The organism is Adhaeribacter pallidiroseus (genome assembly GCF_003340495.1).
Classification (GTDB): Bacteria; Bacteroidota; Bacteroidia; order Cytophagales; family Hymenobacteraceae; genus Adhaeribacter; species Adhaeribacter pallidiroseus.
Genome location: NZ_QASA01000001.1, coordinates 2,650,843 through 2,708,513 on the forward strand (window position 1 = coordinate 2,650,843; position 57,671 = coordinate 2,708,513).

Annotated in this window: 53 protein-coding genes (1 of these 53 running past the window's edge); 33 read left to right on the forward strand and 20 right to left on the reverse strand. The window is 43.6% G+C overall.

Features of this window, described 5'->3' with window-relative positions; all coding sequences use genetic code 11:
* Positions 1 to 55: 55 nt before the first annotated feature.
* Positions 56 to 457, reverse strand: a complete 402-nt coding sequence (mce, locus tag AHMF7616_RS10535; protein ID WP_115372849.1) for a methylmalonyl-CoA epimerase — start codon at positions 455 to 457, stop codon at positions 56 to 58.
* A gap of 114 nt (positions 458 to 571) precedes the next feature.
* Between mce and AHMF7616_RS10540 the strand changes: the two genes are divergently transcribed.
* The gene (locus tag AHMF7616_RS10540; RefSeq protein ID WP_115372850.1) at positions 572 to 1,735 is read left to right on the forward strand and encodes an IscS subfamily cysteine desulfurase; all 1,164 of its coding nucleotides are present in this window, start codon (positions 572 to 574) and stop codon (positions 1,733 to 1,735) included.
* A 115-nt stretch (positions 1,736 to 1,850) separates the two neighbouring features.
* On the opposite strand, the gene AHMF7616_RS10545 is transcribed toward AHMF7616_RS10540, so the two are convergent.
* Together AHMF7616_RS10545 and AHMF7616_RS10550 are read right to left on the reverse strand one after the other, a co-directional pair.
* Positions 1,851 to 2,663 (reverse strand): M48 family metallopeptidase, encoded by an 813-nt coding sequence (locus AHMF7616_RS10545; RefSeq protein ID WP_115372851.1) that lies wholly within the window; start codon positions 2,661 to 2,663, stop codon positions 1,851 to 1,853.
* A 400-nt stretch (positions 2,664 to 3,063) separates the two neighbouring features.
* A complete protein-coding gene (locus tag AHMF7616_RS10550) occupies positions 3,064 to 3,867 on the reverse strand; it encodes a murein L,D-transpeptidase catalytic domain family protein (protein WP_115372852.1) in 804 nt (267 codons plus the stop codon).
* 125 nt (positions 3,868 to 3,992) lie between these two features.
* Between AHMF7616_RS10550 and AHMF7616_RS10555 the strand changes: the two genes are divergently transcribed.
* Complete coding sequence (locus AHMF7616_RS10555) at positions 3,993 to 4,391, forward strand: hypothetical protein (RefSeq protein WP_115372853.1); 399 nt, start codon at positions 3,993 to 3,995, stop codon at positions 4,389 to 4,391.
* A gap of 59 nt (positions 4,392 to 4,450) precedes the next feature.
* Here the strand turns inward: AHMF7616_RS10555 and AHMF7616_RS10560 are convergent, their stop codons facing one another.
* Positions 4,451 to 4,918, reverse strand: a complete 468-nt coding sequence (locus AHMF7616_RS10560; protein ID WP_115372854.1) for a DUF4199 domain-containing protein — start codon at positions 4,916 to 4,918, stop codon at positions 4,451 to 4,453.
* A gap of 345 nt (positions 4,919 to 5,263) precedes the next feature.
* Between AHMF7616_RS10560 and AHMF7616_RS10565 the strand changes: the two genes are divergently transcribed.
* Positions 5,264 to 6,880, forward strand: a complete 1,617-nt coding sequence (locus tag AHMF7616_RS10565; RefSeq protein ID WP_115372855.1) for an ABC-F family ATP-binding cassette domain-containing protein — start codon at positions 5,264 to 5,266, stop codon at positions 6,878 to 6,880.
* Positions 6,881 to 6,960: 80 nt separating this feature from the next.
* On the forward strand, positions 6,961 to 7,803 hold the full coding sequence (locus tag AHMF7616_RS10570; protein WP_115372856.1) for a hypothetical protein: 843 nt from the start codon (positions 6,961 to 6,963) through the stop codon (positions 7,801 to 7,803).
* A gap of 287 nt (positions 7,804 to 8,090) precedes the next feature.
* On the opposite strand, the gene AHMF7616_RS10575 is transcribed toward AHMF7616_RS10570, so the two are convergent.
* Together AHMF7616_RS10575 and AHMF7616_RS10580 are read right to left on the reverse strand one after the other, a co-directional pair.
* The gene (locus AHMF7616_RS10575; RefSeq protein WP_115372857.1) at positions 8,091 to 8,243 is read right to left on the reverse strand and encodes a lmo0937 family membrane protein; all 153 of its coding nucleotides are present in this window, start codon (positions 8,241 to 8,243) and stop codon (positions 8,091 to 8,093) included.
* A gap of 36 nt (positions 8,244 to 8,279) precedes the next feature.
* On the reverse strand, positions 8,280 to 8,432 hold the full coding sequence (locus AHMF7616_RS10580) for a lmo0937 family membrane protein (protein ID WP_115372858.1): 153 nt from the start codon (positions 8,430 to 8,432) through the stop codon (positions 8,280 to 8,282).
* 378 nt (positions 8,433 to 8,810) lie between these two features.
* Here AHMF7616_RS10580 and AHMF7616_RS10585 point away from each other — a divergent pair, with 378 nt between their 5' ends.
* Positions 8,811 to 9,698 carry a 3-hydroxyacyl-CoA dehydrogenase family protein gene (locus AHMF7616_RS10585; RefSeq protein ID WP_115375556.1) on the forward strand — a complete coding sequence of 296 codons (888 nt, stop codon included), beginning with the start codon at positions 8,811 to 8,813 and terminating at the stop codon, positions 9,696 to 9,698.
* A gap of 153 nt (positions 9,699 to 9,851) precedes the next feature.
* On the opposite strand, the gene AHMF7616_RS10590 is transcribed toward AHMF7616_RS10585, so the two are convergent.
* Entirely contained in the window at positions 9,852 to 10,667 is an 816-nt protein-coding gene (locus AHMF7616_RS10590; RefSeq protein WP_115372859.1) for a 2,3,4,5-tetrahydropyridine-2,6-dicarboxylate N-succinyltransferase, read from the reverse strand.
* 53 nt (positions 10,668 to 10,720) lie between these two features.
* Here AHMF7616_RS10590 and AHMF7616_RS10595 point away from each other — a divergent pair, with 53 nt between their 5' ends.
* The 6 genes from AHMF7616_RS10595 to mnmE all read left to right on the forward strand — a co-directional run bounded on the left by AHMF7616_RS10595 (position 10,721) and on the right by mnmE (position 17,848).
* A complete protein-coding gene (locus tag AHMF7616_RS10595) occupies positions 10,721 to 11,857 on the forward strand; it encodes a glycosyltransferase (protein WP_115372860.1) in 1,137 nt (378 codons plus the stop codon).
* Positions 11,858 to 11,945: 88 nt separating this feature from the next.
* Entirely contained in the window at positions 11,946 to 12,947 is a 1,002-nt protein-coding gene (locus AHMF7616_RS10600; protein ID WP_115372861.1) for a 3-oxoacyl-ACP synthase III family protein, read from the forward strand.
* Positions 12,948 to 13,158: 211 nt separating this feature from the next.
* Positions 13,159 to 13,815: a metal-dependent transcriptional regulator gene (locus AHMF7616_RS10605; RefSeq protein WP_115372862.1), complete on the forward strand. Its 657-nt coding sequence runs from the start codon at positions 13,159 to 13,161 to the stop codon at positions 13,813 to 13,815.
* A gap of 28 nt (positions 13,816 to 13,843) precedes the next feature.
* On the forward strand, positions 13,844 to 15,730 hold the full coding sequence (locus tag AHMF7616_RS10610; RefSeq protein WP_199474167.1) for an Nramp family divalent metal transporter: 1,887 nt from the start codon (positions 13,844 to 13,846) through the stop codon (positions 15,728 to 15,730).
* 145 nt (positions 15,731 to 15,875) lie between these two features.
* Positions 15,876 to 16,448, forward strand: coding sequence for a thioredoxin family protein (locus AHMF7616_RS10615; RefSeq protein WP_115372863.1), 573 nt, complete (start codon positions 15,876 to 15,878; stop codon positions 16,446 to 16,448).
* A gap of 14 nt (positions 16,449 to 16,462) precedes the next feature.
* Positions 16,463 to 17,848, forward strand: coding sequence for a tRNA uridine-5-carboxymethylaminomethyl(34) synthesis GTPase MnmE (mnmE, locus tag AHMF7616_RS10620; RefSeq protein ID WP_115372864.1), 1,386 nt, complete (start codon positions 16,463 to 16,465; stop codon positions 17,846 to 17,848).
* Positions 17,849 to 18,109: 261 nt separating this feature from the next.
* On the opposite strand, the gene AHMF7616_RS10625 is transcribed toward mnmE, so the two are convergent.
* Entirely contained in the window at positions 18,110 to 18,481 is a 372-nt protein-coding gene (locus AHMF7616_RS10625) for a winged helix-turn-helix transcriptional regulator (RefSeq protein WP_199474169.1), read from the reverse strand.
* Between the two features lie 1,246 nt (positions 18,482 to 19,727).
* Here AHMF7616_RS10625 and AHMF7616_RS10630 point away from each other — a divergent pair.
* The 5 genes from AHMF7616_RS10630 to AHMF7616_RS26180 all read left to right on the forward strand — a co-directional run bounded on the left by AHMF7616_RS10630 (position 19,728) and on the right by AHMF7616_RS26180 (position 26,307).
* Positions 19,728 to 20,903 carry an efflux RND transporter periplasmic adaptor subunit gene (locus AHMF7616_RS10630; RefSeq protein WP_115372866.1) on the forward strand — a complete coding sequence of 392 codons (1,176 nt, stop codon included), beginning with the start codon at positions 19,728 to 19,730 and terminating at the stop codon, positions 20,901 to 20,903.
* 5 nt (positions 20,904 to 20,908) lie between these two features.
* Positions 20,909 to 24,106, forward strand: a complete 3,198-nt coding sequence (locus AHMF7616_RS10635) for an efflux RND transporter permease subunit (RefSeq protein ID WP_115372867.1) — start codon at positions 20,909 to 20,911, stop codon at positions 24,104 to 24,106.
* Between the two features lie 34 nt (positions 24,107 to 24,140).
* Entirely contained in the window at positions 24,141 to 25,556 is a 1,416-nt protein-coding gene (locus AHMF7616_RS10640) for an efflux transporter outer membrane subunit (RefSeq protein WP_115372868.1), read from the forward strand.
* Complete coding sequence (locus AHMF7616_RS26375) at positions 25,547 to 25,690, forward strand: hypothetical protein (protein WP_158546140.1); 144 nt, start codon at positions 25,547 to 25,549, stop codon at positions 25,688 to 25,690. Before AHMF7616_RS10640 ends, AHMF7616_RS26375 begins: the two co-directional genes overlap by 10 nt.
* Positions 25,691 to 25,998: 308 nt before the next feature.
* Positions 25,999 to 26,307 carry a hypothetical protein gene (locus tag AHMF7616_RS26180; RefSeq protein WP_147275660.1) on the forward strand — a complete coding sequence of 103 codons (309 nt, stop codon included), beginning with the start codon at positions 25,999 to 26,001 and terminating at the stop codon, positions 26,305 to 26,307.
* Between the two features lie 75 nt (positions 26,308 to 26,382).
* Here AHMF7616_RS26180 and ltrA read toward each other — a convergent pair whose 3' ends face one another.
* Positions 26,383 to 27,699, reverse strand: coding sequence for a group II intron reverse transcriptase/maturase (gene ltrA, locus AHMF7616_RS10645; protein WP_115372869.1), 1,317 nt, complete (start codon positions 27,697 to 27,699; stop codon positions 26,383 to 26,385).
* Positions 27,700 to 28,588: 889 nt separating this feature from the next.
* On the opposite strand from ltrA, the gene AHMF7616_RS10650 reads away from it, so the two are divergent.
* Positions 28,589 to 29,437, forward strand: coding sequence for an SDR family oxidoreductase (locus tag AHMF7616_RS10650; protein ID WP_115372870.1), 849 nt, complete (start codon positions 28,589 to 28,591; stop codon positions 29,435 to 29,437).
* A gap of 128 nt (positions 29,438 to 29,565) precedes the next feature.
* On the opposite strand, the gene AHMF7616_RS10655 is transcribed toward AHMF7616_RS10650, so the two are convergent.
* Positions 29,566 to 29,913, reverse strand: a complete 348-nt coding sequence (locus AHMF7616_RS10655; protein ID WP_115372871.1) for a hypothetical protein — start codon at positions 29,911 to 29,913, stop codon at positions 29,566 to 29,568.
* Positions 29,914 to 30,313: 400 nt separating this feature from the next.
* Between AHMF7616_RS10655 and AHMF7616_RS10660 the strand changes: the two genes are divergently transcribed.
* The 5 genes from AHMF7616_RS10660 (at position 30,314) to AHMF7616_RS10675 (ending at position 35,086) form a co-directional block, all read left to right on the forward strand.
* Positions 30,314 to 30,724, forward strand: a complete 411-nt coding sequence (locus AHMF7616_RS10660) for a hypothetical protein (protein ID WP_158546141.1) — start codon at positions 30,314 to 30,316, stop codon at positions 30,722 to 30,724.
* A 161-nt stretch (positions 30,725 to 30,885) separates the two neighbouring features.
* A complete protein-coding gene (locus tag AHMF7616_RS10665) occupies positions 30,886 to 31,323 on the forward strand; it encodes a hypothetical protein (protein WP_115372873.1) in 438 nt (145 codons plus the stop codon).
* 634 nt (positions 31,324 to 31,957) lie between these two features.
* Positions 31,958 to 32,989, forward strand: a complete 1,032-nt coding sequence (locus AHMF7616_RS10670) for a cyclic nucleotide-binding domain-containing protein (RefSeq protein ID WP_233507475.1) — start codon at positions 31,958 to 31,960, stop codon at positions 32,987 to 32,989.
* The gene (locus tag AHMF7616_RS27100; protein WP_233507478.1) at positions 32,980 to 33,363 is read left to right on the forward strand and encodes a sensor histidine kinase; all 384 of its coding nucleotides are present in this window, start codon (positions 32,980 to 32,982) and stop codon (positions 33,361 to 33,363) included. The genes AHMF7616_RS10670 and AHMF7616_RS27100 overlap by 10 nt, the downstream gene beginning before the upstream one ends.
* Positions 33,364 to 33,424: 61 nt before the next feature.
* Positions 33,425 to 35,086 carry an NAD(P)/FAD-dependent oxidoreductase gene (locus AHMF7616_RS10675; RefSeq protein WP_115372874.1) on the forward strand — a complete coding sequence of 554 codons (1,662 nt, stop codon included), beginning with the start codon at positions 33,425 to 33,427 and terminating at the stop codon, positions 35,084 to 35,086.
* A gap of 546 nt (positions 35,087 to 35,632) precedes the next feature.
* Here the strand turns inward: AHMF7616_RS10675 and AHMF7616_RS10680 are convergent.
* The 3 genes from AHMF7616_RS10680 to AHMF7616_RS10690 all read right to left on the reverse strand — a co-directional run bounded on the left by AHMF7616_RS10680 (position 35,633) and on the right by AHMF7616_RS10690 (position 36,541).
* Positions 35,633 to 35,893, reverse strand: coding sequence for a hypothetical protein (locus AHMF7616_RS10680; protein WP_115372875.1), 261 nt, complete (start codon positions 35,891 to 35,893; stop codon positions 35,633 to 35,635).
* Between the two features lie 118 nt (positions 35,894 to 36,011).
* A complete protein-coding gene (locus tag AHMF7616_RS10685; protein WP_115372876.1) occupies positions 36,012 to 36,239 on the reverse strand; it encodes a hypothetical protein in 228 nt (75 codons plus the stop codon).
* Positions 36,240 to 36,349: 110 nt separating this feature from the next.
* Positions 36,350 to 36,541, reverse strand: coding sequence for a cold-shock protein (locus tag AHMF7616_RS10690; RefSeq protein ID WP_115372877.1), 192 nt, complete (start codon positions 36,539 to 36,541; stop codon positions 36,350 to 36,352).
* 520 nt (positions 36,542 to 37,061) lie between these two features.
* Here AHMF7616_RS10690 and AHMF7616_RS10695 point away from each other — a divergent pair.
* The 5 genes from AHMF7616_RS10695 to AHMF7616_RS10715 all read left to right on the forward strand — a co-directional run bounded on the left by AHMF7616_RS10695 (position 37,062) and on the right by AHMF7616_RS10715 (position 43,033).
* Positions 37,062 to 37,700, forward strand: coding sequence for a vWA domain-containing protein (locus AHMF7616_RS10695; protein WP_115372878.1), 639 nt, complete (start codon positions 37,062 to 37,064; stop codon positions 37,698 to 37,700).
* A 162-nt stretch (positions 37,701 to 37,862) separates the two neighbouring features.
* A complete protein-coding gene (locus AHMF7616_RS10700; RefSeq protein ID WP_115372879.1) occupies positions 37,863 to 39,302 on the forward strand; it encodes a PP2C family serine/threonine-protein phosphatase in 1,440 nt (479 codons plus the stop codon).
* 291 nt (positions 39,303 to 39,593) lie between these two features.
* On the forward strand, positions 39,594 to 41,147 hold the full coding sequence (locus AHMF7616_RS10705; RefSeq protein WP_199474171.1) for a helix-hairpin-helix domain-containing protein: 1,554 nt from the start codon (positions 39,594 to 39,596) through the stop codon (positions 41,145 to 41,147).
* Positions 41,148 to 41,217: 70 nt separating this feature from the next.
* Positions 41,218 to 42,252, forward strand: a complete 1,035-nt coding sequence (locus AHMF7616_RS10710) for a hypothetical protein (protein ID WP_115372880.1) — start codon at positions 41,218 to 41,220, stop codon at positions 42,250 to 42,252.
* A gap of 19 nt (positions 42,253 to 42,271) precedes the next feature.
* Entirely contained in the window at positions 42,272 to 43,033 is a 762-nt protein-coding gene (locus AHMF7616_RS10715) for a hypothetical protein (protein WP_233507480.1), read from the forward strand.
* A gap of 362 nt (positions 43,034 to 43,395) precedes the next feature.
* Here the strand turns inward: AHMF7616_RS10715 and AHMF7616_RS10720 are convergent, their stop codons facing one another.
* Positions 43,396 to 44,550: a YncE family protein gene (locus AHMF7616_RS10720; protein WP_115372882.1), complete on the reverse strand. Its 1,155-nt coding sequence runs from the start codon at positions 44,548 to 44,550 to the stop codon at positions 43,396 to 43,398.
* Positions 44,551 to 44,727: 177 nt separating this feature from the next.
* On the opposite strand from AHMF7616_RS10720, the gene AHMF7616_RS10725 reads away from it, so the two are divergent.
* The 5 genes from AHMF7616_RS10725 to AHMF7616_RS10740 all read left to right on the forward strand — a co-directional run bounded on the left by AHMF7616_RS10725 (position 44,728) and on the right by AHMF7616_RS10740 (position 52,406).
* Positions 44,728 to 45,591 (forward strand): DUF6371 domain-containing protein, encoded by an 864-nt coding sequence (locus AHMF7616_RS10725; RefSeq protein ID WP_115372883.1) that lies wholly within the window; start codon positions 44,728 to 44,730, stop codon positions 45,589 to 45,591.
* 88 nt (positions 45,592 to 45,679) lie between these two features.
* The gene (locus tag AHMF7616_RS27480) at positions 45,680 to 45,814 is read left to right on the forward strand and encodes a hypothetical protein (protein ID WP_262511720.1); all 135 of its coding nucleotides are present in this window, start codon (positions 45,680 to 45,682) and stop codon (positions 45,812 to 45,814) included.
* 491 nt (positions 45,815 to 46,305) lie between these two features.
* Positions 46,306 to 49,416, forward strand: a complete 3,111-nt coding sequence (locus AHMF7616_RS10730) for a SusC/RagA family TonB-linked outer membrane protein (RefSeq protein WP_199474174.1) — start codon at positions 46,306 to 46,308, stop codon at positions 49,414 to 49,416.
* Positions 49,417 to 49,429: 13 nt separating this feature from the next.
* Entirely contained in the window at positions 49,430 to 50,962 is a 1,533-nt protein-coding gene (locus tag AHMF7616_RS10735; RefSeq protein WP_199474176.1) for a RagB/SusD family nutrient uptake outer membrane protein, read from the forward strand.
* A 22-nt stretch (positions 50,963 to 50,984) separates the two neighbouring features.
* Complete coding sequence (locus AHMF7616_RS10740; RefSeq protein WP_115372885.1) at positions 50,985 to 52,406, forward strand: arylsulfatase; 1,422 nt, start codon at positions 50,985 to 50,987, stop codon at positions 52,404 to 52,406.
* 152 nt (positions 52,407 to 52,558) lie between these two features.
* Here the strand turns inward: AHMF7616_RS10740 and AHMF7616_RS10745 are convergent, their stop codons facing one another.
* From AHMF7616_RS10745 to AHMF7616_RS26380, 5 genes are all read right to left on the reverse strand, one after another.
* On the reverse strand, positions 52,559 to 53,509 hold the full coding sequence (locus tag AHMF7616_RS10745) for an NADP-dependent oxidoreductase (protein WP_115372886.1): 951 nt from the start codon (positions 53,507 to 53,509) through the stop codon (positions 52,559 to 52,561).
* A gap of 271 nt (positions 53,510 to 53,780) precedes the next feature.
* Positions 53,781 to 54,599 (reverse strand): ATPase, encoded by an 819-nt coding sequence (locus AHMF7616_RS10750; RefSeq protein WP_115372887.1) that lies wholly within the window; start codon positions 54,597 to 54,599, stop codon positions 53,781 to 53,783.
* Entirely contained in the window at positions 54,596 to 54,820 is a 225-nt protein-coding gene (locus AHMF7616_RS10755) for a hypothetical protein (RefSeq protein ID WP_115372888.1), read from the reverse strand. Before AHMF7616_RS10755 ends, AHMF7616_RS10750 begins: the two co-directional genes overlap by 4 nt.
* Positions 54,821 to 54,930: 110 nt before the next feature.
* Positions 54,931 to 55,227 carry a HigA family addiction module antitoxin gene (locus AHMF7616_RS10760; RefSeq protein WP_317047598.1) on the reverse strand — a complete coding sequence of 99 codons (297 nt, stop codon included), beginning with the start codon at positions 55,225 to 55,227 and terminating at the stop codon, positions 54,931 to 54,933.
* A 123-nt stretch (positions 55,228 to 55,350) separates the two neighbouring features.
* Entirely contained in the window at positions 55,351 to 55,518 is a 168-nt protein-coding gene (locus AHMF7616_RS26380; protein ID WP_158546142.1) for a hypothetical protein, read from the reverse strand.
* A gap of 270 nt (positions 55,519 to 55,788) precedes the next feature.
* Between AHMF7616_RS26380 and AHMF7616_RS10765 the strand changes: the two genes are divergently transcribed.
* Positions 55,789 to 56,781 (forward strand): C-terminal binding protein, encoded by a 993-nt coding sequence (locus tag AHMF7616_RS10765; RefSeq protein ID WP_115372890.1) that lies wholly within the window; start codon positions 55,789 to 55,791, stop codon positions 56,779 to 56,781.
* A 141-nt stretch (positions 56,782 to 56,922) separates the two neighbouring features.
* Here AHMF7616_RS10765 and AHMF7616_RS10770 read toward each other — a convergent pair whose 3' ends face one another.
* Positions 56,923 to 57,671, reverse strand: partial view of a right-handed parallel beta-helix repeat-containing protein gene (locus AHMF7616_RS10770; protein ID WP_115372891.1) — the 3' portion only. It continues 1,225 nt past the right edge of the window; the window shows 749 of its 1,974 coding nt (coding positions 1,226–1,974); its start codon lies beyond the right edge, outside the window; the stop codon is at positions 56,923 to 56,925.

Consider the following 57,671-nt stretch of genomic DNA (forward strand, 5'->3'; position numbering starts at 1 on the left):
CATCAAAAGGTGGAACTGACTCACGAATATCTAACGACAAGCAATAAACAATTTATCATTTTCTTTCCTGGCAGAGTTCAATGAGTACACCATTTGCCTCTTTGGGATGAACAAAACATATCAGCTTATTATCCGCGCCAAATTTAGGCGTTTCGCTTAGCAAGGTAAATCCGGCTTGTTTTAAGCGGGCCATTTCCACTACAATATCGTCCACGGCAAAAGCTACGTGGTGCATACCTTCCCCTTTTTTTAAAATAAACTGCGCAATTACGCTAGTTTCATCGGTAGCGGCCAGCAACTCAATTTTCGATTCGCCAGTTCGGAAAAAAGAAGTAATAACTTGCTCAGATGGTACCTCTTCCGTTTTGTAAGGTTCGATTCCTAAAAGCTGGGTGTAGATTAGGTTGGCTTTCTCCAGATTTTTTACCGCGATACCAATATGTTCCACTTTATTCATCAAAATGCATGATTCGTTTAGGAAAGCTAAATTTGGCTATTTTTACTGTAATAAAAACTTAATGCCGCAAACTCCTGTTTTTTTAAATTTAAAAGAATCTTCTGAATAATTACTATGCGCCAACTTCCGATATATTTAGATAATAATGCTACCACTCCCCTGGACCCGCGGGTTTTAGAAGCTATGATGCCTTACCTAACCCAACATTTCGGAAATGCCGCCTCCCGCCACCATGCTTACGGTTGGGCCGCCGAAGAAGCCGTTGATCAAGCCCGGGAGCAAGTAGCCGCCTTAATCAACTGCCACCCCAAAGAAATTATTTTTACGTCGGGGGCCACCGAATCTGATAATCTGGCACTTAAAGGAGTGTTCGACATGTACGCCGTTAAAGGCAACCATATTATAACCGTTAATACCGAACACAAAGCCGTTTTGGATACCTGCCAGCACCTGGAAAAAATAGGTGCCCACGTTACCTACCTGCCCGTAAATGCGGAAGGTTTAATTGATTTACAAGAACTGGAAGCCGCCATTACGCCTCGTACCATTTTAATATCCGTGATGTACGGCAACAATGAAACCGGCGTTATTCAACCGATCCCCGAAATTTCAACCATTGCCCGTAAACACGAGGTGTTGTTTATGACAGACGCCACCCAGGCGGTAGGCAAAGTTCCGGTAGATGTGGAAGCTGATCAGATTGACTTAATGGCTTTTTCGGCTCATAAAATGTACGGCCCCAAAGGAGTAGGTGCCTTGTACGTGCGTCGGAATAATCCCAAGGTAAAAATTACCGCGCAAATGGATGGTGGCGGACACGAACGCGGCAGGCGTTCCGGCACTTTAAACGTGCCGGGTATTGTGGGCTTGGGAAAAGCCTGCGAGTTGTGTTGTTTGGAGATGGTTTCAGAAGCGGAGCGAATAAAAAATATGCGCGATTACCTGGAAAGCGAACTCCTACAAATCGATGGTTCCCGGTTGAATGGTGCTAAAAATTACCGTTTACCGCATGTTTCTAATATTTCTTTTGATCACGTGGAGGGAGAAGGATTATTATTGGGATTAAAAGATATAGCGGTTTCTTCCGGTTCAGCGTGTACCTCCGCGGTTATAGAACCATCTTATATTTTAAAAGCCTTGGGTTTAAGCGATGAATTAGCGTATGCTACCCTGCGGTTTGGACTTGGCCGTTTTACTACACCGGAACAAATGGAGTACACCGTCCGGCACGTGCGGGAAGTAATACAAAGGCAAAAAAAAATGTCGGCTTTACTATAATTTAATAAACTGTTAATAAAGAAAACAATCCTATCAAAACAAGAAGAGCGTTCACCGGGAACGCTCTTCTTGTTTTAATAGGATTTACCGGAATTTTTTTAAATTTTTGACCTTGTTACGGCGTTAAACCTGTTGGTAAACCATTCGGGAATTCCTGACTAATAGCTTGTTCAATTTTAGTTATTCGGTTCTCCGGGTTGGGATGAGTTTGAAAAAATTCCGGGGTGCTCGAAGCGCCGTCGCGCGAAGAAGCCAGAATATTCATAACTTCTACCATGGCCCTTGGGTCGTACCCGGCGGAGGTTGTAAAACGTACCGCCAAGTTATCAGATTGCAATTCATCATCCCGACCATACTTCAGTGTCATGAGTTTAGCAATGGCGGCGGCAGCAATAGGTCCGGCTACACTGCGCGGGTTATCGGGGTCATAAGTGGCAACCCCGGCGGCACCGGCTAACCCTTGCGTAAGTTTAGCTTTCGCTAATTGCTGGGCCGAATGGCGGGCGACCACGTGCCCGATTTCGTGTCCCAGCACGCCGGCTACTTGTCCCTCGGTTTTTAGTTTACTTAAAAGCCCCGCTGTAATAAATACCTGGCCACCCGGTAAGGCAAAAGCATTAATGGTTTGTTCATCGGCCAGTAAATGAAAATCAAACTGGTAGGGTGTTTTACCCGCGTCGGTTTGTTGCACAATGCGTTGGCCAATTTCCTTTACGCGAGCCGCCGCTTGCTGATCGGGATGTAAGCCCCCGTATTGGGCAGCCATTTGGGGGGCGGCTTGTAAACCCAGGGCAATCTCTTGGTCAACGGTCATATCAATGTGCTGCATTTCGCCGGTTACGGTATTTTCTTCGCGCTTGCACCAATACGTTACCAGCGAAAAGCCCGCAATAAGCAAGGCAATAATATATCTTAAACCACCTCTCATGATCGTGTGTTTTGGGTTAAATAATTCATGTTTGTAAATGCGCTAGTAGCTTGTTATATCAGCTTTTAGCAGAGGTAAAACAACCAGGTATACTAGTTACGAGTGATTTTAAATCAGGAAAATGCTTCGTAATGGTGGATAGTTTAGGAGTAAGTATAAATACAAACCAGATACATGAACGGCTTTTTCCCGGGATAGTTACACACCTTTAAAGGGAACATTCCTAGGTTTAATTAGCACTAATATAAATCCACAATCCTACTAATTCCGGCAAATTAACATTTTCGGTGGAGCAATATGTAATACCAGAAGTATCGTTGCTATTTTAAAAAAGGTGTTACCAACAGAAAGCCAATCCGGAAACATCGGATTGGCTTTCTGTTGGTAAAAATATACTAACCTACGAAGCAGATTTTAAAGCGAAGAATTTAGTAGCAAAAGAGTCAATAGCGGTAGCTTCGGTTAAGTAAGGCGAAGCATACTTTTGGTCGGAGCCGTAGATGTATAAACAAGCATTATTTTTAATTTTATTTATGATGGCCGGTGTTTCTTTTACGGGTAAAGCCGGACAACCCAGGCTACGCCCCAAACGGCCATGTTGTTTCACGAAATTTTCGCTCACGTAATCGGCCCCGTGCATAACCACGGCCCGCGCCAACGCATTGGTATTAAAGTTTTTATCTAAACCGTTTAACTTTAAAGATAAGCCGTGTTTTCCCTGGTAGGTTTGGGCGGTTAGGTAAAAGCCTAAACTACTTTTAAACGAATTAGGCTCATTCGAAAAATAACGGGCAAATTCATTACCAGTGCCTTTGCCGTGTGCTACCCACGTATGGTACAGTAATTTGTTAGTTTTTAAATCAATCACCCACAAGCGTTTCTGGCAACTCGACCGGCTAAAATCAATAACGGTAAGCAAGGGCTTCATGACCAAATGAGCGTTTCGTTGCAGATTATAATAGCCCACCATGGCCTTCCGGAAAACCGTTAAGTTTAAATTAGTTTTATCTAAAGCAGCTTGTTCATATACTTGTAGTAAATAAGTTTCAAAAGCTTGTGTTTTCACGGCAAAAGAAATTTCATCGTTAACTTTTGTAGCTGTAAGCAAGTTCTTATTGCCGGAGTAAGCGGGCGAATAACTGAAAGCCGAAAAGATATAGAACACTAAAAGAAGAGTATTAAACTGTAAAAACTTTTTGCTCATAATCACCGGAAATTTAAAATATGAATGACTAACAGTCTTTTTTATTTAATTTGTTCCTGAATAACGGCCGTCGTTCATTTTGATTGCCCCATTTACCAGAAGTACTGTTTTGTTAAAAAGCATCCATGATTTTTAAAAAAAAGCTTTTGATCTGCTCTCTTATAGCAGCCCTGCATTTTACAGCTATCCATTGCCGGCCCAAAGTTACTTTTCCGGAATTTAATTCTACCGCCTGGATTAAAGATTCTTTTGCCTGCCAGAACGTGCGGAGTAAAATGTTACCGGAATTAAAAAAAATCAGGCGCCAATTACGGGGCTTGGCTATTTCGCAGTTAATGGGCGTTTTGGGCAAACCCGACAGTGAAGCTTTACTGGCCGGAAACGAGCGGATATATTATTATTATTTACAACCAGGCACGCAGTGCCAAAATAAACAAGAGTTATCGGGAGCCAATAAGTTAACGGTACGGTTTAATGCCCTGGAGCAAGTAAGCGAAGTACTTTTTGAACAACCCGTGCCTTAAAACAAAAAAGCCAAAACATAGTTGTTTTGGCTTTGTAAAAGGTATAAAATTGAAATTTTTTAAAAATCCTTGGCTTCCGTACGCGAACGGTCGAAATACATCATGGTAATGTAGCCCGTAAAAGTTCCTACCATAATGCCTAATAAGGAATTTGCCCCAAAAATCATTAAAGGAGAAAGATTCGAGCCAAAGAAATCCATTAGCCGCAAATCGGCCATAAAGTTTTGGTCAATGAAGTACGAGTATAAAAACAAAAATATACCATAAAGAACTGATCCTACTAAGCCCACCAGAAACCCAATGCCTAACCCATTCAGGTAAAACATGCCTTTGGTTTTGTGCTTAGAAAAATAATAAATACCCATTGTGGCCGCAACAACAATAAAAATCATCGCTAAAAAACGAACCGTATCGTTTTTATCTAAGCCAAATAACTTTAAAATAAGAAAGTAAATCATCATGGCGATAGCTGCGTAAACACCATAACGGAAACCGGTTTTTTCAACAGAAGGGTTAGTCGCATTCATAGGTACTGTGCGTTTTAAGTTAAGAAGCTAATAGCTTTAGCTTGGTTTTCGTCTAAAATATTATTTAACTCATTTACTTAAAACTAAGCCACCGTGTTGTGTTTTCACCTAATTTTTTATTAGTCAGGCGGGTAATTAAATGTTTATCAGAAAAATAAATAAAATTAATCCTTTAATTTTCAAGCGCTTTCCTTCTATTTATATCTACAAATTCCTATATAAATCCAGATAATTGTTTAGCATAAAACTAAGTTTAAGCAGCAGTAAATCCGGCTAAACCCTGGACAAAGCAAATTTATTTTCGTAATTTTGCACCCAAATTTTAGAATTAAGCATTAAAAATATATGATTAGTACGTCCAATGTAAGCTTATCGTACGGCAAGCGGACATTATTCGAAGATGTTACCATTAAGTTTGCGCCGGGCAATTGCTACGGTTTAATTGGCGCCAATGGCGCCGGTAAGTCTACTTTTTTAAAAATTCTTTCCGGCGAAATAGATCCCCGTACGGGCAGGGTGGAAATTCCGGCGAATCAGCGCATGGCGGTTTTAAAGCAGAACCACTTTGAGTTTGATGACTACCCGGTTATTCAAACCGTGATCATGGGCCACAAGCGCCTGTACGATATTATGCAGGAAAAAGACGCTATTTATGCCAAAGCCGATTTCACCGAAGAAGACGGTATTCGGGCGTCGGAGCTGGAAGGGGAATTTGCCGATCTGGAAGGCTGGAATGCCGAAAACGATGCGGCAACTTTACTCAGTGGCTTGGGCATTGGCGAAGAATTACATTATTCGGTGGTTAGTGATTTAAGCGGTAACGAAAAAGTGCGGGTTTTACTGGCGCAGGCCTTATTCGGCAATCCGGATATTTTACTACTCGATGAACCTACCAACCACTTGGATTCGGAGTCCATTTTGTGGCTCGAAAACTTTCTGGATCAGTTTAACAATACGGTGATTGTGGTGTCGCACGACCGGCATTTTCTGGATTCGGTTTGTACCCACGTGGCGGATATTGATTTTGGCAAAATTAATTTGTACGCGGGTAATTATACCTTTTGGTACGAATCGAGCCAATTAGCTTTAAAACAACGTTCCGAAGCAAATAAGAAAACCGAAGAAAAACGGAAAGATCTGGAAGAGTTTATTCGGCGTTTCAGCGCCAATGCCTCTAAATCCAAGCAAGCTACTTCGCGGCAAAAGTTGTTGAATAAACTTACCCTGGAGGATATTAAACCGTCGTCGCGCAAATACCCGCACGTGCAGTTTAAACAAGAGCGGGAGGCCGGTAACCAGTTATTAAGCGTAGAAGATATCCGCAAATCTGCGGATGATGGTACCCTGCTTTTTAAAGACGTAACTTTTACCGTTGAAAAGAAGGATAAGATCGCTATTTTGGGACGCAATGATTTATCGGCTTCTACGTTATTTAAAATATTAATGGACGAAGCGCAGCCCGATAAAGGCTCATTTAAATGGGGAACTACCACTAACGTGGCCATCTTTCCGAAAGACAATGCCGAATACTTTAATACCGATTTAAATTTAGTAGATTGGTTACGGCAATATTCCGTGGAAAAAGACGAAAGTTTTATTCGGGGTTTTCTGGGCCGCATGTTGTTCTCGGGCGAAGAATCGTTGAAAAAAGCCAATGTATTGTCGGGCGGTGAAAAAGTACGTTGCATGTTATCCCGGATGATGCTGCAAAGTGGTAATGTGCTTATACTGGATGAACCCACCAACCATTTGGACTTAGAATCGATTACGGCTTTAAACAACGGCTTAAAAGATTTTGCGGGCACGGTGTTATTTGCTTCGCACGATATGCAGTTTGTGGATACCATTGCTAACCGGATAATTGAATTAACACCCAAAGGCATTATCGATAAACGGATGCGCTACGAAGAATACCTGGCCGACGAATCCATTAAAGAATTAAGACAAAAAATGTATGCGTAAGTGTTAAGGGGTTTATGCAACCATTTAAACCAACCGGGCATCTACCAGTTATACAAGTAACTTTATACTAATTTAAAAAAATGACCACCATCTATTTAAATAAAAAAGCTTTCGGTATTCTACTGGGAGCTTTATTTTTTTATGCGGTATCCGGAACCCAGGCCCAGGTTATTGATTCTACCAATCAAAAGCCCGCCCTGAACAACGAGTTACCCGGAGCACCCGTGCCGGTTCAAACGCCGCCGAGTCAAACCACGCCGGTGCCCCAACCAACGGCTCCGCCGCCCCAACCCGCACCGCGGAAACAACCAACTCCCCGAACTACCCAACCGCAACCAGACGACCAAGGCGCGCCGGTTTACCAAGCCGATCCTAATTTAGAACCACTGCATCGGAAACCAGGCTCTACCACCGGAAAAAACGGGGAAGAATTACCCGCTACTTTTCTGGACCGGACTTTTATTGGCAGCACGGGCGGTATAGGCTTCGGGGCAGATTCTTATTCCGGCAATAATTACTTTAATGTAAGCTTATCGCCATTTGTGGGTTACCGTATTTTGAGCCGCTGGGCCGTTGGTCCGGGGGTTACTTATGAATATGTGGGAACTAATGGTTATCATTTATCTACGTATGGCGGTAAATTATTTACGCAGGTTGATTTATTTAAAGGCATCTTGCTGCATGCCGAGCACGAGGTATTAAGTGTAGCTGATTTAGAATATAGTCCCAGCGGAGATATTGTTCAAACCAGGCGCAGCGTTAGCAATACTTTGGCTGGTGGTGGTTACCGCCAAATGAACGGCGATTTTGGAATGGATCTTTATGTACTTTTTAATTTAAACTCGGGGGTGTATCAATACCGCCGGTCTAATCCGGTGGTGCGGGTAGGGTTTATTTACAATCTGCATTCCCGAAGAAATTAAAAATTTAAAAAAATAAAAAACCACCTGAGAATTTCAGGTGGTTTTTTATTTAAGTAAAAGGACAAATTAAAAGACACATTCTAATATTGAAAATACAAGGTTAAATCATTGATATTTGATTCATTATATTTTATTTTGTCTTGATACTTGTGTCTTACTACTTGTGTCCATTTACTTATAAGTACTTTGCCGTTATTAGTTCATAAAATAATTGGTATAACCTTCTTTACTTACAGGGTATAATTTACCAAATCTCTAATAACGAACTACTTAATAAATTAAAAATATCAGGCTCCCCGGATCAATCGTAACAGAATGGCAATTACGGCAATTACGAGCAAGATGTGAATCAATCCGCCCACCGCATCCGGAAAGCCCAGAAAACCAATCAACCATAAAATTATCAGTACTACCGCGATAAGATATAATGTATTTCCCATAATAGTTTGTGTGTTTAGGTTAGTTTAAATAAAGATTTATGCCCGACGAATCAAGCGCAAAATAACAGCAATAACAGCAATCACTAATAAAATGTGTATTAATCCCCCGACAGCATCAGGAAAACCTAAAAAGCCAATGAGCCATAAAATGACCAGAACAACTGCAATTACGTAAAGCAAATTTCCCATAGTTTTTTAAAATTTTGTTTGGTTGGTTCTTATAGGGGAGTTGTTCTTGATTTATTAACACCTCCCTATATTGTATTCTTCAGCTTTACGTACAAACATCAGAAAAGATTTATATAGTACTATTTTCCTAAAAATTTTTATTTATTTCCATAGCGGCATTTCATCACCTCCGATAAATTACAAATCTCTCCAGAATAATCTAAATGTATTACATTCAATCATTTCGTTATCAGCAAAATAGACATAATTTTAAAAAAATTTAAAAATATAACTTTTTTGATTATAAAATGATTTTTAAACAATTTTAAGGCAAATAGATTGTATTGGCAGCTAAGCACCATTAGTTTTCTATTGTAAATATTAAAAAATACACCTATGATACATAAAGTAGCCGTAATTGGATCCGGTACTATGGGGAATGGCATTGCCCACGTATTGGCGCAACATCATTATCCGGTACATCTCATCGATATTTCGTCAGAAGCCCTACAAAAAGCGCAACAAACCATTTCCAGAAACCTGGACCGCATGCTGGCGAAACAGCAAATTACGGAAGAACAAAAAACCCAAACTTTACAAAATATAACCTGGCACACGGACTTAGCCGAAGGAGTAAAATCCGTGGACTTAGTAATTGAAGCAGCTACCGAAAATGTAAATTTAAAATTGCAGTTGTTCCACGATCTGGATGAATATTGCACTCCCGAAACCATCTTGGCTACCAACACCTCCTCTATCTCCATCACCCAAATTGCTGCGGCTACCAACCGGCCCGATAAAGTAATCGGCATGCACTTTATGAACCCGGTACCCATTATGAAGCTGGTAGAAATAATAAAAGGGTACAATACTTCTGCGGCAGTTACCGAAACCATTATGGAGTTGGCCCGGAAATTAGAGAAAGTACCCACCGAAGTAAACGATTACCCCGGGTTTATTGCCAACCGTATTTTAATGCCCATGATTAACGAGGCCATTTATAGTTTGTACGAAGGCGTAGCCGGGGTTACCGAAATTGACACCGTGATGAAATTAGGCATGGCGCACCCCATGGGACCTTTACAACTCGCCGATTTTATCGGGTTAGATGTGTGCTTGTATATTTTAAAAGTTATGCACGACGGCTTCGGCAACCCCAAGTACGCCCCTTGCCCTTTACTGGTAAACATGGTGCTGGCCGGCCATAAAGGTGTTAAAACCGGCAACGGCTTTTACCACTATACTCCCGGCAGCAAAGACTTAATAGTAGCGGAGCGGTTTAGATAGGTTACAGGTTGCAGGTCGAAAAATTAAATATTGGGGAAAGCCTTTTAAAACAAGGTTAAGGAGCAATCATAAATATGTGAACCACGCTTAACTCACTTTTTAATTATTCAAAATTTAAAACTTTCAACCTGCAACTTGTAACCTGCAACCTATTTACACCGCTACACTGTTGTCCCGGAGAGCTTCGTTTAAGGAAGTTTTTAAATCCGTACTTTCTTTGCGTTGGCCGATAATTAAGGCGCAAGGTACCTGATAATCGCCTGCCGGGAAATTTTTGGTGTAAGAACCCGGTATAACTACGGAACGGGGTGGCACGTAGCCATTATAGATTACCGGCTCCGGTTGCGTGACATCAATAATTTTAGAAGAACCCGTGATACACACATTGGCACCTATAACGGCTTCTTTCCCGATATGGCATCCTTCGACTAAAATACAACGCGACCCAATAAAGGCGCCGTCTTCCACAATTACCGGAGAAGCTTGCACGGGTTCCAGTACGCCGCCTAAACCAACTCCTCCGCTTAAATGCACGTTTTTACCCACCTGGGCGCAAGAGCCAACAGTAGCCCAAGTGTCTACCATCGTGCCTTCGTCTACGTAAGCGCCAATATTAATGTACGACGGCATCATGATTACACCTTTGGCCACAAAGGCACCGTACCGGGCAATGGCATGAGGCACTACACGCACGCCTAATTGTTCGTAATTTTGCTTTAAAGCCATTTTATCATGGAACTCAAAAGGTCCTACTTTTATAGTTTCCATTTTTTGAATCGGGAAATACATTAAAACCGCCTTTTTAACCCATTGGTTTACGTGCCATTTCCCATCACCAACGGGCTCGGCTACCCGTAATTTACCTTTTTCGAGTTGTTCTATTACATCCCGAATAGCATCGGTTGTAGCACTTTCCTGTAATTTGGTCCGGTCTTCCCAGGCTTGGTCAATTAGTTGTTGCAACATCATGGTCGTCGTATATAAAAGTATATTCGTGGCGTAAAAGTAGCAGATTATACCAAATGAAGAAAACCCGACTTTTAATCGCCTCGGTACTTAAGCCCGTAAACGATACCCGCATGTTCGAGAAAATTGGATGTTCACTGGCCAAATTACCCAATACCGAGGTACATCTAGCTGGTTTTCCGGGAGTTCTGCCAAATACAAAGTTTACGATCAGTTTTCATCCGTTTTCTGCTTTTAAACGCTTAAGCTGGGGTCGGGTAAAAGTGCAATGGGAATTCTGGCAACTGCTACGGCAACTACAACCCGATTTACTCATTATCAGCACGCACGAGTTTTTAATAGTAGCCGTACTTTTTAAACTTTTTTTTAAAAAAAAGCTGTGGTACGACGTCCGGGAAAACTATTATCTGAACCTGACTACCCAAAATTTTTACGGGGGAGTTACGAAACACTTGCTGGCTTATGGCATCCGAGTTACCGAAATACTAAGCGCCCCGTTTATAGCGCATTACTTACTAGCCGAAAAATCGTACGCCGGCGAATTACCTTTTATTAAAAATAAGTTTACCGTACTCGAGAACAAGTATATTTCCCTGATAGCCAGCCCACCTGTTTATAAAACTTTTCCGGTAAAAATTGAGTCTCGTCCAATCCGGTTTTTGTTCTCCGGTACCATTTCGCAAATGCACGGTATTTTTGAGGCGATTGCGTTATGCCAACAATTGCAAGAAAGACAGGCTGCTATTTCGTTAACTATTATTGGTTACTGTGCTGTTCCGGATACTTTCAACCGGCTTAAAGAATTACAAAAGGCTTGTTCCTTTATTACTTTAATCGGGGGTGACTCGCTGGTACCCCATTCCGAAATAGTAAAGCAAATTCAGAATTGCCACGTGGGTTTATTGCCATACCAACCCCATCCCAGTACCTTCCGGTGCGTACCTACCAAGCTTTTTGAATACCTGGCAAATGGCTTACCCGTGTTAGTTCAAGAAAATCCCTATTGGGCCGATATCATAAATCAAAATAAAGCCGGAGTGAACCTAAATTTTAAAAAATTTAATGCATCTGCAATTTTAAAAAAGCTTACTACGCAAGAATTTTACCCGGATGGGTCCTCGCCCGAAGTTTTCTGGAGTACGGAAGAAGTAAAACTTTTAAGTTTATTTAATAAATATTTTAAACATCCTTAAATATTTTTATCCGTATAAATAAAAAATTTTTAGATTAATCTAAATATTTAAGATTATACTTTTATATTTGCCAAGAACACAAAGCTTTATGAGAAATTCGAAGATTGCCGGGGTTGGCCATTATTTACCCGAAAAAGTGGTTACGAATTTTGATCTGGAAAAAATTATGGAAACGTCTAACGACTGGATTCTGGAACGCACCGGAATTGAGGAACGTCGTTATTTTGAACCAGGAAAAGATACCACCGCCAATATGGGAGCGAAAGCCAGTTTAAAGGCTTTGGCTATGGCGGGCGTGGAAGCTTCGCAACTTGATTTAATTGTATTTGCCACGCTAAGCCCCGATTATGTGTTTCCGGGTTCCGGCGTTTTACTGCAACGCGAGTTAAAGTTAAAAGAAATTCCGGCTATTGATGTGCGTAACCAATGCTCCGGTTTTATTTATGCCTTATCCATTGCCGATCAGTTTATTAAAACGGGCATGTACAATAATGTGCTGGTAGTAGGTTCCGAAATCCACTCTTCTGGCCTGGACATGACCACCCGAGGTCGTGCCGTTTCCGTAATTTTCGGGGATGGCGCGGGCGCCGTGGTGTTAAGGCCCGCCGAAGCCGAAGATTCCGGCATTTTATCGACGCATTTGCACGCCGACGGAGAATTGGCCGAAGAGTTGGCTTGCCTGGCGCCTACCAGTAACCAAGCCGAGCGTTTAACCTCCGCGATGATCGAGGATGGCTCTATTTACCCCGTTATGAACGGACAAACCGTTTTTAAAAATGCGGTAGTCCGTTTTCCGGAAGTAATTATGGAAGCTTTGCAACAAAACAATTACCAACCCCAGGATATTGATATGCTGATACCGCACCAGGCAAACCTGCGGATTATTCAGTTTATACAACAAAAAATGAAATTACCCGCCGAAAAAGTTTTTAGTAACATTCAGCGGTACGGTAACACTACGGCGGCCTCGGTGCCCATTGCTTTAAGCGAAGCCGTAGAACAAGGCAAAATTAAATCCGGCGATTTGGTTTGTCTGGCGGCCTTTGGCAGCGGCTTTACCTGGGCTTCGGCCTTAATCCGGTGGAGCTAATTTCGTTGCTTGTTGTTGGTTGTTAGTAAATAGACCATCGTCGATAGACCATTGTTTATCGACGATAGGTAAAGCAAATGATTAGAAAATAGTAAAATGGCTAAACTAAGTAATTAAAAGATGATGAATAAGAAAGTGCAAAGCTTACAACCTTTCAACTTTCTAATCTGCAACCAACCACGAACAACCAATAACAAACAACTAAAAGGAAGTGCTGAGCTACACGGAAGAAAATTATATCAAAACCATTTACAAGCTGTCGCAAGGCGTTGATAAAGAAGTAAATACCAATGCGATTGCCGAAACGCTGCAGACCAAAGCGGCCTCGGTGAGTGATATGCTGCGGAAGCTAAGCAGTAAAAATATTATTTTTTATGTTAAATACCGAGGGGTTTCCCTTTCACCGGAAGGACAGCGAATCGCGTTGCAGATCATTCGCAAGCACCGGCTGTGGGAAGTGTTTTTGGTAGAAAAACTGCATTTTAATTGGGATGAAGTACACGAAGTGGCCGAAGAACTGGAACATATCACCTCTCCCCTGCTGGTGCAGCGCCTGGACGAGTTTTTAGACTTTCCCAAAACGGACCCGCACGGCGACCCGATACCCTCCGCAGATGGCATACTCACTGACCCAGTAAAAGTGGTAGCCGCCGATTTGGAAGTAAATACTACCGGCGTAGTAAGCGGCGTAAAAGACACCCGACCTTTGTTTTTGCAGCACCTCGATAAAATTGGTTTGCATTTAGGCGTGCAAATAACCGTTCTGGACCAGATTGCTTATGATAAATCCCTGGAAATTAAAGTAGAAAACAACAAGACCTTGGTTATATCGCACGAAGTAGCCCGTAATCTACTCGTATCTGTTTAGTTTTTTAAATTTTAGTAATACATAGCGTATGATCAATCAAGATTCTTTTCCCATAGGTAAATCTTTAGAAGAAGTAAACGCCTCCGTAGATACCACCCGGCAAACAGGTTTCTGGCGCAAATTACTTTCTTTTATGGGCCCTGCTTACCTGGTAAGCGTCGGGTACATGGACCCGGGCAATTGGGCCACCGACATTGCCGGCGGCAGTCAGTTTGGGTATAAACTGCTGTGGGTGTTGCTGATGTCGAACTTGATGGCCTTATTGTTACAAAGTTTAAGCGCCCGGTTGGGGGTGGTACGCGGCAAAGATTTAGCCCAGGCCTCGCGCGAATCGTACCCCCGCATTATAAATGTGCCTTTGTATATCTTAGCCGAAATTGCCATTGCGGCCTGCGACCTGGCCGAAGTACTGGGCATGGCCATTGGGTTACAACTGTTATTTGGCTTACCTCTTATTTGGGGCGTAAGCTTAACCGTACTCGATACTTTTTTGCTGCTTTTTTTAATAAATCAGGGCATGCGTAAAATGGAAGCTTTTATTCTGGTTTTAGTAAGTATTATCGGCAGCGCCTTTATACTGGAAATGTTTTTTGCTAAACCCGCTTTAACCGAGATTGCTTCCGGCCTAGTGCCTTCCATTCCTAATAACGAGGCTTTGTACATTGCTATTGGCATTATTGGGGCCACTGTAATGCCGCACAACCTGTACTTGCATTCGTCGTTGGTGCAAACCCGCAAATTTGAGCGTAGCGTAGAAGGCATCCGGCGGGCCATTAAATTTAACTTTATTGATTCGGCCATTGCTTTAAACATGGCCTTGTTTGTAAACGCCGCAATTTTAATTCTGGCGGCGACGGCTTTTTACAAAAACGGTATGTTTGCCGTCGCCGAAATTAAAGATGCGCATAAGTTTCTGGCTCCTTTGCTGGGTTCTAAATGGGCGCCTATTTTGTTTGCGGTAGCGCTAATTGCCGCTGGCCAAAGTTCTACGCTTACCGGTACTTTAGCCGGCCAGATTGTAATGGAAGGCTACTTAAACTTCCGCATTCAGCCCTGGCTCCGGCGCATGATTACCCGTTTACTGGCCGTTGGTCCGGCTTTGTTCGTTATTATTTACTTCGGCGAAGAATATACGGGCAGATTGTTGGTTTTTAGTCAGGTAGTTTTAAGTTTACAGCTCGGGTTTGCCGTTATTCCCTTAATTCATTTTGTAAGCAGCCGCACCCGCATGGGGGAATTTGCGATTGGTACTTGGCTTAAATCAGGAGCTTGGCTGGTCGCCACCATTATTGTTCTCTTAAATATTAAGCTGGTTTACGAAGAAATCTCGGGCTGGCTAACTGCTAGCTCCTACCCCATTATAATCTGGCTGACGGTAGTTCCGATGGCGCTGGCTTGTTTATTTTTATTGCTGTATATCACATTTCAGCCTTTCGTAGTGAAAGCTTTGCATCATCATCCGGTGGCGAAACACTACCGGGCAGTCGAGTATCAACCCTTAGCGAAACCTATTTACTCGCGGGTAGCCATTGCCTTAGATTTTAGCGAAGTAGATAAACACGTTATTAATAATGCTTTGGCCATTGGTAACCAGTCCGCCGAATATGTGCTGATTCATATTGTGGAGACCGCCGGCGCCTTAGTTATGGGGCCGGATATTGTGGATTACGAAACTAGCTCCGACCAGCAAAATTTAGATCGTTACGCGAAAGATCTTCGCGCAAAAGGCTACCAGGTAACCGTAAAGTTAGGTTACGGCAATCCAAAAAAATGCATCCCCATAATAGTAAAAGATTTTGATGCCGAGTTATTAGTAATGGGTTCCCACGGACACCAACTCATGAAAGATTTAATACTGGGCACTACCATTGATTCGGTGCGGCATTCAGTTAAAATTCCGGTACTTATTGTTTAAGCTTTTGGGCTGCTGACAAGTTAAAAATTTAAAAATTTGCCAGATTTAAAGCTTTTTAAAACCGGAACGAATACGGACGCGGCGGATGTTTCGTTAAAAGCATAAACCTAGGTCTTTATTTGTATTTTCATTTTTGTTGCTCCCAATGCGCTTCTTACCTACTTTTTTTAAATTTTTTATTGCCTTGTTGCTGGTGGCTTCCGTTGTTCCAGCTTTTAGTAAATCCGTTCTTCATCCGCCGGGTAAAACCAAGAAAGGCGCTATAAATTGGTTAACTTTTGAGCAGGCCGTGGCGCAATCTAAAAAAGAACCCCGTAAAATTTTTATCGACGTGTATACCGATTGGTGCGGCTGGTGCCGGAAAATGGAAAAAAGCACTTTTACCGATCCCGTTTTAGCAGATTACGTGAACAAAAATTTTTACGCCGTTAGGTTAGATGCCGAAAGCCAAGAACCTATTACCCTGGATGGTAAAACTTTTAATTACAACCAACAGAAAAGAGCCCACGAGTTAGCTTTTATTTTGCTGCAAGGTCAGTTGAGCTTCCCGACTACGGTTTATTTAGACGAAAATTTAAAAATATTGGCACCTGTGCCGGGTTATCTGGATGTGCCGGCTTTCCGGGATATAATTACCTTTTTTGGCGACAATCATTATAAAAAATTAACTTTCCCGCAGTATACCGCTAATTTAAAAACAGCCAAAAAGGCAAATTAATAACGCACCTTCATTTGGGAAATACAACCTATCTCCATTCCACAGATACCATTGTAGCTTTAGCCACGGCGGCCGGTAAGGGTGCCATCTCGGTTATCCGTTTATCCGGTCCGCAAGCCATTAGCATTTGTAATGCAATTTTTAGTGGAAAGAACTTGCTGGAGCAACCTTCTCATACCATTCACTTTGGTACCATTCGAGATGGTGCCCGCGTAGTGGATGAAGTATTGGTTTCCTTGTTTGTAGCGCCGCATTCTTACACCACAGAAAATGTAGTAGAAATTTCTTGTCACGGCTCCGATTACATTGTACAGGAAATCATTAAACTTATACTTCAAAAAGGTGCTCGGTTGGCGCAAGCGGGTGAATTTACGAAACGCGCTTTCTTAAACGGGAAATTCGATTTAACGCAAGCCGAAGCCGTGGCGGATCTGATTGCCGCCGATTCTTCGAAAGCGCACGAAGTAGCTATAAAACAAATGCGCGGTGGGTTTTCAGTTGAAATTAAAGCCTTGCGTGCCCAACTCATTCATTTTGCCTCGTTAATCGAACTTGAATTAGATTTTGGTGAAGAAGATGTAGAATTTGCCGATCGTGCGGCTCTGGAAAACCTGGTTCATCATCTGCAAAATCTTATTCGTAATTTGCTCCAATCTTTTACTTTGGGTAATGTGCTTAAAAATGGCGTAGCCACGGTTATTGTGGGTAAACCCAACGCGGGTAAATCTACTTTACTGAATGTACTTTTAAACGAAGAAAAAGCTATTGTCTCGGATACCCCGGGCACTACCCGCGATTTTATCGAAGACGAAATATCCATTGAAGGCATATTATTCCGGTTTATTGATACCGCTGGTTTGCGCGAAACCCAGGACAAAGTAGAAGCCATGGGCGTAGAACGGTCGCGCCAGAAAATAGAAGAAGCAGCGCTCGTTATTTACCTTTTCGACGTGAATGAACTCACCCCAGCGGACTTAGCTACCGAGTTGGCTGCTTTAAACGTGCCGGATAAACCGCTTTTGGCCGTTGCGAACAAAGTAGATTTAGCCGCTGATCTAGAGGTAGCAGCCTACCAAGCTATAGCCCCCGTGTTATTTATTGCGGCGGCTGATAAAATAGGAATCACCGAGCTAAAGCAACACTTACTCCGCGCCGTGAACCAAGGCGACCTCACCACCGGTGCCAACACCATTGTTACCAACCTACGCCACTACGCCAGTTTAGAACAAACCTACCAAGCCCTCGATGCGGTTTTACAAGGCTTAGCCAACGGCACCACCGGCGATTTTCTCGCATCCGACATCCGAAGAGCCTTATACGCTTTAGGAGAAATAACCGGTGATATTACTACGGATGATTTGTTGGAAAATATTTTCAGTAAGTTTTGCATTGGTAAGTGAGATAACAACTTACCTAACCTTTAATTAAGAAACTACTTGCATAAAGTACTTTTTTAGAATTTAAAAGAATCTATAACTATTTGGTCTAGCTATTTACTAGCAGCAACATAAACCAAAAGCCTATAGGTTTTTATTCTAAATGCATCAAATTTAGATATTATAAGCTATCTAAACAATTGCATAGCCACAACTTAAAAAATCGAACTAATTTTTAAAAATGGGTTATGCTATATTCTTCAAGTACTTCATAAATTTCAAAATCTATTCTATTGCATCCACTTTGTAGTGGGCTTTACCCAATGAACACGCATGAGTATTTTCGAACCGGGCGTTCCATTCGCACACCGAGGCTAATATTGGTAATAAAGCCTGGCCTTTTTCGGTTAAAGAGTACTCCACGCGGGGTGGCAGTTCGCTAAAAGACTCCCGGAACAAGATACCGTCTTCCTCCAGTTCCTTTAATTGCTCGGTTAATACTTTCCGGGTAATCAGGGGAATTAAGGCATTTAGTTGCCCAAAGCGTACTTTCCGGGTATTAATAGTATGAATTATAATCGGCTTCCATTTGCTGCCGAGGGTAGCCATGGCCCGGGTCATGGCGCAGCTTTCCCCGGTAAATCTATCGTCTCTCATTTTACTTGTAATTATAAACTCAAATACTGACTAATTATAACGCTGGTAACACCAATTTAATTCTTTTGGGTTATCATCTGTTTATACCGAATCGGCACAAGGCCGGATGTATTTTAATAAAATTTAAAAAATCTCGCTCAACCTTCTATTATTATATATCTCGAATAGTAGTTCACCATCTGGCAAGCGGGTCCAGACGGAACTGGAACTAGTAGGCTTTACTCTTGGTACCTTTATCACCTGCCACATGAAAAGGTGCTTGAATCCTTTTGTTAACCCCATGGCTCCAGTTTCTCAAATCAGCCTAGGGTCGTCAATCCAGCCATTTAATCTAAAAGCCCAGAAAAAATTAAATGCGCAATTTATTTAATTTTTATTTTTCAGATTTCCTAATACCTCCGATTCGTTGAAGCTGCCAAAGGAGTTTTTGAAAAAAGTATTTGCCCCATACGAGCTTTGGTAAGGAGGAGCAAATTGCTGCGGTTTCTATTTTACGCTTTAGTTTACATGAACTCCTTTCTTTATGGCATTAATTACACCCAAACTGCTGCCCCTGGATAATTTATATCTGAAATCTTATAAACTACATACTCGTCGATAGTGCTTCTAAGTACTTGAGCAAAATTAAATTGATAAATATTAGGGGTTAACTAATTGATTAATAGCGCTTTATTATACGAATAACGAACAACTAAAAACGACAAACTACTTATATACCAATGGTTACCTATAAGTAACTACTATTTTTCCCAATTAGTATCTTTTTGAAACTATTAATAGTACCTTTGGGTAACAAATGTAATCAAAATCTCCTGCAATAAAAATAAAACCATGAAAATCAGTAGTATTAAGCAGATTCATAATCCGAAAACGCTAACCAGTAATCGTGCTGGGGCCGAAAATCAAACCATTACTCATGAAAACATAAAAGCAAACTCTTCTATTAAATTTTTTAATTGTTGCCTATTCTAATCTTTACTCCTAAATAATTTTTAAAATAACTTCGTGTGCTTTGATCACTTCCTTATAAATCCCACACGATCTATTGTACCTCCATTAAATTTTTTAATTTTTTGCTGCGCAAACTAAAAAGTTTTCGATGGCGAATCTACTTCAATTTTAATCAAACCTTTCTAATCCCAGTCCTCTGATAAAGAGGCTTCCGGCGGCATATTTTTTCTTCTTTTTTAAACCATCTGCCTAGTGTAGTAGAAAAAGTCGCATTTACTATTTTAAAAATTTAATCATGAAAAAAACCCAAAATTTTAATTATACCAGGCCCAGCTACTTTCTTGGAATAATAGCGGCTTTAATCTTGTCGGCTTGTGGCGCGAAAGAAGTGGCCCAAACGCCCCCGCCGGTACCTTCCTTGCCGGTCCTCAGCTTACAAGCTAATGCCGTTACCACTTACCAGGAATATCCGGCCACCGTGGAAGGTTTAACTACTATCGAAATCCGGCCGCAAGTAAACGGGTACCTGGAGCAGGTTTATGTGGATGAAGGCGCTTATGTGCAAAAAGGCCAGGCACTTTTTAAAATAAATGAGCTGCCTTATAAAGAACAGCTCAATACTGCCTTAGCCGGCCTGCATGCCGCCGAAGCCGAACTCATCAATGCCCAACTGGAAATCGATAAACTGACTCCGCTGGTTCAAAACAAAGTAGTATCGGATATTCAGCTTAAAACGGCCAATGCCGCTTATTCCCTGGCTAAAGCCAGAGTAGAACAAGGAAAAGCCGCCGTAGCTGCTGCTAACATTAACCTGGGCTATACCGTGGTAAAAGCTCCGGTAAGTGGTTACGTCGGGCGATTGCTCCGCAAGCAAGGTAGTTTAGTAGCTCCCACCGATGCGCAGGCTTTAACAGAAGTCTCGGACGTGCACGAAGTACATGTTTATTTCTCATTGGGCGAGCAGGACTTTAATAATTTTAAAAATCAATACCCCGGCCAGAATCTAGCGGAGAAGCTGCGCTTGCTGCCCCCCGTGGATTTAGTTTTAACCGGCCAAAATACCTTTGCCAACCAAGGTAAAATCGATATGGTCGACGGCCAATTTGATAAAAATACCGGCGCGATTACCGTAAGAGCTACTTTTCCCAACGCCGAAGGATTTTTACGGTCCGGGAATACCGGTAAAATAAGATTAAGCCGGAACCATACGAATACCATTCTGGTACCCACCTCCGCTACCGTAGAATTGCAGGATAAAGTTTTTGTTTTTGCCGTGGGCGATAGCAATAAAGTAGCCCGGCAAGCCATCCAAATAGCCGGCAAAAGCGGCAGCGCTTACCTCGTGAAAGAAGGCTTAAAAATCGGGGATCGGATCGTCCTGAATGGTTTCGACCATTTACAGGAAGGCCAGATTATTCAGCCCGAAAAATCAGTACCCGATAGTTTGAATCGCACCACTTTTATCAGATAATCATCATGCTTAAAAAATTTATTGACCGACCTGTTTTAGCTACCGTAATCTCGGTAATTATGGTGCTATTGGGTATTCTGGGATTATACCGGTTACCCCTGCAGCAGTTCCCCGACATCGCCCCACCGGCCGTGCAGGTAGTCGCGAATTACCCGGGGGCCAACGCGGAAACCGTATTACGTTCCGTGGCGCCTTCGCTGGAAGAATCGATCAACGGGGTGGAAAACATGACCTACATGAGTTCTACCGCCAGCAACGATGGTTCGCTCATCATCACGGTTTATTTTAAACTCGGCACCGACCCCGACCAGGCCGCCGTGGACGTGCAAAACCGGGTAGCGCAAGCTACCAGTCAATTGCCCGCCGAGGTGATTCAACAAGGTATTACCACTTCCAAGCAGCAAAACAGCTTAATTATGGTGGTAGATATGTATTCGGAAGATGCCAGTACCTACGACCAGACATTTCTGGCCAACTACGCCCAAATCAACATTATTCCGGAAATTAAGCGGATTCCCGGCGTAGCCCAATCTATAATATTTGGAGGTAATAAAGATTACTCCATGCGCGTGTGGTTGAACCCGGCCCAAATGGCTACTTACCAGGTAACGCCGCAGGAAGTAATGGCCGCCATCCGGGATAAAAACCTGGAAGCCGCTCCCGGCAAGTTCGGGGAAAGCAGCGCAGAATCGTTTGAATACGTGATTAAGTACAAAGGCAAATTAACCCAAACCAGCCAATACGAAAACATTGCCATCCGGTCGAATGCCGATGGTTCGGTGTTGCGTTTGAAAGATGTAGCCCGCCTGGAATTTGGGGCTTTTAGTTACGGTAATTTTACCCGCGTGAATGGCAAGCCCGGAATCAACATCGCGGTGCAGCAATTATCGGGTTCTAACTCCAACGAAATCCAAATTGCCGTAGCCGAGCTAATGGCAAAAGCTTCCCGCGATTTTCCAAAAAATGTAAAATACCTGACACTCTACAATACTAAAATTTCGCTGGACTTATCTATTAAGCAAGTACAGCAAACTTTGCTGGAAGCTTTTATTCTGGTATTTATCGTGGTTTTCCTGTTTCTGCAGGATTGGCGTTCTACGTTAATTCCGGCCATTGCGGTGCCGGTGGCTATTGTGGGTACCTTCTTTTTTATGCAGCTATTCGGCTTCTCCATTAACCTGCTCACCTTGTTTGCTTTGGTACTGGCCATCGGGATTGTAGTGGACGACGCCATTGTGGTGGTGGAGGCCGTGCACGCCAAAATGGAAACGAAACACCTGGCCCCGAAAGCCGCCACTGTGGAAGCTATGTCGGAAATTACCGGCGCGCTTATTTCCATTACCCTGGTGATGTCGGCGGTATTTTTACCGGTTGGTTTCCTGGAAGGTTCGACGGGCGTATTCTACCGGCAGTTTGCCTACACCCTGGCCATTGCCATTGTGATTTCGGCAGTAAATGCTTTAACGCTTACGCCGGCGTTAACGGCTCTTTTTTTAAAAAATAATCATGCTAGTGCCGTAAATGGGCAAACACGAAAGAGTTTTCAAGCGCGGTTCTTTGCCGGTTTTAACACGGGCTTTGAGGCGTTTACGCAACGGTACGTGGGCAGCATCCGGTTTTTACTGCGCACCAAATGGCTGGCTCTGGGCGGTTTGGTGGTGGTTACCCTGAGCACCGCCTGGATGATGAGCCGCACCCCGACCGGCTTTATTCCTTCCGAAGACCAGGGCTTTATTGCGATTTCCTTAACCATGCCTTCGGGCGCTTCCTTGGAGCGCACTACCAAAGTAATGGCGCAACAAGAAAAGTTACTGGGCACGATGGAATCTAAAAAATACCTGATGGGCTTATCCGGATTTAATATTCTGACGCAATCTTCGAGTCCATCATCCGGTATTGCCTTCGTGTTATTAAAACCGACCGAGGAAAGAGGACAAGTAAAAGATATTAATGCGATTATGAATGAAGTACGGCAAAAACTTTCCGCCATTAAAGGAGCCGATTTTTTCGTCTTTACCTTCCCTACGGTGCCGGGTTTTAGCAACGTAGACGCCTTGGACTTGGTGTTGCAAGACAAGACCGGCGGCCCCTTGGATAAGTTTAGCGGTATTTCTCAGAATTTTATTGGCGAGTTAATGAAACAACCCGAAATCGCGTTTGCCTTTACGGCTTTTAAAGCGGATTATCCGCAGTTTGAACTGGAAGTGGACGAAAAGAAAGCCGACCAGTTAGGCGTAAAACTGAAAGATGTTCTGGAAACCATGCAGGCTTATTTTGGCAGCGCCCAGGCTTCGGATTTTAACCGCTTCGGGAAGTATTACCGGGTACTGGTACAAGCCGATAAACAAAACCGGTCTGATCCTTCGGCGATTGACCAGGTTTTTGTAAAAAATAATACCGGCGAGATGGTACCGCTGAATACTTTGGTGAAATTAAACCGGGTGTATGGTTCCGAAAATGCTTCGCGCTATAATTTATTTAATTCTATTCAGATAAACGCTATACCAAAACCCGGCTTCAGCTCTGGCGATGCCATTGGCGCCATCCGGCGAGTAGCCGAAAAGCAATTACCGAACGGCTATGCCTATGAATTTTCGGGACAGACCCGCGAAGAGATTTCCTCGGGCGGGCAATCCGCGATCGTGTTTATTCTGTGTCTTATTTTTGTGTACTTCTTGCTTTCGGCCCAATACGAAAGTTACCTCTTACCTTTTTCCGTAATACTTTCCATCCCGACCGGTATATTCGGCGTATTTGCGGCTATCGGGTTAACCGGAATTACCAACAACATTTACGTACAGGTAGCCTTAATTATGCTCGTGGGTTTACTGGCTAAAAACGCCATCTTGATTGTAGAATTTGCCTTACAGCGGCGACAGGCCGGCTTATCCTTAGTAAAAGCGGCCCTGGAAGCCAGCCGTTTACGATTGCGGCCCATTATTATGACATCCTTGGCCTTTATCGTGGGTTTGATTCCGATGATGTTTGCCTCCGGGCCCTCGGCGCAAGGTAACCACTCCATTAGTATCGGCGCGGCGGGCGGTATGCTTTCCGGGGTTATTCTGGGCTTATTAATTATTCCGGTATTGTTTGTCTTGTTCCAGCATTTGCAGGAAAAAATTACCGGCAAACCCCTTACCATCTTACCCGAACAAACCAAGGAACACATAAAGCTCGGCTCATTACAAACAGTTAAAAATTAATGCGGCAGGCTTTCACAAAATTTAAAAAAATAACATGAGAACATATAGGATAGGCTGGACTTACCTGCTGGTAATGCTGGTGGTAGCGGCCTGTAAAGTTTCCGAAGATAAAAATAATTCATTGGCCATAATACCAGAGCAGTTTCGCAACGCACCGGTAAACGCATCCAAAAGCATTGCGGATATAAAATGGAAAAACTTTTTTACGGAGGCTACTTTACAACGATTAATTGACAGTGCCATTGCCAAAAATTACGACATGCAGGTGGCGGTAAAAAACATAGAAGCGGCTAATCTGCGCCTGCGACAAAGCAAATGGAATTACGTGCCGGACATAAATTTGCAGGTAAGCACCAGCACCAACCGGCCCTCCGACAACAGTGTAACCGGTTTAAATTTAAGTCAGTTTGATTTGGGTACCCGGCACATTAACGATTATACCACCAGCCTGGGTTTGTCTTGGGAAGCCGATATTTGGGGAAAAATTCGGAATCAGCAAAAAAGCGCTTTAGGAACTTACTTGCAAACCCAGGAGGCCCGCAAAGCCATCCAGACGAATATTGTAGCCGCGGTTTCGAAGGGTTTTTATAATTTACTGATGCTGGATGCCCAGTTAAGAATTGCGCAGCGGAACAGGTCCTTAAACGATAGTACCCTGGCCATTATTCGCCTGCAATACCGGGCCGGGCAGGTTACGGCGTTGGCCGTGCAGCAAGCCGAAGCCCAGTTACAAGCCGCTTCGCAGTTAATTCCGCAGTTCGAACAAAATATTACCACCCAGGAAAACCTGATTAAAATTTTATCCGGCGAATTGCCCGACCATGTGGAACGCCAGGTAAGCTTGGATCAGCTAGTTTTCCCGGAAGAACTCTCGTCCGGCATTCCCTCGGCCTTGGTGAGCCGCCGGCCCGATGTAAAAAGTAACGAGTTAGCCTTAACGGTAGCTAATGCGCAGTTGGGCATTACCAAAGCCAGCCTGTACCCGGCTTTACGCATTACGGCCACCGGCGGCATTAATTCTTTTAGCAGCAGCAACTGGTTTAACGTGCCGGCTTCTTTGTTCGGTATCGTGGGCGGCAGCGTTTTACAACCGGTTCTGCAGTCGCGGCGCTTAAAAACCAATTACGAAATTGCGAAAGTAGAGCGCGACAAAGCCGTAATGCAATTCCGGCAATCGGTACTAACGGCGGTCGGTGAAACCTCGAATGCTTTAATAAAAATTGAAAAACTGAAGGCGCAGGAAGCTACCGCCAACCAACGCGTACAAACCCTCCGGCAAGCTACCACCAACGCTAATCAGTTATTTAAAAGCGGCCTGGCCAATTACCTGGAAGTAATTACCGCGCAAAGTAATGTACTGCAAAGCGAACTAACTTTGGCAACAATTAAAAAACAACGACTCGATGCGGTTACCGAATTATACGCCGCCTTGGGCGGAGGATGGAAGTAACACTGGAAAAAAACGATCAAATTTTAAAAAGCGGCGGGTTACTGAAAAAGTTCGCCGCTTTTTGCGTTTTAACTATCGAAACCGGCACCATGCCTTCCCTGTCCATCAACCCGATTCAGGGTATAAATCCGTAGTACCACTCACGAATTGTTACGCTACAATCCATATGGCCTAAAAACATTTCACTGGACTACTAATGGTAACCCTTTAAAATCTGGTACCTACTGGCTAAAATATAACATTGTATATTAAAACATTGTATATATATTCACTTTCTAATACAAACACAGTCAGGAAAATAATTTTTTTTAAAATTTAGATAATCATTCCTCCATCTATAGTGCAGATAACCGGAACAACTCCGTTTATCCGTTAGTTGGGCGTAATAGAAAGAGTCAGGATTAGAAGATGAATATAGGATACTTACTAATAATAAACATGTATGAGCGGAGATGATTTTTTAGGAATAGTTTTAAGTGGCTTTATATTAGTAGGATATTACAGTGTAGCAGGATTAGCTTATGCAATAATGCTTTTTAATCCCAAAAGGTATATTCTTGTTGACTTATTTAGTTATTTAATATGTTTGATAGCAATCCTTATCTCATATTATCAATGGCTATCAAGTATTCAGTTTCCCCTCTATCAAATTTCTTTGTGGCTACTAATTGTTATACCTTTCTTCTTAATCATATTTAAAAATATAAGGGACAGAATTTTAAAGCATAGGAATAATTCTACAATTGATTAAATAAAAGAATAAAAATAATTACTCCGCCCAATCGAGTAGACGGCCCCACCAGTGTTGGCTGATGGGGAGCGCCTCTCACACCACTGTACGTACGGGTCTCGTATACAGCGGTTCGTTAAGTTGGGGGGCTACTTGTTTGTAGTAATCGAACAACGATTCATAACCTTTCTTGACCAACCGTTTCAGCGTGATAGTGGTCACCAGGATGGGGCTTTGCGCTACTGCCCAGCCCCCTTTCCGGGTCTGGCTCCAGGCATAGGCTTCCCCTTTTGAGACGCCTAATCGGATCAGGTTCTTTCTTTTCCGCTCGGGTTTCTTCCAGTCGTGCCAGATGCAATGGCGCAGCCGGTTTCTGAGCCAACTATCCACTTGCTTTAACTTCCCCTGAATGCTGGCTAGACGAAAGTAGTTTACCCAGCCTCGCTGCACTTCCTTGAGTTGCTGAACGCGCTGCTCAAAGGCACTGGGCGTGGTCTTGCGGGTAATCCCTTTCAGGTTCTGCTTCAGCCTGGCCCAAGCCTTTTCTGCTACCACCAACTGGTATTTACCTTTCTCCCCTTTCCGGTAAGTGGGTACAAACCGGTAGCCTAGTATCTGAAAATCTACGGGTCGTCTAATGCCGCTCTTTTCCCGGTTGATGGGTAGCCTTAGCTTATTCTTCAGGAACAGGAAAAGGTTGTTGCCCACCTGCCGGGCCTCCGACTCACTTTTGGTATAAACACTAAAGTCATCGGCATAGCGCACGTACCGCAAGCCTTGCTTTTCCAACTCTTTATCCAGCTCGTGAAGCAGAATATTGGAGAGCAGCGGACTCAACGGACTGCCCTGTGGTACCCCTTTCCGGCGTTTGGTTAACTTTCCCCCAATAAGGATAGGGGCCCGAAGCCATTTGCGGATCAGGCGCAGCGTGAGCGGGCATTTTACTTTCTGGTATACCAGTTGCAGGAGCAGGCAGTGCTCTACTTCATCAAAGAAGCTTTTCAGGTCCATATCGACAATATGCTGATAGCCTTCATTAATGTTCTTCTGGGCTTGCCACACCGCCTGATGGGCGTTGCGGTTGGGCCGGAAGCCGTAGCTGTACTCTTTGAACTCCAGCTCGAAAAGCGGGGCTATGGCTTGGTTGACTGCTTGTTGTAGCAGCCGGTCGGTTACGGTAGGAATGCCTAACCGGCGCTTCTGGCCGTTGCTCTTAGGTATTTCTACCCCTAAGATGGGTAGAGGAAAGTACTGGCTGCTCCGGATAGCCGTAACTAAGGCCTCCTGATTTACTTGCAGATGCCCAGCTAGTTCAAGTACGGACATACCGTCTACGCCGGCTGCCCCTTGGTTAGCCTGCACTTGCCGGTAGGCTAGCAGCAGGTTGCCCCGGTGCAATACTTTCTCAATCATCCTACTTTCTACTTTATCTGTAATCCCTGTTCCGCTTACGCTAAGGCTGGCCAGGCCTCCTTACCACATTTGGAACAACTTCACGTTCGGCCCTTCGTCATCTTGTGAGACCTCCGCAGCGCTTACGGCTCGTTTCCTGATGGCTACTATGGCTTCTGCTGACTTCTCTCTTACCAACCCGTGGCCGAGAGACCTCCCCAGGTAAGAGCATATTCCTTCCTCCGATTCCTGGTACATCTACCCACTAGTACTTGTTGGTCAGGAGCTTTGCAAAGAGGTGCTTGCTTACCCGCACTAATGGGCCTCTTATGTACTTTCTGTTCGTCAGTACCGGATTTTGTAGTCCCGCTTTCTTCCCTGCTTATCTCACGATAAACCAGCTTGCGGCTTACTAACAGGCTGCACCAACTCGCCTGTAAGGGTCTTGCACCCTCTGGAATAATTTGGTACCTTTCAGTACCAGATGCCCATACTGGGCGCACACCACACCTAAAAATCACTAAAGCGCTTTTTAGCTAAAGAGCGTTGCAAGTAACTTTAAAAAACAAAGATAGGATTCAGATAGCAGAAGAATTGATAATCGAGCTAGAACTATACTCCCGGGTACAGAAGTCCGCTTTTGTATAGCTTGCTGGTAACTTTTTAATTTGCTTAATGCCTGCTGCAAACAAAAGCTACTTTCGACTGTTTTCTGGCCGACGGTCGGGAGGGAGGATTTCAGTTACTCTTAAATTTTGAACAAGCCGTTGAGGTTATCTACTAGCTTCCGGTTTAAACCCATGAAAAAATAACGGCCCCTTACCGAAAGCTGTTTGCTTAAAAGCCTCTACTTTTTAGCTGCCCGGCGGCACCTTACCGTATACTCCTTCGATTTACTAACCAATTAAGCATGGCAGCTACAATTCTTATAACGGGCGCTACCGGCCACATTGGCCACCGCGTTGCCGAACTTTTACCCAATCAACCGTTGCGGTTAATGAGCCGCCAACCCGACAAATTAGCCCATTTTACCCAGGCCGAAAAAGTAGCTGGGGACTATCAGGATCGGGCAGCCCTGGAAAAAGCTTTTCGTGATATAGCCATTGCTTTTGTGATTTCGGGTTATGCGCCGCCGGGTATTCGCGCATCGCTGCATAAAAACGCCATAAGCGCGGCGGTGTTAGCCGGAGTGCGGCACATCGTTTATCTTTCGTTTCAGGGAGCTTCGCCGGTGAGTAAGTTTCCCATGTCCCAGGACCATTATCAGACGGAAGAATTTATTAAACAAAGCGGCTTATCCTATACCATACTCCGCGATAGCTTTTACATGGATTTAATTCCGGAGATGTTCGGGGAGCAGCGCCTGATGAAAGGACCAGGCGGACAAGGGCAGGTAGCCTGGATTGCCCGGGAAGATGTAGCCCGCACCGTGGCTCAGGTACTGCGGGACCCGTTTGCTTACTCGGGAACCTACGATTTGACCGGGCCGGAAGCCCTGACGCTAACGCAAACGGCCGAACGACTTACCCACCTAACCGGAAAAGAGTACCGCTACCAGCCGGAAACCATTACGCAGGGCATACGCTGGCGCAACGACTTAGGCGCTCCCACCTGGGAAGTAGCCACCTGGATTGGCTCTTACCTGGCCATTGCGGCCGGCGAAGTGGCACCGGTGAGCTCCGCGGTAGCGCAAATTACAGGACAGAAGCCTTTATCTTTAGAAGCATACTTTAGTAAACATCCTGAAATTATAACTTAAACCACGAATAGATTTATAGTAAAATTTAAAAAATAAGAGCTTACGAAAAGAAGTAAATATTACTCCAAGGCAAGAGCCACATTAAGACTTCTTCTTTATTCAAAAACGTTTTTATTTCTAACGGATTGTTATCCGGTGGGTTTGTTTCTACCGCCAATTGAATCTGGAAAACATCTAATGCCGCAAAAGTAGTTTGACTGATTACATAAGCAAAGCGCACTTTTTTTCTGCGCAAATAAAGGTACTATCTCGCGCGTCAGCCAATTCTGGTCGGCCATTTCCAGATAAGCCCGCTGCCGCACATTAAATAACGCTTTGTTTATGTTATTAGCCAAGGCATAATCAACTACTTGTTGTAGTTGCTCCCGAAATTGGCTACTGGTAGGTTGCCGCAACCAGGTAGTTTGCAAAAATCGTAACTCCTGATCTACTTCCAGCTTAATGTACTCATTCGAAAAGACCAAGGTTAAGTTCATTTACTTATAAGTTAATCGGTTTTACATAAAACCAGGGGTAATGGGCTATAAATAAAATCTGAATTTGGCTTTTATATTTATCTTACTTAAAAGCTGCTTTAATACTACTGTACGGAGAGGTATTAAAAGAAAGTAATCTTAAAATTTTAAATTTTCAATAAATCAACCCTCCTCAAGGAATCAAAATTTAAAAATTTAAAAAAAACTAAAATTTTTTGTATTTTTTTTAATTTTAAACTACTATCTAATTTAAAGATCGTATATTAATATTCTACAAAGTTCACTTCCACGATTCCTAATTTATTGGTTGTTTATGTTTATACCAGATAGCTTGGCCGCACCATAATAGTCCAGCTAATATACTCGGATGATACCATAATGCGCCTAAATTAAGATCAGTATGCTTATTTTCACCCACAACAATATGGAATTGGAGTACCATCCGGCACTAAAGTTAGCCGAAATTAGATGGGTGGGCATTTTACACCTGCAGGACTTGGCTTTACTGTGGTTAAAAACAGTTGCCGAAATTGATAAGTACGAAATAGAGTTGATTTTACTGGATGCCTCTAATGTGGCGGTAGAGAACAGTCCGCAAATAGACGGTGAAATGATTAAAAAGTATTTTTCAGAAAATTTCCCCATACCAGCCGTAAAAAAAATTGCCCGCGTGTCGGCCGGTGCTCCCACCTACGACGCGCAAATGGCCGGTATCTATCAAAAGTTCTTAGAACAAAATAACTCCACCTCGGTATTTGCTAATTTCCACCATCACTATGAGGCGATGGATTGGTTAACTGACCATGCCTAGTTTCTGCTTATTGGTTTATAAGTACCTAAAACCAGAAAATCTTAAAAAGTAGAAAGAACGAACGGCTTGCGTGGTATTTACTATTTACATATTATTTGCCAAAACTAACTAATTCCATTTAGGTGCGTTTACTGGTTTAAACACTAACAAAGAATAAAACTATGTTCGATCAAATTTTAGATTTAGTAAAACAGCAGGTGGGCAGCAATCCGCAAGTAGCCGCGGCTATACCCGCGGGCCAGGAAGATGCCGTTCACAACGAAATTGCCCACCACGTTACCCAGGGTTTAGCGAGTCAAGCGACTGCCCAAGGTGGAGTTGGCGGATTACTTTCCATGTTACAAGGGGGAATAGCTTCGGGCAACCCAATCACCAGCGCTATTGAAGGGGGCCTGGCCAGTAGCTTAGGCAGCAAGTTTGGTTTGCCCCCGGCGGCTACGGGTGCCATTGCGGCCGCGTTGCCCGGCTTACTTCAAAGATTTTCCAGCAAAGCCGCTGACCCCAATGACTCCAGCATTACGCCAGATAGTATTTCGCATTCGCTGTCTAACTTAGGCGGTGGCGGCATAGGTGGCGCTTTAGGCGGATTATTTAAATAAGGCCGGCCACTGCTTAGTTAAAATTTAAAAAAAGCCCTGTACAACAAGAGTTCTGGTGTAAAATACCCGCTCATTTGTGGTGCAGGGCTTTTTGTTTGTTTTTGTTGTCTATTTTTGAAATTTAACTAATCTTATCCGCAGCAAACACTTTACGCTAGGTTTATGCTATAAGCCGTGCAGCGCAAGTATCTAATGTGTGTGGTAGTTATACCCAATAGTATTTAGTTACTGCCTTAGTAGCCTGTTCACAGGATAACTTTTTTGTAAAAACTAAGTAAAAGGACCAATTGAAAGCTACATTCCAATATTGAAAATACAAGGTTAAATTACTGATATTTAAGTTATTATATTTTATTTTGTCTTGATACTTGTGTCTTACTACTTGTGTCCATTTACTTATATTTCAGTCCTTTCCCAGTCGCTTCAATAAACATATAATCTTCTAAGAAAGCTTTTTTCCCTTCTACGGATTAAGACTATTCTATCCTACTAATCCGATTTAAAAAATACCGGAATTGCTCCGGATTTAACTATTTTGGGTTCTAATTGTTCTAGTTACTGCCGTCTACCCAGCCAGTGATTTAGCAAATAATCTCGCAAATTCCGGTATATTTCCCGAAACAATCTTCTGCTTATGCAAACAGTTACAACCGAGTGGTTACAATCCATTGATGCGTTAAAAGATGTTCCAGCCGACCAATTGCAATGGTGGCTAAATAACAGCGTGCATCAGGAATTCCCCGAAGACAGTTTTCTTTTTAAAACCGGAGAACCTATTACCGGCACCCACGTGGTGGTAAAAGGCCGCATCCGCTTGTTTGTGCAGCAAAAAACCAATACCCGTAAAATCGGTTATTTTGAAGTGAAAGATATTCTGGGCTACTTGCCTTTTTCGCGCGGTACCGTATCCTCGGCCAACGGCCAGGTGGACGAAGCTTTGCAGATCATGACCTTCCCGGTTGCGAAAATGAAGGATTTAATCATCCAGCACTACGAGCTTACCCAGGCCCTGGTGCATATCATGACCTCCCGCGTGCGGGATTTTACGACCATGCAGCAGCAAAACGAAAAAATGATGGCGCTGGGTAAATTATCGGCGGGTTTGGCGCATGAGTTAAATAATCCGGCCTCGGCCATTGTACGGGGTTCTATTTCTTTAAAAAAACATTTACAACTGGTACCCGAAACCTTTAAAAAAGTCATCGCTATTAAAATGAGTGCCGATGATGTAGATAAAGTAAACGATAAAATGTTTAGCGTGCTGGCCCGCCCGGAAAAGCCTATCCTAACATTAATGCAACGTACAGCCCTGGAAGATGATTTGGCCGAGTGCCTGGAAGGGCTTGCCGTAGAAAACAGCCAAGAGTTAGCGGAGAATTTTATTGAATTTGGCTTTACCTGCAACGATATGGACGAATTCTCGGAGTTAGTGCCACCTGCTTATCTTTCGCCGGTGTTAAACTGGATTAACAATAACCTGGTAACCGAAAAAATGGTGAACGATCTGCAGGATGCCTCCCAGCGCATCGAAAAACTGGTAACCGCCATTAAAAATTTTACCCACATGGACCGCGACCACGATAAAGAATACGCCGATATTCACGGAGGTATTAAAAACACGCTGACCATGTTGGGTTATAAACTTAAAAAAACAACGTGGAGTTAGTAGAAGAATACGATACCGCTTTACCACCCGTAGAAGCTTATATTGGCGAATTAAACCAGGTTTGGACGAACTTAATTGATAATGCCTTGGATGCCATGGACGGCGTTCAAAAAGGCCGTTTAGAAATAAAAACCAAACGGGTAAACCAGTTCGCAGAAGTGTGCATTTCCGACAATGGCACCGGCATACCAGATGAAATTAAAAATCGTATTTTTGACCCATTCTTCACCACCAAAGATGTAGGCAAAGGTACCGGTTTAGGCCTGGACGTAGTGTCCCGGATTGTGCAGCAACATAATGGTTCTATCAAAGTAAATTCCGTGCCGGGCAAAACTTCCTTTATGGTGTACTTTCCGCTGAACGGCCAGACTTAATTTTAAAAAATACTTTATCAAATAGACAATTAGCAGGAAATAAATTACAACTATTTAAATTATGAACGAGCCTATTATCTTTTCAATCGATGACGACATCCAGGTTTTAAGGGCTCTTAACCGTGATTTAAAAGCCCAGTACCGGAAAGAATACAAAATCCTGAGTACGCCCTCGGTGCAGGAAGCCCTGGATAGTTTACTGGAACTCAAAAATAAAGGGGAAACGATTGCCTTGTTTATCGCGGACCAGCGCATGCCCGAAATGGACGGCGTATCGTTTTTAGTAAAAGCCACGGAGTTTTATCCCGAAGCCAAACGGGTATTGCTTACCGCGTATTCCGATACCGATGCCGCCATTAAAGCCATTAACGAGGTGCGTTTAGATTACTATTTAATGAAGCCCTGGGACCCGCCCGAAGACAAGTTATTCCCGGTAATTGATGATTTATTGGATGAGTGGCAACATAGTTACCAACCCGATTTTAAAGGCATCAAACTCATTGGTTACCAGTTTTCGCCTAAGTCGCATACCATTAAAGAGTTTTTGGCGGGTAATCTCATTCCGTACCAATGGCTCGACGTAGAAAAAAGTAAAGAAGCCAAACAATACGTGGATATAAACCAAATTAAAACCAAAGATTTGCCGGCCGTTTTCTTTGAAGATGGTACTTCTATCCAATCGCCTACGCTAAGAGAATTAGCCGACAAAGTAGGTTTAACGCCTATTTTAAAAAACGACGTGTACGATGTCGTGATTATTGGGGCCGGTCCCGCCGGTTTAGCGGCTTCGGTGTACGGCGCTTCCGAAGGCTTAAAAACTCTACTCATTGAGCGGTACGCCCCGGGTGGCCAGGCCGGCACCAGCTCCCGCATCGAAAATTACTTAGGTTTCCCTTCGGGCTTAAGCGGTTCGGAGCTTACCCGTCGGGCCATTACCCAGGCCACCCGTTTTGGTACCGAGTTTTTATCGCCCCAAGATGTAAAAGCCATTCACGAAAAAGACGGGTATAAACGCATTGTACTGGACGGCGGCGAAGAAATTAATACCCGCACGGTGGTAATTACCACGGGGGTCGATTACCGGAAACTGGAAACCAAGGGCGTAGAAGATTTTACCGGGGCCGGCATCTACTACGGGGCCGCCATGACCGAAGCAGCCTCCTGCAAAGACAAAGAAGTGTATATTGTAGGTGGCGGCAATTCGGCGGGACAAGCGGCCATGTACCTGGCTAAATTTGCCCGCCACGTATACATTGTTATCCGCAAAGAAGATCTTACTTCTTCCATGTCGTCCTATTTAATCGACCAGATTAGCGTAACATCTAATATCCAAATATTAGGTAAAACCGAGATTAAAGAAGCCCTAGGCGACGGCAAATTAGAGCAGGTAAAAATTGGCCCGATAAACAGCGACGAAAGTGAAACCAAACAAGCCGATGCTTTATATATTTTTATCGGCGCACGGCCTTACACCGATTGGATTGGTCAGGAAATTATTCGGAACGATAAAGGCTTTATTGAAACCGGCCGCGATGTAAAAAGTTACCATGCCTTTGGTAAAATCTGGAAACTACAACGCGATCCGTATTTACTCGAAACCAGTGCTCACGGTATTTTTGCCGCCGGCGATGTGCGGGCTAACGCCATGAACCGGGTAGCCTCCGCCGTAGGCGAAGGCAGTATGGCCATCAGCTTTGTGCATAAGTATTTAGCCGAAGTTTAATATTTTTAAAAAATAGGTGTTCGTATTATACCTGGCAGGCTATCGTGTTGTAGTTCTTTGGAGTGTTTACCAGTATCCGCGGGCTCTGGTGCTATCTTGTTTGCCTCGTATCGCGTTTGCTGGCTCCGTATGGCTTTTACGGGTGATCTAAGCTTTTTTTCTCGCTCCTCGCAATGCTGCGCACCATAACACGGGCATGCTTTCCGGAGCCAAACTAATGCTGTTTACTGGTAGCATCTACTATTACTAATTAAGCTGTAAGAATTAGTATAAAGTATTTATAGAATGTTGTTTAAGAATTTAAATATCGCCTGCATAAAGAAACCGCTTCCCCAATACTAGAAGAAGCGGTTTCTTTTATATCCAAAAAATTTTCCAAAATAAGATCAGAATAGTAGCACTTTTATCTTCTAAGTAACAGGACAAAATTAAGTTGATAAAAACCCAAGTTTAAGCATTTGATAATCAAATTCTTAACGATCGAACAACGAACAACTAAAAACGAACAACTACTTATTATGGTCTTTTAAGCAATTTTTAACTTACTTAAAACGCAATGGCTTTTAAATAATTTAATCCTTTTTGGGTAACAATGTACTTCTCTTGGCGCGACCGGCGTTTGTCGAGTAAATTTGTTTTGATAAACCGGTTAGTAAGTAAGGCCCCAATGTACCGCGAATAATTACCCGAGGTACAATCCAGGTGGAGGAAATTCAGAATATCTTCCCGGCTTTGCGGCTGTAAACAAAGTTCTAAAATATCCTTCTTTACATCTTCTAAATTTAAAATTTCTTGTTTTTCTACCATAACCCTGATTATCTCTTATTTTTAGATGGTTCTACGTTAAAAAGCTATCTGGTGTATAGCTTGCTTACATAATTATTACGGATAAATACTTAACCCGTAGTCACGCAAGAGTTCTTCATTAATATTGAAACACGAAATTGGTACCGTTCCGGATATACTTTTCGAAAAATGAGTTGTCGTTGTATTCGCCGGAAAGTAATTCGAAGTTATCCTCGTTTTTCTGCGGACGCGTATTCATAAAATTGGCAAGAAACTTTTGATTGTTGGGAGTCCAATCTTTGCCTTTTTGCACCGCCACGCACAGGTATTCGCGGGTAGTCTTATCCACTAAATATTTTCGGTTCATGGTAAAAATTTAAAAATTAACTTAAAACAAATAGGGCCAATTCGGGCCACTGGTAAAAATAAAAAAGCCTTACGGCAGGTAAGGCTTTCGGTATTTAGGTAACTAGCAAATTAAGCGAGTTTCACGTTCACGGCGTTTAATCCTTTTTTACCTTCTTGCAGGTCAAAAGTTACCTGGTCATTTTCCTGGATATCCTGGAGCAAACCAGATACGTGTACAAAATAATCTTGATCTGAATTTGTTTCTTTGATGAACCCAAATCCCTTCAGGTTATTAAAAAATTTTACTGTTCCGTTATTCATAAATTGTTGTTATACTTTTATTACATGCATTTAGCAGTTAAGGTTCATTTGTTTTTTTCAATGCCAACGCCGAATTGTACAAAACTTTATAATTTTAAGGTATAAACCCCATCCAGGACCTGCGTACGCCTAATACCTGCCTCTAAACTTTTTTTAAAAAAAGCCTATTTTCTGAATTTTAAACCGACTTTGTTTTAAGTAATCAGCGAGTAAAACCAGGTTAAAGTAAATTCTTGCAAAATTTTCCAGTTTTTCCGTTTAGAACTCTTTACTACCGCCAAGGCTATTTAACCCCCACCGAATTAAACTTTGAAGAACAACGAACGTTTAAGGGGAACGTTTACCGTGGTATATACTTGAATATTCTAATTTAAAATACGTAAGATTCTACTGCTTAAAATCTATGCTTTACCAAGCTGAGAATTTTATTGACTTAACAGAGTATGGCAAGAACTAAAATTTTAAATTTTGATATACCAACGGCATCCTTAACCATACAACGCTACTAAACACGAAAACTATGAGAAGATTACCCGTCTATTTATTACTAGATACCTCTGGCTCCATGACCGGCGAACCCATTGAGGCCGTTAAAAACGGCGTGCAGGTAATGATCAGTTCGCTACGCCAAAATCCGCAGGCTATTGAAACCGCTTTTATAAGTATTATTACTTTCGATAGTACGGCCAAGCAAGTGGTACCGCTCACGGATTTAGCTTCTTTTCAAATGGTAGATATTAAAGCAACCGGCACTACCAGTTTAGGCGAGGCTTTAAAGCTGGTTGCTACCTGCATCGATAGCGAAGTAACTAAAACTACCGCCGAGCAAAAAGGCGACTGGAAACCTTTGGTATTTATTATGACGGACGGAATCCCGACGGATGATTGGCAAAGCGGCTTAGTCGAATTTAAGCAACGCAAAACTGCCTACACCGTGGCGTGTGCGGCTGGCAGTGCCGCCGATTCTAACTTACTTAAACAAATTACCGAAAACGTAGTGAGCCTCGATACCGCCGACAGCCAGAGCATCGCGAAGTTTTTTACCTGGGTAAGTGCTTCCATTGGGGTTACATCAACCAAAGTAGAAGACGCGGGCAAAGAAGTAACCGGGTTGGGCGAGTTACCGCCACCCCCTTCTGAGTTAAACATTGTTACTTAATAATGCAAATTCAGCACTGCTGTTCTAAAGTTCTGCTGGTGGCGCTTTTTACCCGAGCTCCTGGCTACCATTCGTTTTTATTAGCAAAAGAGCGAATATAAGTTTTTCGGTGGAGATAAAACAGCTGCTTTTAAACACTTACCCATTGCCCTACCATTATTCATGAACTCGGAAAATAACAGCAAAAAAGCTACGGCAAGCGAAATTAAACAGCTGGTAACGCAAATTTTTAAAAATAATAACATCAGCCTGCCTGCTAACCACTCCGGTTTGTTCGAAACGTTTTTGCAGGAAGAGCAAAATCAAGCCCTGATCCAAGCCATCATTCAAAATCAAAACCTGCTTATGCGTAACTGGCAACTAGACGAGCGAATAGCCGAAATTTTGCAACAACCTGTTCGGGTAGTAAATGGCACGGTGGGGAAACCCTACGAGGCCGCATTTGATTTAGAAAAATTTAACTGGACGGATATTACTTTTTTTGAATTACAAGGCCTGGAAACAGTGGGCTTAACATACGACCCGGAAAATAAAAAAATAGCCGGCGTACCCACGCAAAGCGGCGATATACCCCTAACTTTTCAGTTTAAAGTAGCCGGTCAACCAGAAGAAGCTCCTTTAAATAAAAAGCTACTAACCCTGATTATTAACCCGGATCCCAGAAGCTTATGGAAAAATCTGGAAAGTGACCCGAATGATCCGTACGGGAAGGCAGATAATGTTACGGTTTTAGCCCCGCTCAACGACCGGCATATTTTGGTTTCTTCCAAAAGAGGCCGTTCGCACGCCAATATGGGTTCTTTTCGGGAAGATGATTTTGCTTTTAGCGATTTAGCCAATGGTTGGAGCATTGTGGTAGTAGCTGACGGAGCTGGTAGTGCCAAACTCTCCCGGAAAGGGTCTGCGTTGGCTTGCAACGGCATCGTGGAGTATTTTAAAGATCCTGCTTCCGTAGAAAGCATGACGGCCTTTGACGAACTGCTGCTCCAACATACCAACAATCCTACCGACGCTACGCAAAAGGAACTAACCCGGTTCGTGTATAATAATTTGGGCAAAGCGGCTTTTCAGGTACATAAACAACTCGAAGCTTTTGCGGCTACCGTTGGCGCTCCGCTTAAAGATTTAAGCGCCACTTTAATTTTTGCTTTGTTTAAAAAGTACGATACGGGTTACGCACTGCTATCGTTTGGAGTAGGCGATTGCCCGATGGCCGTTATAAACAAAGACGCCTCAGAAGTTACGCTCCTGAACTGGATTGACGTGGGCGAGTTTGGCGGGGGCACCCGGTTTATTACCATGCCGGAAGTTTTCCAAAGCGATAAATTTGCGACCCGGTTTGGTTTTAAACTGATCCCGGATTTCTCGTATTTAATCTTAATGTCCGATGGTATTTACGATCCCAAATTTGTGGTGGAAGCCAATTTACCCAACATTACAAAATGGCAGGAGTTTCTCGGGGATTTAAATGGGCAAAACGAGGCCGGAATACAAGTTGAATTAAACCCCAAAAATCCCGAAATAGAAGCGCAATTTTCCGGATGGATGGATTTCTGGAGCCCCGGCAACCACGATGACCGAACTTTAGCCATTGTTTTTTAAATTTTTGGGATTACAAGTATCCGAAAGTCCCCTCTTAGAAGGGATAGGAGAATGATAAGTTCTAAAAAACACTACTTTCGCGAGCGTCTTCGCTCGTGCAGAATATTTAGGAGGCCTCTGGCCGAGCGAGCCAGTAGTGCTTCTTAGAAGATAAAGAGTAAAATTTCCACCGGCCAGAAACCGGACGATAACACTCACGAGCAAAGACGCTCGCGATAGAATTAGAATTTAACGACCCTGCCTTCCAAGTGGGACAATATAAGGTTAACCATTTATTAAAAAATATAACCTGTGCAGAGCATTATAGGCACTTTTTCTAATAATCCCGGACCGGGTACGAACATAAAAACGGCACCTTCCCTGATTCATCCGGGTAAAACCTACCCGTACGTGGATAATGGCGAGCCCATGCGCGGTGGCATGAAGGATGTTTATTTTGGGCCGGATAAATCGTATGTGGTGGCATTTTACCGCGATAAGCAAGATTATAATTCGCGGGAGCGGCTGAAGAAACTGGTAACCCAGTATCAAGATAATTTTTTTAACCGGGAGGGCGGCGATTATTTTAAAGAACTGTATTGCTGGCCCACCGATATGGTAGAAGTGGCCGGAAAAACCGGATTAGTTGTACCGGCTTATCATAAAAACTTTTTTTTTAAAAAAGGCTACGCTACCAGCGAAGGCATAAAAGGCAAAGAAAAGCAAGGGTTGTGGTTTGCCTCGGCTAAGTTCCGGCACAAGCAATTTACCTTACGCCTCGATGAAAGTGAACTGGGTAACTGGCTCAGCTATTTTCAAATCTGCGTCCGGATAGCGCGCGGGGTAAAACGCTTGCACGCCGCCGGCTTAGCTCATTCCGATTTATCCTACAAAAACGTATTAATCGACCCGGTAAGTAAATCGGCCACGATAATTGATATTGATGGGCTGGTAGTACCGGGCCTATACCCGCCGGATGTAATTGGCACCGCCGATTTTATTGCGCCCGAGGTATTAGCTACCAAGCACCTGAACCTGCGCGACCCGAACCGCAAACACGCGAACCGGACCACCGATTTGCACGCTTTGGCCACGATGATTTATTTGTACCTGCTCTACCGCCACCCTTTAAAAGGCGGCAAAATCAACTCCCTGGACACCGAAGAAGATGATTTGCTCTCGATGGGGGAAAAAGCTTTGTTTATTGAGCACCCCACTGATACCTCAAACCGACCTAAAATCGACCAGGTAAGCAAATGGGCATTGCCCTGGGCGGATGTTACCAAACTGCCTTATACCTTAACCGGGCCTTACCTGAAAACCTTGTTCGATCAGGCCTTTGTTACCGGATTGCATAATCCTAACCTGCGGCCCAATGCCGACACCTGGGAGCAAGCCTTATTAAAAACTACCGATCTCATGCAGCCGTGCAGCAATTTGCAGTGCGACCAAAAGTGGTTTGTTTTTGATAATACTGCTTCCCCGAAATGTCCGTTTTGCGGTACACCGGTAACAGGTACTTTACCGGTACTGGATTTGTATTACGAATTTAAACCTACCGTTTGGAAACCGGAAAACCATCGTTTAATGGTATACCATAATCAATACTTGTTTCAGTGGCACGTTAACCGCAATGTTGTCCGGAACGAGAAACTAACCGCCGAGCAGAAAATACCAGTGGGTTATTTTACTTATTTCCAGAATAAGTGGGTATTCGTTAATCAGAAACTTACTTCTTTAAAAGACTTAACCGAAGACAAAGAAATTCCCGTTAATACCATGGTAGATATTACCGATGGCAAGCGCTTACTATTAGCTAAAGAAGAAGGCGGTCGGGTAGTGGTAATAACGATGGCGAACAAGTAAATAAAGCTTCCGAAATAATTAAAATTTAAAAAATAATCAAAACCTTAACGCTAATCAACCTACAGCTAAAATGAGACTGAAACCAGCCGGTATAATCGTAATTCTTTTAATAATAGGCGTATTGGCTTATTTTGCCATTGGTCCCCGTTTATCAGAAATCCGGAAAGAGAATTCCAACCCTATCGCCACCACTCCCCCCGCAGCCGATAATTCGGTTGAAAACAGTGGTACGGCCGCCACCACCCCATCTACCTCATCTGGTAACCAAAAGGCTACCACTCCCCCCAACTCTGAAGACCGGGAATTTAATTACACCCCCGAAAAACCTGAAAACGGAACCTTGCGCGGCGTAGTAGAAGTGGGCGCTACCGGTTTTAATTCGTTTGTAATCAACATGGATAGTCAAAAACGTTGGGAAATTGTATCGAAAGATTTTGGACAATCACTAGCCTACGAAGGTTTAGCTACCACCGAAGATATTCGGACCGGTTTAAAAAAGTACTTGGCCAGCATGTTTGATAAAGGCGTTTCTAAAAACAACATGCACTTTGTTATTTCTTCCGGCGCGCAAAAAGAACCAAAAACAAGCACCATCAGCAACGAATTAAAAAAAGTAGGCTACGTGGTAAATAATGTTACCGCCGCGCAGGAAGGAAAATTTGGTTTTCGGGCCACGGTACCCCCCGCGTTTGCGGATAATTCTTTTCTGGTAGATATTGGTTCGGGCAATACCAAAATATCGTGGGAAGAAAACGGAGACCTTAAATCCATTGAATTGCCCGGGGCTAAGTACTACGAAAAAGGTACTTCCGATGAACAAGTGTATAACACAGTAAAAGCCCAGGTAAGTAAAATCCCCGAAAACAAACGGAATGTTGGTTTTGTACTGGGGGGCGTTCCGTTTACCCTGGCTAACCAGCACCGAAACGGCGAAGAACGATACACGGTTTTAAAAAACCCGGGTGATTATAAAGCCGCCGATAAAAAAATGGCCGCAGGTTTGAATATTTACAAAGGCATCGTAGACGCCACGAACACCGATACTTTTGTTTTTGACTGGGATGCTAATTTTACCATTGGCTTCTTGTTAAGTTTAAACAAATAATTATTTAACTATGAGTTTTTTGAAGCAGCTATTAACGCCTTTCGTGGAGTTTGAGGACGATCAGAAAAAAGTGCCGGCGCCGGAAAACACCCCACCGGCGCCAGTTGCTAAACCACCAGTTGTTAAACCAGCTGTACCAACGCCTGCTGCCACCCCGCCTCCGGTAAAACCAACAGCCCCGGTTGCAGATGTACCGGCACAACATCCTTTAATTAATAGCAATAATACCCCGGCAACGCCCCCAACGCCTACTTATGCGCCCGGTGGCACTATAGCTACACCGTTACCGGAACATGAGCAGTATTTTGAAAATTTGATAAATGAAGCAAACCTGAAACACCCCTTATTCCAAGGTACCGATTACAAAGAGTTTGTGGATAGCAAAGTAGATATTGACGATATTCAGGATGAAGCTTTGCGTTATAAAACAGCCTATAACGTATTGAAGAGCACTGGCCTTACCAAAGAAAAATTACTCTCGACGGGGCAGGAATATTTAAATTTAATCGGCCGCGATCTTAATTCCTTTCAAAGCGCACACGCGCAACAATACCTGAAAGAAGTAAAACAAAAAGAACAGGTTATTCAGAAAAAAGCCGAAGAGCTGCAAACGTTAACCCAACGCATAAACGCTCTTAAAGCGGAGATAAACCAAATTACCCAAGATATAAACCGGACGAAAGACCAGCTCAACGTTACTAAAAACTCCTTTCTGCTAGCCGGAGAAAACAAGCAAAAAGAAATTGAAACGGAATTACAGAAGATAGCCCAGTATTTTTAATACTTATAATTTTTTAAATTTTTACTGCCTTAAACGGTTTTGCGGGAGTAATAATCTTATGCCAAATAGTAAGTAGATTTTCCCAAAATAACTATTGGTTATGAAGTTCTTTGGCGTTGGTTCCCGTATAAAATCTTATTCTTACTTTTCCTCATTCTTTAACAAGATGAGTCAGAAAAGCCAAAGCTACAAGCCACTGATACTCGTTTAGCTGTGGAGCGCCAGAGCATGGAGACGGAAACTGGCTCTAAAGAGAGGCTGGGAAAAGTAGTAAACTCCCCTTCTGTGGCAGCAATTATTTACTATCCAGTATAATTAGCTTTTTTATTTTCGATCCAGTATAGCAATAGGAATGATAAATTTTAAAAAACAGCACTTTTGGTAGTGGCGCGTCCTAGGCCAAACTGATCGCCGGCTTTTACCACTTGGTTGTTTATGAAATGCACTTCCACCATTTTCTCGCTAGCTACATTATTGTAATTTTCGTCTTGCAGAATAAACAAGGTCTTGCGGGTTTTCACGTCGATTACTTCGCCGCTGGATGGATAAGCGTATTTACCATCCAGGCTGAAAGTGATCCAACCGGGCATATCTTGTAAAGGAATAGTGGTAAGTTGTTGGTAAGGTGGGGTAGCGTTAAAAACGTGCATCCGCATGTTAAAGCCGTCGGCGAGCCACACTTCTTTTTCGTCGGGGGTTAAACCAATGCCGTGACTGGGATTGCCGTGCCGCCGCACCGGGCCTTTGTTCCAGCCTTCTACTACTTTTCGTTCGAGTAATTTGCCAGTTTTCAGGTCGCCTACTTCAAAGCCCAGCAAACTATCTACGGTAACAAACGCTAAAGTTTCGGTGCTGTTAATAGTAAACGGCCGGATGCCAGCGCCAAACGGACCTACTTTTTTCACGATGGTGTGGGTTTTAGTATCTGCCACGTGCAGCAAGGGCGAGGCAATATCGGCCAGGTACGCATACTTGCCCGACGGTCCGTAGATTGTGTTATGGGCCCGGCCCACTACTTCTATTTTCTTAAGAATATTTCCCGTTTCACAATCTACCACGTTCCAGAAAGTATTTTCCAACGAGGGCAGGTACATGGTTTTACCATCCGGCGAAATAGCCATGCGGTCGGCGCCACCCACAAAAGGTTTTTCCCACACTATTTTATCGGTAGTTAAATCAATGCGCTGCACCGATTGCAGGGTGCTCACGTAAATGCTGTGGAGCGGCACACTCACGGCAACCCCTTTTACATTGGCCGGTTGGCCGTTCTCGCGTAAGCCCCGGGTTTTAATCCGTTTTACAAATTGGTGATTATTATTTATATCAAATACCAAAATACCATGGCCTCCGTAACCCAAATAATCCCGGATACCCGGCACAGCAACGTACAAAAAACGCCCGTTACCCGGTGCCTTGTTATTTATTACCGAACTAAGTTCTGCTTTAGGCGCCCAGGAGATAAGAACCAAAAGAAGTAATCCGCTGAGCCATCTGGTTACGGGTTTTGTTGCTTTCATATCTTACAGGTGTTTAATATTCTTTAGATCTGAAATGTAATAAATTAACCGCTTTACTGCCAGTTAAATATCGGGTAATCTGTTGCACCTTGTTGTTAACTAGTTTTTTTAAATTTTTTTATGGGTGATGCCAAAGCCAGGAGAATTGCTTATAATTACTAATCTATAGCGTGGCTTATGCATTTCAAGTTTGTTGCGTCTAACCGGTTTCGGGTAGCTCCTCATTGCCCTTGTGGTAAAAATAACCGGGACGGCAAGTTCTCTCCTATTATTCTGGACGGAATACCTGATCCGACGTTTGGGCATTGCCACAGCTGCGGGCAAAGTTTTTTTCCAAACGCTGCTGCCAAGGAAAATTTAGCCGGTCCGGTTCTTATTTCCGCCTCCCCAAAACTCGCCCGCACAATTGCCACGGGTTTAGTAAAGCAAACGCTAAAAAGTTATCACCACAACAATTTTGCACTTTGGCTGCAAGCCAGGTATCCTACTACCGCCGATTATTTGTTGCAGTATTTTTCGATTGGTACTACCAAAGCCGGAGGCACCATTTTTTGGTACCAGGATAAAGCCGGAAATTATCGAAAACCCAAGCGTATTTACTATAAACCCGATGGCCACCGCGTAAAAGCCAGCGAAGACGAAGCTAAAAGCAAACCGAGTCCTTTAGTATTCACGAACCAGGCCGGTTACGAATATTGCTTGTTCGGCGAATTTCAGTTAGCGCAGTACCCCGCCACCGCTAAAATAGTCATGGTCGAAAGTGAAAAATCGGCCCTGATCGGGCACGTGCATTTCCCGGATTTTATTTGGTTAGCTACAGGTGGGGCCGTCAGTTTAAAAAAAGAACGCGCGGCGGTATTACAAGGCCGTAAAGTGTTGATAATACCGGATATGCACCAAACCGGCCGGGATGGAGCTTTGCGGATGCAAGTTATTTTAAAATCCGTAGGGGCCCGCACCCGCATCATAGACATGGACAAAGACCGGCAAGACGGCGACGATATTGCCGATATTTTGATCAGGCGCGCCGAAATCCGGTAAGCAGCCGATTACTCGCTTACCGTGTTTTTCTCTCGACATTAATATAATAAGCTTTCCCAATTCCACCAGCCTGCTTCTGTCTACAGGTATGATAGAGAACAAGCGGTATCTGGCGAAAGAAACAAAGCTAAACGGGTTTATAATCCGAATAGCTTCTGGTATGGCTCTAGGTCAACAAATAGTCTATCTGGTACAAACCAACAGTCTTTGGGATTACCGGTAAATAAAACCAGTTTCCGGCGTTAATTTCCGCTTAGGCCTATCAGGCAATTTCATTCTCCTGGCTACCTGGTTTTAATTGTCCCTCTAAAAAATTCATTTACAACTAAATCTCTACTAATTCTATAGATAATATTTTGTATTTAGATCTAATTTTTATCTTTGCCTCCTAAACTTTCAAAACATTGCTTTTAACCAGCGAGTCCCTAACCAGAAATTACAATAGTGCCTGCTTAAACAGTATTATCACAAGCATATTAGCCGACCAAAAAGAACAGGATACGAGAAAAAGAACCAGCTTCAACCCCAAAAAAGAAAAAATTTAAAAATTCTCACTTTTTAACTAATCACTATGCGCTAATCTTACTTCCACTCTCAGAACCGACAAGTTTCCTTATTGGTTTAGTCAGGTAAAAAGCAGTTCGTATCGCTAATTACTGCTGCATTTTCCCGCCTTTGTTTATACGTGCATCACCAACTAAACTTTTTAAATGTATGAAAAAATATAGCTTTACTAAGCTATCCATTCTCCGGAAAACCGGACAACTCTCGTCGTTGGCAATATTAATGCTGGCCATGAGTTCCGAAGTAAGGGCATTTTCCTTTGTAAAATCTCCTATCAGGGTAATAATCAATTCACCGGACCAACTAATTACAGGCAAAGTAACCGGCGATAAAGGAGAAGAACTACCGGGCGTCAGCGTACGGGTGAAAGGAAGCCAGCAGGGAACTACAACCTCGCCCACCGGCGAATTTGAATTATCGGTGCCGGAAAACAGCGTGCTGGTTTTTTCTTTTATCGGGTACAAAACGTTGGAAGTACCTGCTGCCCAAGGCCAGCTAATTGTAAAATTACTGCCCGACCAGGAACAACTGAACGAAGTGGTAGTGGTGGGTTATGGCTCCCAGAAAAAAGTAAACGTAACGGGTTCGGTAACCAGTTTAGACCAAAAAGTACTAGCTAACCGGCCAATCACCAACTCTACGCAAGCATTGCAAAATTTACCCGGGGTATTCACGAACCAAACCAAAGGGCGGCCCGGTGCCGATGCCGCTACCATCCGCATCCGGGGCGTAGGTACTTTAAATAACAGCAATCCGCTGGTATTGGTGGATGGCGTAGAGTTTCCGTTGGGCGATGTAAACCCGAATGATATTGAAAGCATTACGGTGCTGAAAGATGCGGCTTCGGCGGCTATTTACGGAAACCGCGCCGCGAACGGCGTTATTCTGGTAAAAACCAAAAGCGGCCAAAAAGGTACTTTCCGGGTGGATTATAACTTTTACGTGGGGAAACAAAAAGCCACCCAGTTCCCCGACGTAGTAACCAATTCCATCGAGTATATGGAAGGCAAAAACCGGGCTTTGGCTAACGAAGGCAAACCGGCCGAAAGTACGCCCGCTCTGCTGGAAGAATACCGCAACGGCACCGACCCGTACATTTACCCCAACACCAACTGGTTTGATTTGATGTTTCGCTCCGCTCCCATCCAGGAACACAACCTACGGCTTTCCGGTGGCAGTGAAAAAACCGCCTTTTCGGTTTCGTTAGGCTATTTAAACCAGCAAGGCATTCTGATCCAGACTTCGGGCAAACGGTATTCTTTAAACACGAATGTTTCCGCGGACATCAGCAAAAAAGTAAAAATTGGCGCCAGTTTAATTGGTAATTTCTGGATAAACCAAGAAAGTGCTTACAGCGCCGACGAAGGCAACGGCGAAGGCGGCTTAATGGGTTTAATTTACCGCGGTTTACCCATGCAAACGCCGTACGCCCCAAATGGCACTTACGCTGACCAGTGGATTCGGGTACCCGGCCATAACTTTTTCCGGAACCCGGTAGCTCTATCCAAAGAAGGTTTCCGGAAAAATAACCAATACCGCACCTTGGCCAATTTGTTTCTGGAATACCAATTACCATTTAACATTCGCTACAAAACCACCATAGCCACTAATATTTTATTTGGCGTAGAAAAATACTCCTATCCGCAAATAAATTTGACTAATCCTAAAACCGGTGTCATCAGCCCAATTGGTAATACTCCTTTGCGCGGCATCCGGCAGATTAGCCAGAACAACATTAACTTAACCAATTTCCATACTTTAAATTGGGAGCAAACCTTTAACCAACATACCCTTACTGCCTTGGCTGGCTTTAGCGTCGAAAAGTTTAACGATGGCAATTTCTCGGCTTATAACCAAGGGTATTTAGGCAACGATTTAACCGAATTAAACGCCGGCAGCACCGCACCGCAGGTAACCGGCACCTCGGGCCAATCGAGACTGCTTTCCTATTTTGGCCGCATTAATTACAACTACGCCGAAAAGTATTTACTGGAAGCCAACTTCCGCTACGATGGCTCCTCGCGGTTTGCGCCCGGTAACCGCTGGGGATTTTTTCCGTCGTTCTCGGCGGGCTGGCGTTTGAGCGAAGAAGAATTTTTAAAAAATAACCCCTTTGTGAGTAATTTAAAACTGCGCGGCTCTTACGGTCGTTTGGGTAATCAGTTAATTCCCTTATTCAGCTACGTCGATGCTATTTCTTTAGGTCAGGGCTATAACTTTAACAATACCCTGGTGAGCGGCGCCGCTATTACTCAACTCAGCGACCCTAACATTACCTGGGAAACCACCACCATGCTGGACTTTGGCTTAGAAGGCGGCTTTTTTGAAAACCGCTTATCTTTTGAAATAGATTGGTTCGATAAAAAAACTTCCAACATTTTACGACAGGTGGCTATTCCGGCCCAAGTCGGCAATTTGGATGGACCTTTTCGGAATATTGGCGCGGTAACCAACCAAGGCGTGGAAGTAAATATAGGTTTTCGGAATTCCATTCAGCAATTCCGGTACAGTGTGGATGCGAACGTAACTTTTTTAAAAAATGAAGTAACGGATCTGGATGGCCAGGTGTATTACAACGGCAATACCATTACGCAGGAAGGCTCCGCCATCAGTGCTTTTTATGGCTTAGAAGCCGAAGGCATCTTCCAGAATAAAGATGAAATCCAGAACCACGCTTTTCAGAACGCCGGCACCCAGCCCGGCGATTTAAAATACCGCGACATCGATGGCAATAAAGTCATCGACAACAACGACCGGGTAGTGATTGGCAACAGCATTCCGCAATATACCTACGGCTTTAATTTAAGTGCCAGGTACAAAGACTTGGAGCTGAGCGCCATTTTTCAAGGTTTGGCCAACGTGGACACCTATTTAACCGGTAACCTGGCCCAGCCCTATAAAAACGGCGCCGGCGTTACCCGGGAATGGCTCACCAATTCCTGGACGCCGGAAAACCCCACCGCGAAACTGCCGCGCTTAACTACTTCCAACGGGTATCCGCAAAATTATCTTACTTCCAGTTTCTGGATCAAAGATGCTTCTTATTTACGGTTAAAAAATATTCAGCTCAGTTACAATTTGCCGAAAACTTTGTATACCAAAGGGGGCATTACTCAATTTAAGTTATTTGTAAACGCCCAGAACTACGTAACCTTTACCCAATTTAAATTCAGCGATCCGGAAAGAAATTTAACCCGCGGTGATTTAATTGAATACCCGAATGCCAAAAGTTTCACGGCCGGTTTAAATGTTTCGTTTTAATTACTTCGACCTCATGAAAAAATTTATTTTTTATACCCTTGTCTTATTTTGTTTCAGCAGCTGCCAGGATTCGTTTCTGGACGTAACGCCGACCGATAGGTTTACCCAAGAAACTTACTGGAACACCAAAGAACAAGCCGAAGCGGCTTTAAATGCTACCTACGCCGTTATTGTAAATACCAATTCATTGTACTCGGCCGGTAATACCGTTTACCTCGATGCCCTTACGCCCAACACCTACCAGTATAACCGCGACGAAAACATTATTTCGCGGGGCTTACACAATGCCGCTACAAGTATATTTAATACCACCTGGAACACCAGCTACCTGGGCATTGGCCGGGCCAATAATTTACTGGCCAATATCGATAAAGTAGCCATGGATGAGGTGCTGAAAAACCGGTACAAAGCCGAGGCTAAATTTTTGCGGGCTTTGTTTTACTTTCCGTTGTGGAATTTATACGGCGGCGCTCCTTTAATAACCGAAGCCACCAATTACGAAACCCAGGCTACTTTACCCCGGAACTCCGGAGAGGAAGTACTGGCCCAAATTTTAAAAGATTTAGACGAAGCGGCGGCTGGGGATGTGTTACCTCTTACTTACACCGGCGCCGATAAAGGCCGGGTAACCCGCGGTGCGGTTTACGCTTTTAAAGCCCGCATGTTATTGTACGCCAGCCGCTGGGAAGAAGCCGCGGTAGCCGCCAAAAAGGTAATTGATTTAAATACTTATTCGCTATTCCCGAACTACCGGGCTTTGTTTTACCTCGAGAACGAAGGCAACACCGAAGTTGTCTTTGATGCGCAGTACAAGTTTCCGGAGTTTACCCATTCTTTAGACGTGAGTTTAGATCAGCAATTAGGCTCGGCGCCTTTACCCGGCCTGGTAGACGATTATTACGCTACCGATGGTTTGCCCATTGCCAGCTCCACCGTGTACAATCCGGCTAAGCCGTTTGAAAACCGCGACCCGCGCTTACAAGCTACCGTAATTATTCCGGGTACTACTTTTAAAGGCGCTCCCGTTACGGACATTCAGTACCCCAGCACTGGTTACGGACTAAAGAAGTACACTATTTTTAAGGATAGCGAAAAGCCAACCATTGTACCCACCAGTAATACCTCGGAGTTAAACTTTATTATCTTGCGCTACGCCGATGTATTGCTCATGTACGCCGAAGCTCAAAACGAAGCTTTTGGTCCGGAATCCGGTGCCGATAAAAATTTAACCGTAGCCCAAGCGGTAAATTTAGTACGGCAACGGGTTCAAATGCCTGCTCTTCCAGCTGGCTTGTCGCCAGAGCAAATGCGGGCCGAAATCCGGCACGAACGTCGGGTAGAACTGGCGGCCGAAGGTTTGTATTATTACGACATTCGACGTTGGAAAATTGCCGAACAAGTCTTAAACACCGACGTGTACAACAACAAAGGTGGCCGGATTGATAACCGGATGTTCAACGCCGGGCGTGATTATTTATGGCCCATCCCCTCCATTGCTATTCAGAATAACCCGGCTTTAAAGCAAAACCCGGGTTACGGTAATTAATCTTTTTTTTTAAATTTTTACTATGAAACACCTCTTAAAAGCATTCATCCTGGTGGGAATTCTCTTCTCGGGACAAACCAAAGCCCAGACCCCGAAACCAAAAAAGCCCAACATTATTTTTATTCTGGCCGATGACCTGGGCTACGGCAACTTAACCAGCTACAACAAAAATTCGCCGATCCCTACGCCCAACATCGACCGGCTGGCAAAAGAAGGCACCAAGTTTACCCGCTTTTATTCCGGTAGTACGGTGTGCGCGCCTTCCCGCTGCGCTTTAATGACGGGCTACCACATGGGCCATGCCTACGTGCGGGGCAACAGCAAAGCCAAAGACGGCACCGGTGCTTTACGCGCCCAGGATACTACCATGGCTCAGCGTTTGCAGCAAAACGGCTACTTAACCGGCATGTTCGGCAAGTGGGGTTTGGGCGACGAAGAAACGCAAGGCGCCCCGCACCTGAAAGGCTTTAACGAGTTTTACGGGTACTTAGACCAGGCCCACGCCCATGATTATTACACCAACCGCTTACTGGAAATCCGGGACAACAAAACCCAGGCCGTTAAAGTAGACACCACCCAGTACACCCAGGATTTAATCGTGAACAAAGCCTTAGCTTTTTTAAAAAATCATAAAGAAGATCCGTTTTTCCTATACCTGCCTTTAACCTTACCGCACGCCGAACTAAAAGTGCCGAAAGAATTACTAAAAAAATTCCAGAATCCGGATGGCACTAGTAAGCTGGGTCCGGAAAAGCCTTTTAAAAAATTAAATAACTACGATAGCCAGGCCCAACCGCACGCCGCTTTTGCCGCTATGGTTTCTAAGTTGGATGGCGACGTCGGTAAAGTGGTTGCATTAGTGAAACAACTCGGCCTCGACGACAACACCTACATCTTTTTTACCAGCGACAATGGTCCGCATAAAGAAGGCGGCGGCGACCCGGTTTTCTTTAACAGCAGCGGTCCGCTAAAAGGTGTAAAACGCGATTTGTACGAAGGCGGTATTCGGGTGCCGTTACTGGTCAGGGCGCCTGGCCGCGTACCCGCTGGTAAAGTAACCGACCAACCCTGGGCTTTCTGGGACATTCTGCCTACCGTGGGGCAACTAACGGCTACCCCCGTGCCTGCTAACATCGACGGCCTTTCCTTTACGGATGCTTTGGCTGGAAAAACTCCGGTTAAAAAACACGACTACCTCTACTGGCAGTTTAAAGAAGGCGAATTAAAAGAAGCGCTGACGCAAGGCTATTGGAAATTAATCCGGTTTAAAGACGAAGGCAAACCCGAAGTACTGGAGCTCTACAACCTCCAGAATGACCTGGGCGAAAAAAACAACCTGGCCGCTAAAAACCCCGCCAAAGTAAAAGAATTAAAAGCCTTAATGACGCGCGCCAAAACCCCTTCCGAGAATAAAACTTTCGACTGGGCTTCGGTGGAGCAATAAAGTTTGTCTCCTGCGCATTATCGATAAAAATGTTTTTCTTTGAGGTGCCCTAAGGTTAGAATTTTTTAAATTTTTTGCATGTGCAGTACTTACTGGGAGCCTATTTCCGGCTCCCAGTCATATTTCTCCTCAAACCATCGTCATTGATCCCGCTACGGTACCAGCACAATTTTACCGGTAGTATGGTGGGTTTGAATCTGATTGAAAGCTTCTACGGTTTGATCTAAAGTAAACGTTTCGCTCACGTGTACGCGCAGTTTTCCGGCATTTGTTAATTCCCGCAAGTGCTCCAGTTGCGAGCTGTTGGGTTCCACGAAAACGTATTGAAAATGGATAGCCGGGTTCAGGCCTTCGCCGTGGTGCAGAATGGAAACCAGCTTACCCGCGGGTTTCAGGGCTGGTAAGCTTTGCTGCAAGGTGTCACCGCTGGCGCAGTCGAAAATTAAGTCTACTCCTTTCGGCATTATTTCTTTTACCATCACCCCGATATTGCCTTGCTGATAATCCAGGGTAAAATCGGCGCCGAGTTGTTGCATGTAGTCGTGGTTTTTGGCACTGGCCACCCCAATTACACGGGCACCTTTGGCTTTAGCCAATTGAATACCCAAACTGCCTACTCCACCTGAAGCACCCAATATTAAAACAGTTTGGTCCGCCTGCAAATTACCCGCCTCGTACATGCTTTGATACGCCGTAAGCCCTACCAACGGAATACCCGCCGCTTCTTCAAACGAAACGGTTTCGGGCTTGTGCGCCAGGTAACTCTCCGGAATAACAATATACTCGGCAAAAGTGCCGTATTGCACCAAGGGCCGCCGGGCATACGCATATACTGCATCCCCCACAGCAAACCGCCGAGCACTAAAACCCCGGTCTGCCACAACACCCGCCATGTCCCAGCCCGGGATTATCGGAAACCTGTACGGCAAATAATTTTTTAAAAAACCTTCCCGCACCGCTGCATCCACGGGGTTTACACCGGCCGCTTTTATTTTTACAAGTACTTCGCTTTCTTTTAACTCAGGTATAGTTATGGAACGAATCTGAATTTTATCTGCTCCGCCAAACTCTTCGTAAACCGCCGCTTTCATTTCTTTTTCCATGGAGGTAAGGTATTAGGTATATAGGACTTATACCTGGATTTATGGAAGGAGGTTGAGCTGGTAAAAATTCAATATATTATTTAACTTCTGATAGAGCATATTTTATATTAAACAATTAAGTACTCAAAAGCTATATATAATAAGTTTTATAAGCTATTTCATATAGTTTTATTACTGAAATTCTCAGGCATTGCATCCCAAGTCCTACCTAGTAGAACCCTTCCATTAGCTTTTATATTAGAGCCACCAAAGTTTTAAAAACTTAATTTATTTAAACAAGCCCAGTTTCCTGCCCCTCTACATATTTTAAGTACCATTCCGGAAGTTCGGTAGCATGGTATATTATCTCCCCTTCCGGCGAGAGTTCGGCAATTAATACTGGTTGTTCCCCTTCAGAAGAGTTATCAAAAAGATAAGCTCGAGAACTGTTCTGCAATGCTTGTTTTAAGTTTTCAAGCGTTTTTTGATACCGCTGAATGATAGCATGATCGGGTACAGGATGGCCGCCCTGGGTTACGCGGTAATGAACCCTGCCAAGGTTGATTTTAACATCTTTAGTAGTTACAAAATATAGATAAGTCCGGTACCCAGCAGCTTGAGCATTTTTAAGCAACGTTACTTTATCTTGGCCCGACATTACGGTTTCGAAAGAAAAAGATTGCCTGGTTGCCAGCAGCTCCTGCCTAAGCCAATCTGATAGAATGGCGGCCAAGTAATTTCCAACATAATCAGCCGAAAATCCGGACTGGGAATCAAGGAAAAACGGAACGGAGGAAAAATCCGCTACTGTGCTAGTTACTTTAAGGTTTGTAAATAAATGGCTTATACCTTTATTAATCGCCAACGGGTGGGTTGTAAAGAAAGCTATAAAATTGTTTTGCGCTGGAATTGGTAAATTATATTGTTCAAAAAGCAAGGTTGGCTGCTCACGAAGTTGTTTCAGAAACTCATCCGCGTTAATGTAGTGCCCGAAAAATTCAGTTGATTCGTATCCCAGTTGTCCAAGTTTATGAGCGACATAGTCTTTCAGCACACTCTTACCAGAACCGTTAGGTCCGGCAAACATACGCAGGCGAAGCCAATTACTCATCTTATTCTAAATCCACTCTTACCAGGAATTACTTTTTTACCAGGTTTTACTTTTCCTATTATTTTTTCATGGCCGTCTGAGCCGATTTCCACTATTTCGGAACCTCTTACAACAGTTACCGTCTGCCCGGAAGCAATAGCATTTTTATAAGCAGCTTTAAAAGCTTCCTGCGCTAATCCAGGAATAAGTTCTTCCGATTCTTCGTTTATATGCTTTTTCATTAATGCAAGATTTAAGTTTATTAAATATACATAGAATACAACAAAACGGTTTAGATTTCCAGTAACACTCAATAATAGCAAATCATTTTAAACGCGCCTAAAACAATCATTCAACTTCCTATATCCAGAAAATAGCAAATTTTGCTTACATCTACTTTCTGCCGTGCTTGCCACAATTCATAGTTCTTCTGTAGGTTTAACCAGAACTCCGGGGTGGTGCTAAACGCCACTGAAAGCTTCCGGGCCATTTTGGTGCTTATGCCCGTATGCCCATTTAAAATAAGTGATAAATGTTTACGGCTACTTTCTAAAGCTGCGGCTACTTCCGTTACGGTTTTATTCAGGCCATTTATGTATTCCCGCAGTATTTCGCCGGGATGCGGCGGGTTGTGCATCATCATATTCATACGCTCTGATTTAATGGTATTCCAAATAATTTAGGTTCAGTACCTCCACTATTACTTTTACAAAAAGGAAGGTGCTATGTAGTGAGATAAAGTATAAAAATTTAAAAATTGTCCACAGTTTTATCATCCTACCATCTCATCCAAATTTTTATCCTTGTTCAGTAAGAACTGCTGCTGGTGGAGGAGTTCCAGTTTTTTTAAAATTTGGAGGAGTTGCTGCTGTTCGAGTAGGTCCAGGTTGCCGCTGATGATGCGGGATACTTGGCGGATGTGCTCTAGTGGGGAAAACAAAGCCGCTTTACCGCGGTCGTTACTGGTTAAGTATATCTTTCTTTTGTCGGCTTCGTCGCGGATTTTGTTTACCTAACCTTGCCGGATGAGGCGTTTGATAATTATGGTATTGATTTCTTCGCCCTCCTTTTGTTTTTAACGAAAACCAAGTTCTTTACCATGAATCACGAAGAAAGGATTAAATATTAGTATCCTACTAAAGAAGGTTTTTATCTATCTTTCCTGTTGGTAAGCTGATTCTTGCTATACTTTTACTAAGTCTTTCTTTAAATGAGCAAAAAATACCGGGTAGTTATTACTGACTTTTTGAGCGATTCTCTGGAAACAGAAACTAAAATTTTAAATAATCTGGCCGATGTAGTGGCTCTGAATGCTTTTTCAGAAGAAGATTTAATGGGAAAAATAGAAGAAGCGGATGCGGTTATTTTGTATCATTTGCTTACTATTTCTAAAAACACCATTGCTCGGCTTAAAAACTGCCGTTTAATCGTTCGGGCCGGGGTTGGAATCGACAATGTAGATTACCGGTATGCCCGCACTTGCAATATACCGGTTGTAAACATTCCGGATTACGGTTCAGAAGATGTGGCGGATACGGCCATGGGCATGTTGCTTTCGCTGATGCGCGGAGTGCATTTTTTAAATTCCCGCCTGCGCGCCGGACAAGGCGAGTGGAGTTATACTCAAGTGCAGCCACTGCGCCGTTTGCGCGGTTGTTCTTTGGGAATAATAGGTCTTGGTCGGATTGGTACCGCCATGGCCTTGCGGGCCAAAAGTTTGGGCATGGAGGTAAGCTTTTACGATCCTTATAAACCCGATGGCTATGATAAAGCCTTGGGCATTAAACGGGTGGAAACCTTGCCCGAATTGTTGGAAAAATCGCAGGTAGTAAGCTTGCATTGTCCTTTAACCGAAGAAACGCAGCACTTAATTAATGCCTGTTCTTTGGCGTATATGGCACCGGGCGCTTACCTGATTAATACCGCCCGCGGCGCTGTAGTGGATACCAGCATTATACCAGAAGCTTTGGTAAGTGGCCAATTAGCCGGAGCGGCCTTGGATGTGTTGGAACAAGAACCACCCGGTAATAATCCGCTTATCCAGGCCTGGCAGGATCCGCAACACTCGGCTCACCACCGCCTTATTCTTAATCCGCACGCGGCTTTTTACTCCGAAGAAGGTTTGGCCGAAATAAGAGTAAGAAGCGCTCAGGCTTGTTTAAATGCTCTCGCGGGCAAGCCTTTGCGAAACGTTATTAATTAAGAAATAGATTCGGATCATCATAAACATACCAGTGTACTTTCAAATTAAATTTTAAAAATAAAGCTAGTTTTCCCATTATGTGAGAAATCTTTTAACCCAAATTTCTAATTCATAATTTCTAATTTTTAATTCGGCCAAGCATTACCGGTAAAAAGGCTGATCTTGGTTTCCTCGGGGGCCGTACACCGGCACAGGCTCTCCTGCTTCTAAAGCCCCCAAATCCGGGGCATTGCCCTTATAATTAGCGTTTATATTCGGCAGTTTCAATCCGGCGTCAACGGCTTTACTTTTTGGTTTAAGTTGAAATGAAAAATCCGTGGCGTGGTAAATACCGTGTGGTTTGGCGGGGTCGGGTGCTTGCAAATTTTTAAAAATAGAGTAATCCAGTTCCACGCTGTGTGCTTCTAGGCCGCTGGCTTTTGTTAAACTGGTTATATTGGGGAAAGCTAGGGCATCTTTCACGGTTATATTATAATCGCGGAGTTGTTCTTTGGCCGGCGAAACCCAACGGAACTGATCGGCGCTGGCCCGATTGGGCCGGTAACCGTTATAATCGGAAGTAGAATAAGCAGTTGCATTCGGGAAAATAATAAGCGGCCTTTGCGGGGCATCGGTACCTAAAAACAAATTATTGCGGAAATGGGCGTTGGAGAATGTTTGTGGATTTACATTCTCCGAAATAAAGGTATTGTGATACACTATTAGCCCCGCTGGTTTCGACATAAATTTAAGCGCACAACCATTAGGAATATGATAGAGCACATTCCGGATAAAATAGGCCGGTCCGCCAAAAATAGGTTGCGCACTTAACCCGCATTGCGCGGCATTTACCCCCCGGTTACGCATCACCCGGATATTATGCACTCCCCCATCGGCTTCAATAAAATCAT

What these genes read in the sequence shown, in the direction of transcription:
- mce (WP_115372849.1), bottom strand. Translation starts at nt 457, where the DNA reads ATGAATAAAGTGGAACATATTGGTATCGCGGTAAAAAATCTGGAGAAA.
- AHMF7616_RS10540 (WP_115372850.1), top strand. Translation starts at nt 572, where the DNA reads ATGCGCCAACTTCCGATATATTTAGATAATAATGCTACCACTCCCCTG.
- AHMF7616_RS10545 (WP_115372851.1), bottom strand. Translation starts at nt 2,663, where the DNA reads ATGAGAGGTGGTTTAAGATATATTATTGCCTTGCTTATTGCGGGCTTT.
- AHMF7616_RS10550 (WP_115372852.1), bottom strand. Translation starts at nt 3,867, where the DNA reads ATGAGCAAAAAGTTTTTACAGTTTAATACTCTTCTTTTAGTGTTCTAT.
- AHMF7616_RS10555 (WP_115372853.1), top strand. Translation starts at nt 3,993, where the DNA reads ATGATTTTTAAAAAAAAGCTTTTGATCTGCTCTCTTATAGCAGCCCTG.
- AHMF7616_RS10560 (WP_115372854.1), bottom strand. Translation starts at nt 4,918, where the DNA reads ATGAATGCGACTAACCCTTCTGTTGAAAAAACCGGTTTCCGTTATGGT.
- AHMF7616_RS10565 (WP_115372855.1), top strand. Translation starts at nt 5,264, where the DNA reads ATGATTAGTACGTCCAATGTAAGCTTATCGTACGGCAAGCGGACATTA.
- AHMF7616_RS10570 (WP_115372856.1), top strand. Translation starts at nt 6,961, where the DNA reads ATGACCACCATCTATTTAAATAAAAAAGCTTTCGGTATTCTACTGGGA.
- AHMF7616_RS10575 (WP_115372857.1), bottom strand. Translation starts at nt 8,243, where the DNA reads ATGGGAAATACATTATATCTTATCGCGGTAGTACTGATAATTTTATGG.
- AHMF7616_RS10580 (WP_115372858.1), bottom strand. Translation starts at nt 8,432, where the DNA reads ATGGGAAATTTGCTTTACGTAATTGCAGTTGTTCTGGTCATTTTATGG.
- AHMF7616_RS10590 (WP_115372859.1), bottom strand. Translation starts at nt 10,667, where the DNA reads ATGATGTTGCAACAACTAATTGACCAAGCCTGGGAAGACCGGACCAAA.
- AHMF7616_RS10595 (WP_115372860.1), top strand. Translation starts at nt 10,721, where the DNA reads ATGAAGAAAACCCGACTTTTAATCGCCTCGGTACTTAAGCCCGTAAAC.
- AHMF7616_RS10600 (WP_115372861.1), top strand. Translation starts at nt 11,946, where the DNA reads ATGAGAAATTCGAAGATTGCCGGGGTTGGCCATTATTTACCCGAAAAA.
- AHMF7616_RS10610 (WP_199474167.1), top strand. Translation starts at nt 13,844, where the DNA reads ATGATCAATCAAGATTCTTTTCCCATAGGTAAATCTTTAGAAGAAGTA.
- AHMF7616_RS10615 (WP_115372863.1), top strand. Translation starts at nt 15,876, where the DNA reads ATGCGCTTCTTACCTACTTTTTTTAAATTTTTTATTGCCTTGTTGCTG.
- AHMF7616_RS10625 (WP_199474169.1), bottom strand. Translation starts at nt 18,481, where the DNA reads ATGAGAGACGATAGATTTACCGGGGAAAGCTGCGCCATGACCCGGGCC.
- AHMF7616_RS10630 (WP_115372866.1), top strand. Translation starts at nt 19,728, where the DNA reads ATGAAAAAAACCCAAAATTTTAATTATACCAGGCCCAGCTACTTTCTT.
- AHMF7616_RS10635 (WP_115372867.1), top strand. Translation starts at nt 20,909, where the DNA reads ATGCTTAAAAAATTTATTGACCGACCTGTTTTAGCTACCGTAATCTCG.
- AHMF7616_RS10640 (WP_115372868.1), top strand. Translation starts at nt 24,141, where the DNA reads ATGAGAACATATAGGATAGGCTGGACTTACCTGCTGGTAATGCTGGTG.
- AHMF7616_RS26375 (WP_158546140.1), top strand. Translation starts at nt 25,547, where the DNA reads ATGGAAGTAACACTGGAAAAAAACGATCAAATTTTAAAAAGCGGCGGG.
- AHMF7616_RS26180 (WP_147275660.1), top strand. Translation starts at nt 25,999, where the DNA reads ATGAGCGGAGATGATTTTTTAGGAATAGTTTTAAGTGGCTTTATATTA.
- ltrA (WP_115372869.1), bottom strand. Translation starts at nt 27,699, where the DNA reads ATGATTGAGAAAGTATTGCACCGGGGCAACCTGCTGCTAGCCTACCGG.
- AHMF7616_RS10650 (WP_115372870.1), top strand. Translation starts at nt 28,589, where the DNA reads ATGGCAGCTACAATTCTTATAACGGGCGCTACCGGCCACATTGGCCAC.
- AHMF7616_RS10655 (WP_115372871.1), bottom strand. Translation starts at nt 29,913, where the DNA reads ATGAACTTAACCTTGGTCTTTTCGAATGAGTACATTAAGCTGGAAGTA.
- AHMF7616_RS10660 (WP_158546141.1), top strand. Translation starts at nt 30,314, where the DNA reads ATGCTTATTTTCACCCACAACAATATGGAATTGGAGTACCATCCGGCA.
- AHMF7616_RS10665 (WP_115372873.1), top strand. Translation starts at nt 30,886, where the DNA reads ATGTTCGATCAAATTTTAGATTTAGTAAAACAGCAGGTGGGCAGCAAT.
- AHMF7616_RS10670 (WP_233507475.1), top strand. Translation starts at nt 31,958, where the DNA reads ATGCAAACAGTTACAACCGAGTGGTTACAATCCATTGATGCGTTAAAA.
- AHMF7616_RS10675 (WP_115372874.1), top strand. Translation starts at nt 33,425, where the DNA reads ATGAACGAGCCTATTATCTTTTCAATCGATGACGACATCCAGGTTTTA.
- AHMF7616_RS10680 (WP_115372875.1), bottom strand. Translation starts at nt 35,893, where the DNA reads ATGGTAGAAAAACAAGAAATTTTAAATTTAGAAGATGTAAAGAAGGAT.
- AHMF7616_RS10685 (WP_115372876.1), bottom strand. Translation starts at nt 36,239, where the DNA reads ATGAACCGAAAATATTTAGTGGATAAGACTACCCGCGAATACCTGTGC.
- AHMF7616_RS10690 (WP_115372877.1), bottom strand. Translation starts at nt 36,541, where the DNA reads ATGAATAACGGAACAGTAAAATTTTTTAATAACCTGAAGGGATTTGGG.
- AHMF7616_RS10695 (WP_115372878.1), top strand. Translation starts at nt 37,062, where the DNA reads ATGAGAAGATTACCCGTCTATTTATTACTAGATACCTCTGGCTCCATG.
- AHMF7616_RS10700 (WP_115372879.1), top strand. Translation starts at nt 37,863, where the DNA reads ATGAACTCGGAAAATAACAGCAAAAAAGCTACGGCAAGCGAAATTAAA.
- AHMF7616_RS10710 (WP_115372880.1), top strand. Translation starts at nt 41,218, where the DNA reads ATGAGACTGAAACCAGCCGGTATAATCGTAATTCTTTTAATAATAGGC.
- AHMF7616_RS10720 (WP_115372882.1), bottom strand. Translation starts at nt 44,550, where the DNA reads ATGAAAGCAACAAAACCCGTAACCAGATGGCTCAGCGGATTACTTCTT.
- AHMF7616_RS10725 (WP_115372883.1), top strand. Translation starts at nt 44,728, where the DNA reads ATGCATTTCAAGTTTGTTGCGTCTAACCGGTTTCGGGTAGCTCCTCAT.
- AHMF7616_RS27480 (WP_262511720.1), top strand. Translation starts at nt 45,680, where the DNA reads ATGATAGAGAACAAGCGGTATCTGGCGAAAGAAACAAAGCTAAACGGG.
- AHMF7616_RS10730 (WP_199474174.1), top strand. Translation starts at nt 46,306, where the DNA reads ATGAAAAAATATAGCTTTACTAAGCTATCCATTCTCCGGAAAACCGGA.
- AHMF7616_RS10735 (WP_199474176.1), top strand. Translation starts at nt 49,430, where the DNA reads ATGAAAAAATTTATTTTTTATACCCTTGTCTTATTTTGTTTCAGCAGC.
- AHMF7616_RS10740 (WP_115372885.1), top strand. Translation starts at nt 50,985, where the DNA reads ATGAAACACCTCTTAAAAGCATTCATCCTGGTGGGAATTCTCTTCTCG.
- AHMF7616_RS10745 (WP_115372886.1), bottom strand. Translation starts at nt 53,509, where the DNA reads ATGGAAAAAGAAATGAAAGCGGCGGTTTACGAAGAGTTTGGCGGAGCA.
- AHMF7616_RS10750 (WP_115372887.1), bottom strand. Translation starts at nt 54,599, where the DNA reads ATGAGTAATTGGCTTCGCCTGCGTATGTTTGCCGGACCTAACGGTTCT.
- AHMF7616_RS10755 (WP_115372888.1), bottom strand. Translation starts at nt 54,820, where the DNA reads ATGAAAAAGCATATAAACGAAGAATCGGAAGAACTTATTCCTGGATTA.
- AHMF7616_RS10760 (WP_317047598.1), bottom strand. Translation starts at nt 55,227, where the DNA reads ATGAATATGATGATGCACAACCCGCCGCATCCCGGCGAAATACTGCGG.
- AHMF7616_RS10765 (WP_115372890.1), top strand. Translation starts at nt 55,789, where the DNA reads ATGAGCAAAAAATACCGGGTAGTTATTACTGACTTTTTGAGCGATTCT.